General features: G+C 71.6%; 53 protein-coding genes (1 of these 53 only partly in view). 20 read left to right on the top strand and 33 right to left on the bottom strand.

Features of this window, described 5'->3' with window-relative positions:
- From ACWGQ1_RS15255 to ACWGQ1_RS15240, 4 genes are all read right to left on the bottom strand, one after another.
- Positions 1-271, bottom strand: partial view of a hypothetical protein gene (locus ACWGQ1_RS15255; RefSeq protein WP_136029170.1) — the 5' portion only. The gene continues 71 nt to the left of window position 1, outside the view; the window shows 271 of its 342 coding nt (coding positions 1-271); it begins with the start codon at positions 269-271; its stop codon lies beyond the left edge, outside the window.
- Positions 272-396: 125 nt separating this feature from the next.
- Complete coding sequence (locus ACWGQ1_RS15250; protein ID WP_136029167.1) at positions 397-960, bottom strand: DUF3618 domain-containing protein; 564 nt, start codon at positions 958-960, stop codon at positions 397-399.
- Entirely contained in the window at positions 957-1,379 is a 423-nt protein-coding gene (locus tag ACWGQ1_RS15245; protein WP_136029164.1) for a phage holin family protein, read from the bottom strand. Before ACWGQ1_RS15245 ends, ACWGQ1_RS15250 begins: the two co-directional genes overlap by 4 nt.
- Positions 1,376-2,281 carry a hypothetical protein gene (locus ACWGQ1_RS15240; RefSeq protein ID WP_452313244.1) on the bottom strand — a complete coding sequence of 302 codons (906 nt, stop codon included), beginning with the start codon at positions 2,279-2,281 and terminating at the stop codon, positions 1,376-1,378. Before ACWGQ1_RS15240 ends, ACWGQ1_RS15245 begins: the two co-directional genes overlap by 4 nt.
- A 152-nt stretch (positions 2,282-2,433) precedes the next feature.
- On the opposite strand from ACWGQ1_RS15240, the gene ACWGQ1_RS15235 reads away from it, so the two are divergent.
- Complete coding sequence (locus tag ACWGQ1_RS15235) at positions 2,434-3,039, top strand: zinc-binding alcohol dehydrogenase (protein ID WP_136045920.1); 606 nt, start codon at positions 2,434-2,436, stop codon at positions 3,037-3,039.
- A 2-nt stretch (positions 3,040-3,041) separates the two neighbouring features.
- Here the strand turns inward: ACWGQ1_RS15235 and ACWGQ1_RS15230 are convergent, their stop codons facing one another.
- Entirely contained in the window at positions 3,042-3,359 is a 318-nt protein-coding gene (locus ACWGQ1_RS15230) for a potassium transporter Trk (RefSeq protein ID WP_136036057.1), read from the bottom strand.
- 97 nt (positions 3,360-3,456) lie between these two features.
- Positions 3,457-6,576: an HtaA domain-containing protein gene (locus ACWGQ1_RS15225; RefSeq protein WP_452313243.1), complete on the bottom strand. Its 3,120-nt coding sequence runs from the start codon at positions 6,574-6,576 to the stop codon at positions 3,457-3,459.
- A gap of 161 nt (positions 6,577-6,737) precedes the next feature.
- Here ACWGQ1_RS15225 and ACWGQ1_RS15220 point away from each other — a divergent pair, with 161 nt between their 5' ends.
- Genes ACWGQ1_RS15220 through ACWGQ1_RS15210 form a run of 3 tightly spaced genes read left to right on the top strand, consistent with a single transcriptional unit; the run spans position 6,738 to position 9,681 of the window.
- Entirely contained in the window at positions 6,738-7,844 is a 1,107-nt protein-coding gene (locus ACWGQ1_RS15220; protein WP_452313242.1) for an ABC transporter substrate-binding protein, read from the top strand.
- A complete protein-coding gene (locus ACWGQ1_RS15215) occupies positions 7,841-8,914 on the top strand; it encodes an iron chelate uptake ABC transporter family permease subunit (protein ID WP_452313241.1) in 1,074 nt (357 codons plus the stop codon). The genes ACWGQ1_RS15220 and ACWGQ1_RS15215 overlap by 4 nt, the downstream gene beginning before the upstream one ends.
- Positions 8,914-9,681, top strand: coding sequence for a heme ABC transporter ATP-binding protein (locus ACWGQ1_RS15210; protein ID WP_452313240.1), 768 nt, complete (start codon positions 8,914-8,916; stop codon positions 9,679-9,681). Before ACWGQ1_RS15215 ends, ACWGQ1_RS15210 begins: the two co-directional genes overlap by 1 nt.
- Here ACWGQ1_RS15210 and ACWGQ1_RS15205 read toward each other — a convergent pair.
- Complete coding sequence (locus ACWGQ1_RS15205; RefSeq protein WP_136032839.1) at positions 9,678-10,046, bottom strand: sterol carrier family protein; 369 nt, start codon at positions 10,044-10,046, stop codon at positions 9,678-9,680. The genes ACWGQ1_RS15210 and ACWGQ1_RS15205 overlap by 4 nt on opposite strands.
- Before the next feature lie 54 nt (positions 10,047-10,100).
- Between ACWGQ1_RS15205 and ACWGQ1_RS15200 the strand changes: the two genes are divergently transcribed.
- The 4 genes from ACWGQ1_RS15200 to ACWGQ1_RS15185 all read left to right on the top strand — a co-directional run bounded on the left by ACWGQ1_RS15200 (position 10,101) and on the right by ACWGQ1_RS15185 (position 13,990).
- Positions 10,101-10,775: an NUDIX hydrolase gene (locus ACWGQ1_RS15200; RefSeq protein WP_136037306.1), complete on the top strand. Its 675-nt coding sequence runs from the start codon at positions 10,101-10,103 to the stop codon at positions 10,773-10,775.
- Between the two features lie 48 nt (positions 10,776-10,823).
- Positions 10,824-12,101 carry a phosphoribosylamine--glycine ligase gene (gene purD / locus ACWGQ1_RS15195; protein WP_136037307.1) on the top strand — a complete coding sequence of 426 codons (1,278 nt, stop codon included), beginning with the start codon at positions 10,824-10,826 and terminating at the stop codon, positions 12,099-12,101.
- 105 nt (positions 12,102-12,206) lie between these two features.
- On the top strand, positions 12,207-12,686 hold the full coding sequence (locus ACWGQ1_RS15190) for a winged helix-turn-helix transcriptional regulator (protein ID WP_452313239.1): 480 nt from the start codon (positions 12,207-12,209) through the stop codon (positions 12,684-12,686).
- A complete protein-coding gene (locus ACWGQ1_RS15185; protein WP_452313238.1) occupies positions 12,683-13,990 on the top strand; it encodes an MFS transporter in 1,308 nt (435 codons plus the stop codon). The genes ACWGQ1_RS15190 and ACWGQ1_RS15185 overlap by 4 nt, the downstream gene beginning before the upstream one ends.
- A 36-nt stretch (positions 13,991-14,026) precedes the next feature.
- Here ACWGQ1_RS15185 and ACWGQ1_RS15180 read toward each other — a convergent pair whose 3' ends face one another.
- The 7 genes from ACWGQ1_RS15180 to ACWGQ1_RS15150 form a co-directional block, all read right to left on the bottom strand.
- On the bottom strand, positions 14,027-14,755 hold the full coding sequence (locus ACWGQ1_RS15180; protein WP_136032829.1) for an amino acid ABC transporter ATP-binding protein: 729 nt from the start codon (positions 14,753-14,755) through the stop codon (positions 14,027-14,029).
- Positions 14,752-16,230 (bottom strand): amino acid ABC transporter substrate-binding protein/permease, encoded by a 1,479-nt coding sequence (locus tag ACWGQ1_RS15175; RefSeq protein WP_136032827.1) that lies wholly within the window; start codon positions 16,228-16,230, stop codon positions 14,752-14,754. Before ACWGQ1_RS15175 ends, ACWGQ1_RS15180 begins: the two co-directional genes overlap by 4 nt.
- 120 nt (positions 16,231-16,350) lie before the next feature.
- Complete coding sequence (locus ACWGQ1_RS15170) at positions 16,351-17,436, bottom strand: ABC transporter ATP-binding protein (RefSeq protein ID WP_136037309.1); 1,086 nt, start codon at positions 17,434-17,436, stop codon at positions 16,351-16,353.
- Between the two features lie 2 nt (positions 17,437-17,438).
- Positions 17,439-18,332 carry a carbohydrate ABC transporter permease gene (locus ACWGQ1_RS15165; RefSeq protein WP_136037310.1) on the bottom strand — a complete coding sequence of 298 codons (894 nt, stop codon included), beginning with the start codon at positions 18,330-18,332 and terminating at the stop codon, positions 17,439-17,441.
- A complete protein-coding gene (locus ACWGQ1_RS15160) occupies positions 18,325-19,251 on the bottom strand; it encodes a carbohydrate ABC transporter permease (protein ID WP_136037311.1) in 927 nt (308 codons plus the stop codon). The genes ACWGQ1_RS15165 and ACWGQ1_RS15160 overlap by 8 nt, the downstream gene beginning before the upstream one ends.
- A gap of 10 nt (positions 19,252-19,261) precedes the next feature.
- A complete protein-coding gene (locus ACWGQ1_RS15155) occupies positions 19,262-20,593 on the bottom strand; it encodes a sugar ABC transporter substrate-binding protein (RefSeq protein ID WP_136037312.1) in 1,332 nt (443 codons plus the stop codon).
- 75 nt (positions 20,594-20,668) lie between these two features.
- Complete coding sequence (locus tag ACWGQ1_RS15150) at positions 20,669-21,697, bottom strand: Gfo/Idh/MocA family oxidoreductase (RefSeq protein ID WP_452313237.1); 1,029 nt, start codon at positions 21,695-21,697, stop codon at positions 20,669-20,671.
- A gap of 134 nt (positions 21,698-21,831) precedes the next feature.
- Here ACWGQ1_RS15150 and ACWGQ1_RS15145 point away from each other — a divergent pair, with 134 nt between their 5' ends.
- The gene (locus tag ACWGQ1_RS15145; RefSeq protein WP_136045569.1) at positions 21,832-23,049 is read left to right on the top strand and encodes an ROK family protein; all 1,218 of its coding nucleotides are present in this window, start codon (positions 21,832-21,834) and stop codon (positions 23,047-23,049) included.
- Between the two features lie 33 nt (positions 23,050-23,082).
- On the opposite strand, the gene ACWGQ1_RS15140 is transcribed toward ACWGQ1_RS15145, so the two are convergent.
- The 5 genes from ACWGQ1_RS15140 to ACWGQ1_RS15120 all read right to left on the bottom strand — a co-directional run bounded on the left by ACWGQ1_RS15140 (position 23,083) and on the right by ACWGQ1_RS15120 (position 26,123).
- Positions 23,083-23,319, bottom strand: coding sequence for a DUF2442 domain-containing protein (locus ACWGQ1_RS15140; protein ID WP_452313236.1), 237 nt, complete (start codon positions 23,317-23,319; stop codon positions 23,083-23,085).
- Positions 23,300-23,536 carry a DUF4160 domain-containing protein gene (locus ACWGQ1_RS15135; protein ID WP_452313235.1) on the bottom strand — a complete coding sequence of 79 codons (237 nt, stop codon included), beginning with the start codon at positions 23,534-23,536 and terminating at the stop codon, positions 23,300-23,302. Before ACWGQ1_RS15135 ends, ACWGQ1_RS15140 begins: the two co-directional genes overlap by 20 nt.
- 116 nt (positions 23,537-23,652) lie before the next feature.
- Positions 23,653-25,200: a DHA2 family efflux MFS transporter permease subunit gene (locus tag ACWGQ1_RS15130; protein ID WP_136032822.1), complete on the bottom strand. Its 1,548-nt coding sequence runs from the start codon at positions 25,198-25,200 to the stop codon at positions 23,653-23,655.
- Entirely contained in the window at positions 25,197-25,823 is a 627-nt protein-coding gene (locus ACWGQ1_RS15125; protein ID WP_136036709.1) for a PadR family transcriptional regulator, read from the bottom strand. Before ACWGQ1_RS15125 ends, ACWGQ1_RS15130 begins: the two co-directional genes overlap by 4 nt.
- An 87-nt stretch (positions 25,824-25,910) precedes the next feature.
- Positions 25,911-26,123, bottom strand: coding sequence for a hypervirulence associated TUDOR domain-containing protein (locus ACWGQ1_RS15120; RefSeq protein WP_136032818.1), 213 nt, complete (start codon positions 26,121-26,123; stop codon positions 25,911-25,913).
- 104 nt (positions 26,124-26,227) lie between these two features.
- On the opposite strand from ACWGQ1_RS15120, the gene ACWGQ1_RS15115 reads away from it, so the two are divergent.
- Both ACWGQ1_RS15115 and ACWGQ1_RS15110 read left to right on the top strand, forming a co-directional pair.
- A complete protein-coding gene (locus ACWGQ1_RS15115) occupies positions 26,228-27,103 on the top strand; it encodes a phosphoribosylaminoimidazolesuccinocarboxamide synthase (RefSeq protein ID WP_452313234.1) in 876 nt (291 codons plus the stop codon).
- 148 nt (positions 27,104-27,251) lie between these two features.
- The gene (locus tag ACWGQ1_RS15110) at positions 27,252-28,607 is read left to right on the top strand and encodes a uracil-xanthine permease family protein (RefSeq protein ID WP_136032815.1); all 1,356 of its coding nucleotides are present in this window, start codon (positions 27,252-27,254) and stop codon (positions 28,605-28,607) included.
- Positions 28,608-28,886: 279 nt separating this feature from the next.
- On the opposite strand, the gene ACWGQ1_RS15105 is transcribed toward ACWGQ1_RS15110, so the two are convergent.
- From ACWGQ1_RS15105 to ACWGQ1_RS15085, 5 genes are read right to left on the bottom strand one after another with little or no spacing between them, the layout of a single operon-like run.
- Entirely contained in the window at positions 28,887-30,599 is a 1,713-nt protein-coding gene (locus ACWGQ1_RS15105) for an ATP-binding protein (RefSeq protein ID WP_452313233.1), read from the bottom strand.
- Positions 30,596-32,176, bottom strand: coding sequence for a carboxyltransferase domain-containing protein (locus tag ACWGQ1_RS15100; protein WP_452313232.1), 1,581 nt, complete (start codon positions 32,174-32,176; stop codon positions 30,596-30,598). Before ACWGQ1_RS15100 ends, ACWGQ1_RS15105 begins: the two co-directional genes overlap by 4 nt.
- Entirely contained in the window at positions 32,176-32,976 is an 801-nt protein-coding gene (locus tag ACWGQ1_RS15095) for a putative hydro-lyase (RefSeq protein WP_136036120.1), read from the bottom strand. The genes ACWGQ1_RS15100 and ACWGQ1_RS15095 overlap by 1 nt, the downstream gene beginning before the upstream one ends.
- Position 32,977: 1 nt before the next feature.
- Positions 32,978-33,742 (bottom strand): LamB/YcsF family protein, encoded by a 765-nt coding sequence (locus ACWGQ1_RS15090; protein ID WP_378803269.1) that lies wholly within the window; start codon positions 33,740-33,742, stop codon positions 32,978-32,980.
- Positions 33,743-33,746: 4 nt separating this feature from the next.
- On the bottom strand, positions 33,747-35,024 hold the full coding sequence (locus ACWGQ1_RS15085; protein WP_136045684.1) for an NRAMP family divalent metal transporter: 1,278 nt from the start codon (positions 35,022-35,024) through the stop codon (positions 33,747-33,749).
- A 172-nt stretch (positions 35,025-35,196) separates the two neighbouring features.
- On the opposite strand from ACWGQ1_RS15085, the gene ACWGQ1_RS15080 reads away from it, so the two are divergent.
- Positions 35,197-35,853: a GntR family transcriptional regulator gene (locus ACWGQ1_RS15080; RefSeq protein ID WP_136032803.1), complete on the top strand. Its 657-nt coding sequence runs from the start codon at positions 35,197-35,199 to the stop codon at positions 35,851-35,853.
- 17 nt (positions 35,854-35,870) lie between these two features.
- On the opposite strand, the gene ACWGQ1_RS15075 is transcribed toward ACWGQ1_RS15080, so the two are convergent.
- The 6 genes from ACWGQ1_RS15075 to ACWGQ1_RS15050 all read right to left on the bottom strand — a co-directional run bounded on the left by ACWGQ1_RS15075 (position 35,871) and on the right by ACWGQ1_RS15050 (position 42,619).
- Positions 35,871-36,542: a TetR/AcrR family transcriptional regulator gene (locus ACWGQ1_RS15075; protein WP_247982689.1), complete on the bottom strand. Its 672-nt coding sequence runs from the start codon at positions 36,540-36,542 to the stop codon at positions 35,871-35,873.
- A 158-nt stretch (positions 36,543-36,700) separates the two neighbouring features.
- Complete coding sequence (locus ACWGQ1_RS15070; protein WP_275090546.1) at positions 36,701-37,699, bottom strand: LacI family DNA-binding transcriptional regulator; 999 nt, start codon at positions 37,697-37,699, stop codon at positions 36,701-36,703.
- Between the two features lie 91 nt (positions 37,700-37,790).
- Entirely contained in the window at positions 37,791-39,257 is a 1,467-nt protein-coding gene (locus ACWGQ1_RS15065; RefSeq protein ID WP_452313231.1) for a GH1 family beta-glucosidase, read from the bottom strand.
- A 5-nt stretch (positions 39,258-39,262) separates the two neighbouring features.
- A complete protein-coding gene (locus ACWGQ1_RS15060; protein WP_136032796.1) occupies positions 39,263-40,153 on the bottom strand; it encodes a carbohydrate ABC transporter permease in 891 nt (296 codons plus the stop codon).
- Positions 40,150-41,193 (bottom strand): carbohydrate ABC transporter permease, encoded by a 1,044-nt coding sequence (locus tag ACWGQ1_RS15055; protein ID WP_136036124.1) that lies wholly within the window; start codon positions 41,191-41,193, stop codon positions 40,150-40,152. The genes ACWGQ1_RS15060 and ACWGQ1_RS15055 overlap by 4 nt, the downstream gene beginning before the upstream one ends.
- A 115-nt stretch (positions 41,194-41,308) precedes the next feature.
- Positions 41,309-42,619 carry an extracellular solute-binding protein gene (locus ACWGQ1_RS15050; protein WP_452313230.1) on the bottom strand — a complete coding sequence of 437 codons (1,311 nt, stop codon included), beginning with the start codon at positions 42,617-42,619 and terminating at the stop codon, positions 41,309-41,311.
- 145 nt (positions 42,620-42,764) lie between these two features.
- Here ACWGQ1_RS15050 and ACWGQ1_RS15045 point away from each other — a divergent pair, with 145 nt between their 5' ends.
- The 3 genes from ACWGQ1_RS15045 (at position 42,765) to purQ (ending at position 44,322) form a co-directional block, all read left to right on the top strand.
- Positions 42,765-43,298 (top strand): adenine phosphoribosyltransferase, encoded by a 534-nt coding sequence (locus ACWGQ1_RS15045; protein WP_452313229.1) that lies wholly within the window; start codon positions 42,765-42,767, stop codon positions 43,296-43,298.
- Between the two features lie 71 nt (positions 43,299-43,369).
- On the top strand, positions 43,370-43,618 hold the full coding sequence (purS, locus tag ACWGQ1_RS15040; RefSeq protein WP_136045686.1) for a phosphoribosylformylglycinamidine synthase subunit PurS: 249 nt from the start codon (positions 43,370-43,372) through the stop codon (positions 43,616-43,618).
- Positions 43,615-44,322 carry a phosphoribosylformylglycinamidine synthase subunit PurQ gene (gene purQ, locus ACWGQ1_RS15035; protein WP_452313228.1) on the top strand — a complete coding sequence of 236 codons (708 nt, stop codon included), beginning with the start codon at positions 43,615-43,617 and terminating at the stop codon, positions 44,320-44,322. Before purS ends, purQ begins: the two co-directional genes overlap by 4 nt.
- 72 nt (positions 44,323-44,394) lie before the next feature.
- Here the strand turns inward: purQ and ACWGQ1_RS15030 are convergent, their stop codons facing one another.
- Complete coding sequence (locus ACWGQ1_RS15030; RefSeq protein WP_452313227.1) at positions 44,395-45,681, bottom strand: hypothetical protein; 1,287 nt, start codon at positions 45,679-45,681, stop codon at positions 44,395-44,397.
- A 230-nt stretch (positions 45,682-45,911) separates the two neighbouring features.
- On the opposite strand from ACWGQ1_RS15030, the gene ACWGQ1_RS15025 reads away from it, so the two are divergent.
- The 4 genes from ACWGQ1_RS15025 (at position 45,912) to ACWGQ1_RS15010 (ending at position 52,151) form a co-directional block, all read left to right on the top strand.
- Positions 45,912-46,808, top strand: coding sequence for an SDR family oxidoreductase (locus tag ACWGQ1_RS15025; protein ID WP_136032784.1), 897 nt, complete (start codon positions 45,912-45,914; stop codon positions 46,806-46,808).
- A gap of 146 nt (positions 46,809-46,954) precedes the next feature.
- Positions 46,955-48,619, top strand: a complete 1,665-nt coding sequence (locus tag ACWGQ1_RS15020; protein WP_136036125.1) for a glycoside hydrolase family 13 protein — start codon at positions 46,955-46,957, stop codon at positions 48,617-48,619.
- A 77-nt stretch (positions 48,620-48,696) separates the two neighbouring features.
- The gene (locus ACWGQ1_RS15015; RefSeq protein ID WP_247638226.1) at positions 48,697-49,704 is read left to right on the top strand and encodes a LacI family DNA-binding transcriptional regulator; all 1,008 of its coding nucleotides are present in this window, start codon (positions 48,697-48,699) and stop codon (positions 49,702-49,704) included.
- A 125-nt stretch (positions 49,705-49,829) separates the two neighbouring features.
- Positions 49,830-52,151, top strand: coding sequence for a sulfatase-like hydrolase/transferase (locus ACWGQ1_RS15010; RefSeq protein ID WP_452313226.1), 2,322 nt, complete (start codon positions 49,830-49,832; stop codon positions 52,149-52,151).
- A 20-nt stretch (positions 52,152-52,171) separates the two neighbouring features.
- Here the strand turns inward: ACWGQ1_RS15010 and ACWGQ1_RS15005 are convergent, their stop codons facing one another.
- Complete coding sequence (locus ACWGQ1_RS15005) at positions 52,172-53,803, bottom strand: FAD-dependent oxidoreductase (RefSeq protein ID WP_452313225.1); 1,632 nt, start codon at positions 53,801-53,803, stop codon at positions 52,172-52,174.
- Between the two features lie 250 nt (positions 53,804-54,053).
- On the opposite strand from ACWGQ1_RS15005, the gene ACWGQ1_RS15000 reads away from it, so the two are divergent.
- Complete coding sequence (locus ACWGQ1_RS15000; protein ID WP_136036129.1) at positions 54,054-54,320, top strand: metal-sensitive transcriptional regulator; 267 nt, start codon at positions 54,054-54,056, stop codon at positions 54,318-54,320.
- Positions 54,321-54,352: 32 nt separating this feature from the next.
- Here the strand turns inward: ACWGQ1_RS15000 and ACWGQ1_RS14995 are convergent, their stop codons facing one another.
- Positions 54,353-54,877 carry a flavin reductase gene (locus tag ACWGQ1_RS14995; RefSeq protein ID WP_452313224.1) on the bottom strand — a complete coding sequence of 175 codons (525 nt, stop codon included), beginning with the start codon at positions 54,875-54,877 and terminating at the stop codon, positions 54,353-54,355.
- Positions 54,878-54,879 lie beyond the last annotated feature (2 nt).

Here is a 54,879-nt window from a genome sequence, read left to right as displayed (position 1 = left end):
TCGGCTTCGGGTAGAAACGGTGCTCGCGCAGGGCTGCCGCGTCCGCGGAGAAGTCCGGGTCGTCGCCGTTCGACGACTGCGGACCGACCAGGAGGTCGTTCCCGACGCCGACGATCAGGTCGGCGCTGTCCTTCTCCCCGTCCACGTGGATCGGGATCTGCACGGCCGCGGACTCGCCCTCGCTGGCGAGGGAGGCGGCCAGGGTGACCAGGGCGTCCGCCACGTCGTCCGTCGTGACGACCTGCTGCCCGGCGTAGGAGACGAGTTTCATGATCATGACCCTGTCATGACGGAGCCGGTCGGAGAACGGGCTTGCGCCCGGAGCCCCCGACCGGCTACAGAGCCCGGGGGTCCGGTGCCGTGCCGCGGCATCGGACCCCGGGGAGCGCTCGCCGATCAGCTTCCGGTGACGGTGTCGCGGGCGTCCTGCGCACTGCCCTTGACCTCGTCCACCGCGTGGGTCGCGTCATCGCGGATGTGCTCGGCGGCACCGGCGGCCTCGTCCTTCACGGCCGCGAACGCCTCCTGCGCCGGCTCCTTGAGATCCTCGCCCACGGTCTTCGCGACCTCGGTGACCTCGTCGACCAGCGGCTGGGCCTTCTCCTTCAGCTCGCCCGCCAGCTCCTTCTCCTTCGTGGAGGACGGGATGACGGCGGCGACGACGAGCCCGGCGGCGAAGGCCATGAGCCCCACCGCGAGCGGGTTGCCCTGCGCCTTCGCCACGGCGTGCCGGCCGGCATCCGCCACCGAGGACGACGCGTCGCCCACGTGACTGCCCGCGTCGTCGGCCACGCCCATGACGCGGTCGACCACGGAGCGCGCGGCACCCTTCATCTTCTGCGTCTGCCGGTGCACGACCTTCGAGGGGGTGACCTTATCGGCGAGCGCGTCGACGTCCCGGCCGAACTCCGCCCTGGTCCGCTCGATGTCCGCGCGGATCGCGTCGGGTGAATCGCTCATTTGTTCTCCTCATTCCTCTTCACGGCATCGGGGATCCGCTTGAGGCTGTCCACCGTGCGCGGCGCCCCCTCGATGCTCTTCAACTGCGTGCGTCCCGCCAGGAACAGGACCAGGGCGACCAGCGCCCAGATGACCGCGACGATCACGGCCGACCAGCCGAGACCGGTCACGTAGTAGCCGAGACCCCACCACAGCGCGACGGAGAGGAAGAAGACGGCCATCATCGCGCCGTAGCCCGCCCCGCCGAGCATGCCCGCTCCGCGGCCGGCCCGCGTCGCGGACTGCTTGAGTTCCGCCTTCGCGAGTTCCAGCTCCTGTCGCATCAGCGTGGACAGGTCGCTCGTGACCTCGCTGAGCAGGTCGCCCAGCGAGGTGGTCTCCGCCTTCTGCTCCGAAGGCGTCGGGGTGGCGTCGGTCATGGTCGCTCCTCGTCACCCGGTGCGCGGTTGGCCGCGTCCGTCCTGTCGTAGAGCGGGGTGTCGCCGCGGTCCTCGTCACGGGTCACGCCCCACGGCGCGGTACCCGCGTCGATGCCGCTCATCCCATCGGGGGCACCCGGCACGGTGCCGTCGGTCGGCAGCGGCGGCTGGCCGAGCGTGGTGCTGCCGCCCGTGTCCGAGGCTCCGGCCGCACCGACACCGGCACCCACGCCCGCGCTCGTCGTGGAACCGGGAACCGCCGCCGGCGTCGTCGCCGCCGGGTCGAGGTTCGGAGTGGCCCCCGCTCCCGAGAGCCCGGAGGCGGTCGCCCCCGGTACCGCGGTGGTGGAGGCCGCGCCCGCGGTCGGCGTCGACGTGCCGGAACCCGACTCCGCCGCCCCCTCGGACAGCGCCCGGGTCAGGCGTCCCACGACGAGTCCGGCCACGGCGGCGACCGCGATGAACGTGCCCGGCTTGGCCCGCGCGTACGACTTCACCTCGGTCAGCAGCGACCCCGGGTCACGGTCGCCGATCCAGCCGGCAATGCCCTGGATGCGGGTGGAGGCCTGACGGACCAGATCCGCCGCGACCCCGCCCTCGGCGTTCTGCGCCATCGAGCCGAGCTCTCCGCCGACCGACCGCAGCCCGTCCGCGACGCGACGCTGCTGGATCGCCGCCTGCTCCGACAGCTCGGCCGTGGTCTGGTGGTACAGGTCGCGGATCTGGTCCTTCGCCTCGTGCGCGACAGCGCCGGCCTCGGCCTTCGCGGTCTCGACGACCCCCGCCGCCTCATCCTTCGCAGTACCGGCGACCCCGGCCGCCTCGTGCGCGGCGGTCTTCACGGTCCCCGGCGACTCGTCCGTGCCGCCGCCGGCGACACCCTGTGCATTGCTCTGCGACATCGTTCTTCCTCTCGACTCCGCGCCGACGGCCGCCGACGTGCAGGCAGGTCTACTCCCCCCTCCGGGTATCACGGCGAGGGTTGACGCGGCTCGTCCAGGGGTTTACCTTGCGAGGACGCCGAGCCCGGTGCACCGCCCCCTACGATGGGCGCATGGCCGACAAGCCGCAGTGGCTCATCCGCGAGGACGCGAGCGTCCCCGTGCTGGTCGCGCTCGCCCTGCGGCAGCTGCTGGGCATCCGCGCGCCGGAGGACCTGCCCACCCTCCGGGAGCTCCCCGTGCGAGCGCCGGATGCCGTGGACGCCTCGCCCGCCATCGAGGCGCAGTGGCGCGACTACTGGGACATGACGGTCGAGCCGCGGGCGCATCACTCCGGGGTGCCGCTCGAGCTCATCGACGGGTTCGAGACGCTCGTCGCGCTGCCCGCGACCGGGGCCGACGAGCTCGCCGCGGCGATCCGGCCGCACGCCGCGACCGCCCTGCGCTTCGCCCACGCGGCGCACGACCGCTACGTCGGCGCCATGACCAGCCACACCGGCGGCGACGCCTACCGCGCCTATGCGAGCGCGATCGCGGAGTTCGAGCGGGAGATCGGCCGGCGCGCCCACTCGTTCGAGCTGAACGTGCAGGTGCTGCCGCTGTCACAGCGGGGCATCTGGTGGATCGGGGCACTGTCGGTCGCGGTGACCGACGGCCTGCGGCGTGACGTGGTGGCGTTCGACGCGGCCATCCGGCCCGTGATCGCCGAGCTGGCCTGAGCTCAGTCCTCGCCGTCGACGACGGTCTCGCGGTCGACCTTCACGACGCGGTCGTGGCGACGCGCGACCCGCTCCAGCACGAGCCCGGCGACCCCGCCGAGCGCGAGACCGATCGGCACGGTCCACAGCAGCAGGAACCCGAACACCTGACCGGGGGGATACACCACATCGAGCGCCTGCGACTCGTCGTAGCTGCCCATCATCGTGAGGACGCCCGCGACGACGACCCCGAGCACGACCCCGATGCCCATGAGCACGCCGTACCGCGGCACACGGCGCACGGTCGCTTCGACGGTCTGGTGGGAATCCTGGGGGGCCATTTCTCCATTGTCCCACCGTCCGGGCGGGTCGGGCACCCGGCCCCCTGCGCACCCGCCCTCCCCCGGTCGTCCGGGAGAGGGCGGGTGCGTCCGCGGCTCAGACCTCGGTGGTCTCCGGCGCGGCCTGTGCCGTGCGGCTGCGGCGGGCGATCAGCACGCCTCCCCCGGCGGCGAGCGCCACGACGACGAGGCCGCCGACGATCCACGGCCAGACCGGTGCACCCTCCGTGTCGGCCGGCTCCGTCACCGCGGTGACCGCCGCGCTCGCCTCCGCGTCCGCCTCCGGCTCCTCCGCCACGGCCGTGCCGCACGCGGTGTCGACGGGGATCACGGCGGTCACCGGGTCGAGCTGCTCCCCCGCCTGATACGTGCCGAAGGCCGCGGCCCCCGCCTCGGTGAGCGTCGTGGCCACCGCGTCCAGCCGGAGCGCGCCGTCGACGACCGCGGCGTCCGCGAGCGGGAACTCCGCGAGTCGCACGCCCTGCTGGTCGACGCTCTCCCCGGCCTGCGTGGTGCCGGTCACGTCGAACACGAGGTAGCCGGTGTCGCCCGCGAACTCGACCCTGGCGTTCCCGAGCGTGGTGTTCAGCGCACCGTCGTGGCCCGTGAACGCGATGCTGCCGCCGTAGGTGACGAGCCCGGTGAGCGCGGTGCCGTCGAGCGAGCCCGCACCGTTCTCCCACACGAAGTCGGGGTAACGGTAGGCCACGTCGGTCAGGGTCCAGCCACCCTTCGCAATGCCCTCGATGTAGGTGCGGAACGACTCCTTGTACCCCCAGTTCAGCGTCGCCCCCTCGACCGTGCACGTGCCGATCGCGGCGGTCGCGCGAGCGAGGGTGAACGCGAGACCGCGGTCGACCGACCCCTGGAACGTGAGCGTGTGCGCGCCGTCCTCGAGCGCGGCGGGCAGGGCGCCCGACCAGGTCGCGACACCCGAGGCATCGGCGGTCACGGTGTCGAGCAGCACGGGCGTGGAGTACACCACGACCTTGATGCCCTCCTCGTTGGGGCGGAACCCGGAGGCGGTGACGGTGGCCGGCTGCCCGGACGCGAGCGCGGCGAGGTTCTGCTCGTCGACATCGATGCCCTCGCTCGCCGGCGGGGTCGCGGGGAGCGTTGCCCGCTTCACGACCGCGGCGGCGGCGACGGTGCCGGTCGACCCCGAGGGTGCCGCGGCGGCCGAGCCGATCGTGAACGTGACCGGGTCGAGCGTGGTGGAGTAGCCCGAGAGCACGCGGTCACGACCGGCGGCCGTCAGCGTGGCGGGGGCGCCCGAGTAGGTCACGGCTCCGTTCGCCGTGATCCGGGCCGCGCGCGTCAGGTCGAGCGTCGCGAACGGCACCTGGGCGCCGCCGCTGGTCACGTACACCGTCGCTGCTCCCGTCGAGGTCACCCGCACCACGGGGTCGGAGACCGTGACGTCGAGCACGCCGTGGTGACCGGTGAAGCGCACGGCGCCGCGGTAGACCACGCTGCCGAGGCCGGTGCTCGCGTCGTAGTCGCCGCCGACGGTCTGCCCGAACTGGAACTGTCCGCCGGAGCGCGTCGCGCCGCCGGACACCTGGATGGCGCCCTGCGCGATGGGACCGGCGACGTAGTTCGCGAACGACGTGGAGATGGCCCAGCGCAGCGAGCCGCCCGGCACGCTCACCGGCGGCGTCGTCGGCGTCACGGGCGGCTTCGGCTCCGCCGGCTCCTCCGGCTCGTCGCCGAGCAGCGCCGTCCACTGCGCGTCGGTGATCGTGACCGCGGCGCGCGCGTGGATCGTGGCGTCGTTCGGCATCGTGTGCTGCTTCCACACGATCACCTCGTAGGTCTGGGTGCGGTCGAGGTTCTTCGCGGCGGTGTTCAGGTCGACCGTGAACGCACCGGCGTCGATGTTCCGCACGTACTGCATCGCGAGGAAGCCGCCGCCGGCCGTGACGTCGGCCTCGGTCCCCGCCTCGATGAGCGCCACGTAGGCGCCGGTGACCGCGCCGAGCTTCGCCGCGGCTGCCGTGACGGTCAGGCCGTCCTTCGCGGTGGCGGACTCCACCGACGCGGTGAGCGTGGGGGCGATGCGGTAGTCCAGGGCGACGCTGCGCTCCTGGTCGGCGTTGCGCACACCGCCTGCCGCATAGGTGTAGACGCCGTAGGAGCCGGGAGTCGCGGGCGTGTCCTTCAGGGTGAGCGTCACCTGGAACGAGCCGTCGGCGGAGATGTCGACCCACTGCGCACGGATCGCGCCCTGATACTTCGCGGGCACCTGGTCCAGCACACCCTCGGCGAGCGCCCAGGCCTGGGCACCGACGGAGCGTGTCGACGATGCGGCGCCCGTGGACGGCTGCCAGTCCGCGCCGAAGTTGCCGAACACCACGTAGGTGCCCTGCGGCAGGTGCGCGGGGATGGGCACGCCGCGCCCGCCGACGTTCGCGGTCGGGTCGTAGCCGCTGCCCTTCACGACGATCCGGTCACCGGCGCTGAGCGCGACACCGGTCGCAGGGGTCACGCCGTCGGCGAGGAACACCGCGATCGCCGCGGACGGCTCACCCTCTCCGGGATCGGTGCCCGGGTCGGTACCCGGATCCGTCTCGCCCGGATCCGTCTCGCCCGGGTCGGTCTCGCCGGGGTCGGTCTCGCCGGGGTCGGTGCCCGGGTCGGTCTCACCGGGGTCCGTCTCTCCCGGGTCGGTCTCACCGGGATCGGTGCCCGGGTCGGTCTCCCCCGGATCGGTGCCCGGGTCGGTCTCCCCGGGATCGGTCGGCGTGGTGCCGAACAGCGCGTCCCACTGTGCCGCCGAGATCGCCGCGTCGCCGCGGCCGTAGATGGTCGTCTCGTTCGGGTTGGAGTGCTGCTGCCACACGAGCACCTCGTACGCCTTCGTGCGGTCGAGCGATCCCACGGCGGCGGTGAGGGCGAAGCTGCTTGCGCCGCCCTCCACGCGCGGGAACGGCAGCGCGAACGCGGCGTAGCCGCCGGACCCGATCAGACCGCTCTCGGTGCCCTTCACGATGAGCGCGGCGTAGGCGCCGGTCACGTCGGGCAGACCGCTCGCCTGCACCTGCACGGTGAGACCGGCGGTGTCTGCGGAGGTGACGGTGGGGGTCACGGTTCCGCCGGCGGCGTGCGCGGGTGGGACGATCACCGCCCCGGCGGCGATGAGGAGGACGGAGATCAGGGCGGCGAGCAGGGCGCGCAGGCGCGGGCTCCCGGGGGATGCTATGGCTGTGTCGTTCACGATTCTCCACGGCCGCCGGGCGCGCTCGGGAGCGCTCCGACGAGGCCGCACGGGCAGTCGGGCGAGGATGGAATATTGGTTAGGCTCAGCTAAGTAAGCCGTCGATCCCGAGCGTAGGGCGCTCGCCACGACAGCGTCAAGTTTTAGGATAGCCTTGCCTAATGCGACGCCTCTCCGCCCTCGTCCTGGCTGCCGCTCTCGCCGTCGGACTCGCCGCCTGCGCCGACCCCGACGCCACCGCCGCAGCCCCGCCGGCCGTCGACGACACCTGCCCTCAGGCCTCGGTCCCCCTCACCGAGCTCGACCTCGTGGACGACGTCCGCACCGCCACGGGTCCCGCGACCGCCTGCCTCGCCAGCCACGCGATCACCCCGGTCGACGACCGCACCGCGCCCCAGCTGCCCGTGACGGTGACCGACAGCGAGGGTCGGACGGTCGAGGTGACCGACGTCGACCGCATCCTCCCGATCGACATCTCCGGCACGATCGCGTCCACGGTGTTCGCGCTCGGCCTCGGCGACCAGGTGGTCGGCCGTGACTCCTCGACCCTGTTCCCCGGCACCGAGGAGCTGCCCGTGGTCACGAAGACCGGCCACACGCTCAACCCCGAGGCGATCCTCGGGCTCGCTCCCACCGTCATCCTCACCGACACCACGATCGGCCCGAAGGAAGTCCGCCAGCAGCTCCGGGACGCCGGGATCGCGGTCGTCGTCATCTCGGGCGACCGTCGCCTCGACACCACCGATGCGCTCGTCACCGAGATCGCCGCCGCGCTCGGGGTGCCCAGCCGCGGCGCCAAGCTGATCGAGCGCCTCGATGCGCGGGTGGCGTCCGTGCTCGGCGAGATCGCGCAGGTGACCCCGGCCGCACCGGAGGACCGCGCCCGCATGCTGTTCCTCTACGTGCGCGGCAGCGCCAACGTCTACTACATCTTCGGCGCGGACTCGGGGGCGGACTCGCTCATCGATGCGGTCGGCGGTGTCGACGTCGCCTCCGAGATCGGCTGGGAGGGCATGAAGCCGATGACCGCGGAGGCCCTGGTCGCCGCGCAGCCGGACGTGCTCGTCATGATGACCGACGGCCTGGAGTCCGTGGGAGGCATCGACGGGCTGATCGAACGGATCCCCGCCGTGGCACAGACCCCGGCCGGGGCGAACCGCCGGGTGATCGACATGGCCGACGCGGAGATCCTGAGCTTCGGTCCCCGGTCGGCCGACGTGATCGGCGCCCTCGCCCGCGCGCTGTACACCGCCGAGCCGCCCCAGTGAGCGGCGAGGTCGTCACCCCCACGCCGTCGCGGCACCGCGGACTGCGCTTCGGGCTGGTCGTCACGGGGGTCCTCGTCGCCCTCGCCGTCACGTGCGTCGTCTCGATCACCAGCGGTCAGTACGACCTGTCGCCCACGGCGTTGCTGGGCGTGCTGCTGCGGGGCCTCGGCATCGACACCGCCTGGGCGCCGGACGCCGCCACGGACTACGGCGTGATCTACACCCTGCGACTGCCGCGCCTGGTGCTCGGCCTGCTCGTGGGCGCCGCGCTCGCGGTGTCCGGCGTGCTCATGCAGGCGATCTTCGGCAACCCCCTCGCCGACGCGGGCGTGGTGGGCGTCTCGTCGGGCGCGGCGCTCGGTGCGGCGGCCAGCATCACGTTCGGCCTCGCCACGTTCGACATGTGGACCACCCCCGCGTTCGCGTTCCTGGGCGGGCTGGTCGCGGTCTTCTCCGTGTACCTCCTCAGCCGCTCGGGCGGCCGCACCGAGGTCGTGACCCTGCTGCTCACCGGCATCGCCATCAACGCGATCGCCGGGGCGGGAATGGCGTTCTTCACCTTCCTCGGCACCACGTCGACGCGCGAGCAGATCGTGTTCTGGCAGCTCGGGTCGCTCAACGGGGCCCTCTGGTCGAACATCCAGCTCGTGGCGCCGCTCGTCGCGATCGGCGTCGTGGTCGCCCTGATCGTCGCGCCGAGCCTCGACCTTTTCGCCCTCGGCGAGCGCACCGCCCGGCACCTCGGCGTGCGCGTCGAGCTGCTGCGCCTCGTGGTCATCGTGACCGTCGCGCTGCTGGTGTGCGCCGCGGTCGCGTTCGCCGGGATCATCGGTTTCGCCGGCCTCGTCGTGCCGCACCTCATGCGCATGATGATCGGACCCGCACACCTGCCCCTCGTGATCGCCTCGGCCCTCGGCGGCGCGCTGCTCATCGCGGTCGCCGACCTCGTCGCCCGCACGGCCGTTCCCCTGGCCGACCTTCCGATCGGCATGATCACCTCCCTCGTGGGCGGGCCGTTCTTCCTCTGGCTGCTGGTGCGCACGCGCCGTCGCTCGGGAGGGTGGGCGTGATGCCGCGGCTGCGGGGCACCGGACTCACGGTGCGCGTGGGCGAGGGACGCACCATCCTCCACGACGCCTCGATCGACGTGCACGCGGGCGAGGTGCACGCGCTCGTCGGACCGAACGGCGCGGGCAAGTCCACCCTGTTCGGCGTGCTGGCGGGCGATGTCGCCCCGGCCTCCGGGGAGGTGCTCCTCGACGGCCGCCCGCTGCGAGACCTGCGGCCGCGTGCCCTCGCGCAGCAGCGGGCCGTGCTGCTGCAGGAGAACACGGTCACCTTCCCGTTCACCGCGGAACAGGTCGTGCGCATGGGCCGCACTCCGTGGGCGCGCACCCCCGCGGTCGACGACGACCGGATCGTCGCGGACGCCATGACGCAGACCGAGGTCACGGCGCTCGGGCCCCGCGCGGTGCCCTCCCTCTCCGGCGGCGAGCGCGCCCGCGTGGCCCTGGCCCGGGTGATCGCCCAGAGCACCGGCGTGCTGCTGCTGGACGAGCCCACCGCGGCCCTCGACCTCAAGCACCACGAAGACGTCATGCGGCTCCTCCGCGCCCGCGCCGCCGAGGGGGCCGCGGTGGCCATCGTGCTGCACGACCTGAATGCCGCGCTCGCGCACGCCGACCGCGTGACCCTGCTCGCGGACGGCCGCGTCACCGCCGGCGGAACCCCGGCCGAGGTGCTCACGGCCTCCCGGATCGAGCAGGTCTACGGGCAACCCGTCGACGTGTTCCCCCACCCGGCCACGGGCGTGCCCCTCGTGGTCGCGCGACGCTAGGGCCGCAGCGGCAGCACCCCGGCGAGGTCGGCCCTGGTGCCGGAGGCGTGCACCCGACCGGACTCGGCCGCGGCGGTCCAGGCCTCGGCGCCCGTGGCGACCGCGATCCAGGTCGCCGCGTCCATCTCCACGACGTTCGGCGGGGTGCCCCGGGTGTGCCGCGGGCCCTGGATCACCTGCACGGCCCCGAACGGCGGCACCCGCACCTCGACGCTGTTGCCCGGTGCCTTCTCGTCGAGCAGCTGCAGCAGATACCGCACCGCGGTCGCGAGCGACGTGCGCGGGGGCCTCTCGCCCGCCGCCTCCGCCGCCCGGACGGCGTCGAGCGCCGCACGACCGTCGATGATGTCGATCTTCCTCGCCATGGCTCCACCCTAGAACCGCGGCCCCCGCACCCGGCCGCGGCCTAAGCTCGGGGTATGAGCATGCACCCCCAGGGCGCGCGCGCCGAGCTGCTCGCCGCCGCCACGGATCACACCTGGGGCGTGCCGATCCCGCCGCTCGCCGACCCGCGCACCGCGCACGACGCCGCCGTGCTCATCCTGTTCGGCGTGCTCGACCGCACCCCGGCCCCCGCCGCCGACGCCGCCGTCTCGCGCGACCTCGATGTGCTGCTGCAGCGCCGCGCCCCCACGCTGTCGTCCCACCCCGGGCAGGTGTCGTTCCCCGGTGGTCGCGTCGAGCCGACCGACGCGGATGCCGTGGCCACCGCGCTGCGCGAGGCCGAGGAGGAGACGGGACTCGACCCCGCGGGGGTCGAGGTGCTGTCGACCCTCCCGGTCATCCCGCTCGCCGCGAGCAACCACCTCGTCACGCCCGTGCTCGCGTGGTGGCAGTCGCCGTCGCGGGTCGTCGCCGTCGATCATGCGGAGACCGTCGAGGTGTTCCGCGTGCCGGTGGCCCAGCTGCTCGACCCCGCGACCCGGTTCACCTCGACGCTGTCGCGGATGGGCCGCACGTTCCGCGGCCCGGCGTTCGACGTGGACGGCACCATCGTGTGGGGGTTCACGGCCATGGTGCTCGATGCCCTGTTCGACGCCACCGGCTGGACGGTCCCGTGGGATGCGACCGTGGAGCGGCCCATCGAGCTGTGACGCGCGGACGGCCGAAACCCGTCGTACCGGCCTCGGTAGGCTGGACGGGTGAAGATCCTCGTCCTCGGTTCCGGTGCCCGTGAGCACGCGATCATCCTCGCCCTCCGCGCAGAGGAGGTGGAGCACGAGATCGTCGTCGCCCCGGGCAACGCCGGCATCGCGCACGACGCGACGCCCGTGTCGGTCGACCCGCTCGACGCGGCAGCGGTCACGGCGTTCGCGAACGAGCACGCGGTCGACCTCGTCGTGATCGGGCCGGAGGCGCCGCTGGTCGCCGGTGTCGCCGACGAGCTCCGCGAGCGCGGCATCCCCGTGTTCGGACCGGGCAGGGCCGCGGCGCAGCTGGAGGGGTCGAAGTCGTTCGCCAAGCGGGTCATGGACGCCGCGGGCGTGCCGACCGGGCGGGCCGTGCGTGCCGCGACGACCGCTGAGGTCGAGGCCGCGTTCGACGACCTGGGCGCCCCGTACGTGGTCAAGGCCGACGGGCTCGCCGCGGGCAAGGGCGTGATCGTGACGGACGACCGCGCCGAGGCGCTCGCGCACGCCGCGCAGTACCTTCCCGCCGGGCCCGTGCTCGTGGAGGAGTTCCTGTCCGGTCCCGAGGTGTCGCTGTTCTTCCTGAGCGACGGCGACACCGTGCGGGCGCTCAGCCCCGCGCAGGACTTCAAGCGGGCGTTCGACGGCGACGCCGGCCCCAACACGGGCGGCATGGGCGCGTACTCCCCGCTGCCGTGGCTCGCGGAGCAGTTCGGCAGCGAGCAGGCCTTCGTCGAGGAGGTCACGCGCGACGTGGCGCTCCCCGTGGTCCGGCAGCTCGACGCGGAGGGCACGCCGTTCATCGGGCTGCTGTACGCCGGGCTCATCCTCACCCCGAACGGCGTGCGGGTGATCGAGTTCAACGCGCGCTTCGGCGACCCCGAGACGCAGGTCGTGCTGCCGCGGCTGCAGACCCCGCTGTCGCAGTTGCTGTTCGCCGCGGCCTCGGGCACGCTCGAGGATCAGCCGGAGCCGGAGTTCCGTGACGACGCCGCCATCACCGTGGTGCTCGCGAGCGAGGGCTACCCGGAGTCGCCGCAGACCGGCCGTCCGATCGAGGGCCTGGACGCGGCGGCCGAGGTCGAGGGTGTGCGCCTGGTGCACGCCGCGACCGCGAGCCCCGACGCGCCCGGAGGCTCCCTCATCGCCACGGGCGGCCGCGTGCTGAACGTGGTCGCCGTCGCCCCGGACTTCCGCACGGCGCGCGACCGCGCATACGACGCGATCGGGCGCATCCGACTCGAGGGCGCGCACTTCCGCAGCGACATCGCCGCCCGCGTCGCCGAGTAGCGCGCGGCCCGGCGGGAGGGAGCGTTCGCGACAGGGGTCGCGCGAATCCTGCCGTTCTGCGGGGACCGGCTTGACACCGCTGACTTTCTTCAAGAAAGTGACGGCATGCCCCTCCGTTCCGACTGGTCGTCCGCGACGTGCCCGATCGCCCGCTCGGCCGACGTGCTCGCCGACCCCTGGGTCCTGCTCCTGCTGCGCGAACTGTTCTCCGGCCGCACCCGCTTCGACGAGCTGCGCGCGGCCACGGGTGCCGCCGACTCCGTGCTGTCGCGCCGGCTCACCGCCATGCACGACGCCGGGCTCCTGACCCGCGAAGACCCGAGCGAGGCTCGCAGCGGCTACCGCCTGACCGATGCCGGACTCGCGACGCTGCCCATCCTCCACGCGTACGCCCGCTTCAGCCGCACGACCGACCCGGACGGCCCCTGGGGGCTCGAGGTCTCGTGCGCGCGCTGCGGTGACACCGCCGTCTCCGTGGACTGGTGCGCACACTGCGGCGCCCCGCTCGACGCGCACAGCACCCGGTGGGCCCGGCGCAGCATGGGCGGCGAGCCGTTCGCGCTGCACACCGGGGCGAACGCATGACCGCCGAGTCCGTCGACGAGCCCGTACAGGACCCACCCGCACGCCGTCGCCGCCTCCACCCCGCCTGGACGGTCGCGCTCGTCGCCCTCATCGCCCTGATCGGCGCCGCGGGGTTCCGGGCGGCGCCGGGCGTGCTCATGGTGCCGCTGGAGGAGGAGTTCGGCTGGACGACGGCCGAGCTGTCGCTCGCGGTCTCCGTCAACCTGCTGCTGTACGGGCTGATTGCCCCCTTCGCGGCCGCGCTCATGCAACGGTTCGGCATCCGCGCGGTCACCGTCACCGCCCTGTTCGTGATCGGTGCGGGCGCCGCGCTGAGCGTGCTCGTCGCCACCCCCGCGCAGCTCATCCTCACGTGGGGCGTGCTGATCGGACTCGGCACCGGGTCGATGGCGCTCGTGTTCGCCGCGACCATCACCGACACCTGGTTCGCGACGCGCCGCGGTCTCGTGTCCGGCGTGCTCACCGCGGGCAGCGCCACCGGACAGCTGATCTTCCTCCCGGTCATCGCGGCCGCGGCGGCGGACATCGGCTGGCGAGGGGCGTCGTTCATCATCGCGGGCGGCGCGCTCGCGGTCGCGCCCCTGGTGTGGATCTTCGTGCGCAACCGCCCGAGCGACCTCGGCGTCGGACGGTACGGCGAGCCCGCGCCCGCCTCCCCACCGGCACCCCTGCCCCGGGGCAACGCCTGGGGTGCCGCCGCCCTCGCCATCCGCACGCTCCGCGAGGCCGCCCGCACCAAGACGTTCTGGGCCCTCGCGATCGGCTTCGCGATCTGCGGCGCGACCACCAACGGCCTGATCGGCACGCACTTCATCCCCAGCGCGCACGACCACGGCATGCCGACCACGACCGCCGCCGGACTCCTGGCCGTGGTCGGGATCTTCGACATCGCGGGCACCGTGTTCTCCGGCTGGCTGACCGACCGCGTCAACCCGCGCATCCTGCTCGCCGCGTACTACGCCCTGCGCGGGGTGAGCCTGCTGTTCCTGCCCAGCCTGCTGTCGGCCGAGGTGCAGCCCAGCATCATCGTGTTCATCGTGATCTACGGCCTCGACTGGGTCGCCACGGTGCCGCCGACGATCGCGCTGTGCCGCGAGGTGTTCGGCGACCGCGGCCCGCTGGTGTTCGGCTGGGTGTTCGCCGCCCATCAGATCGGTGCGGGCATCGCCTCGATCCTCGCGGGGCTCGTGCGCGACCACACCGGTCAGTACACGGTCGCGTGGTTCGCCGCGGCCGGCCTCTGCGCCGTCGCGGCGCTGGTCAGCGCGACCATCCGTCGCCACCCCGCACCCGTCCGCGAGTAGCCCGCTCCTTCCGCGGAACGACGCGGATGCGTACGGTCAGAGCACCTTCGACAGGAAGTCCTGCAGGCGCTCGTTCTTGGGGGAGCCGAACAGCTCGGCCGGCGCAGCCTCCTCGACCACGACACCGCCGTCCATGAACACCGTGCGGTCGGACACCTCGCGCGCGAAACCCATCTCGTGCGTGACCAGCACCATGGTCATGCCGCCCTCGGCCAGGTCGCGGATCACCTGCAGCACTTCGCCGACCATCTCCGGGTCGAGCGCGCTGGTGGCCTCGTCGAACAGCATGATCTCGGGGTCCATCGCGAGCGCACGGGCGATGGCGACCCGCTGCTTCTGGCCGCCGGAGAGCGAGGCGGGCTTGGCGTCCGCCTTCTCCGACAGTCCCACGCGCTCCAGCAGCGATAGCGCCCGCTCGCGCGCCTGGGCCTTGGTCATGCGGCCGAGCTCGACCGGCGCGAGGGTGATGTTCTCCAGCACGGTCATGTGCGGGAACAGGTTGAAGTGCTGGAAGACCATGCCGATGCGCTGGCGCACCTCGTCGAGCTTGACGCTCTTGTCGGTGAGGTCGACCCCGTCGATGACGACGTGCCCCGAGGTCGGCTCCTCGAGCTTGTTGAGGCAGCGCAGCAGCGTGGACTTGCCCGAGCCGGAGGGCCCGATCACCGCGACGACCTCGCCGTCGTCGACCGTGAGGTCGATGCCCTTCAGGACCTCGTTGTCGCCGAACGACTTGTGCAGGTTCCTGACGTCGATCTTGCTCATGCGTTGAGCGTCCTCTCCAGGCGGTTCGCGAGCAGCGTCAGCAGCGTGATCACGACGAAGTAGATGATGGCGACGATAGTGAGCACCTGCGCCGACAGGTAGGTGGAGGCGATGATCTGGCGCGACACGAAGGTCAGCTCCGCGAGGCCGATCACGCTGATGAGCGAGGTGTCCTTGAGGGTGATGATGCCCTGGTTCACGAACGAGGGGATCATGATGCGGAACGCCTGCGGCAGCACGACCTTGCGCATCGTCTTCCAGTGGCTCAGGCCCAGCGAACGCGAGGCCTCGGCCTGACCGGGGTCGACCGCCTGGATGCCGCCGCGGATGATCTCGGTCATGTACGCACCGGTGTTGAGCGACAGGGTGATCGCGCCGGCCACGAACGGGTCGAACTTCAGGTCGGGGATCAGCTGCGGGATCGCGAAGAAGACGAAGAACGCCTGGATCAGGATCGGGGTGCCGCGGAACACGTACACGTAGGCCGTGGCGACCCAGCGGAACGGCGCGAACTTCGAGATGCGCCCGAAGCCGAAGATGATGCCGAGGATGAAGGCCGCGACCACCGCGACGATCGTGGCGAGGATCGTGAGCCACAGACCCTGCATGAGCGCGGGCCAGTACTTCACCGCCACCGAGATGATGTCGGTGGGCTGCGCGCTCGGCTCGCCCTCACCCGAGGCGAGGTACGTGTCGACGATCTCGTCGTACTCGCCCGAGTCCTGGAGGTTCGCGAGCCCCGCGTTGAACATCTCCAGCAGCTCGGCGTTCTGCCCCTTGTTGACCGCGAAGCCGTACTCGCCGCCGAGCTCCGGGTCGCCGATCAGCCGGAAGCCCGACCCCTGCTGGATGCCGTACGCGAGCACCGGGAAGTCCTCGAAGTAGCCGACCGCCTGCCCGGCCTTCACAGCGTCGACCATGTCGGTCGTGTCCTGGTACGGCGTGATGCGGAAGCCGTACTTCTCCTGGTTCTCCTCGGCGAAGGTCTGGCCCTGCGTGCCGGTCTTGACCGCGACCGCCTTGCCGTCGAGGTCGTCGAGCGACTCGATGTCGCTGGACTCCAGCACCCCCAGCTGCACCCCGCTGGTGAAGTACGGATCGCTGAAGTCGAACGTCTGCTGGCGCTCCTCGGTGATCGACATGCCGGCCATCACCGCGTCGACCTGGTTGGACTGGAGGGCCTGCACGGCGGCGTCGAAGCCCAGCTGGCGGATCTCGACCTCGAAGCCCTGGTCCTTCGCGATCGCGCGCAGCAGGTCCATGTCGATGCCGACGAGCTCGCCGTTCGCGTCCGTGAACTCGAACGGGGCGAACGTGGTGTCGGTGCCGATCACGTAGGTCTCGCCCTCGGCCGCGGCGGGCGCGGCTCCGGCGAGGAGCGCCCCGGCGGCGACGAGCGCGGCGAGCGCGGACGCGGTCGCCGTCCGGGCGAAGCGGCGCAGGCGGCGCGCCGTGGAGGATGGATTTCGGCTCACGTCGAGTGCTCCTCGGAGGTTCGGATGGGGCGACCCGGCGGCCGCCGACCATCCACCCTAACCCTGTGAACCCGCTGAACCGGAACGCGGGAGTCCGCGGAACCCGCGCGAGGAACCGGCTCACGACACGGCGAGGCGCCTGCCGGTCCCGGGGTCGAAGCAGTGCAGACGTGCGCGGGTCAGGTCGACCACCACCGCGTCGCCGACACCGTAGGAGCCGAACCCGGGCACGCGCACGAGGAACTCGACGTCGCCGATCGTGAGGTGCACGTCGGAGACGTTGCCGAGCGGTTCCACCGCGACGACGGTGCCGTGCGGCTGCTCGCCGGCCAGGGGGCGCCGCAGGTCGCACTCCTCGGGGCGCAGGCCGACGCGGATCTCGTCGGGCAGCACGCCCGACTCCACGCCGAACGCGGTGCCGGGGAGCACGTGCCTGCCGCGCTCGCCCCGCTTCGCCGTGAACAGGTTCATGCGCGGCTTGCCCACGAACGACGCCACGAACTCGGTCGCCGGCTCGTGGTACACCTCGTACGGGCTGCCGTACTGCTCCAGCCGTCCGCGGCTCATCACGGCGATCCGGTCGGAGAGCGTCATGGCCTCCTCCTGGTCGTGCGTGACGTAGACGCTGGTCGCGCCGAGCTCGCGGTGCAGCACCTTGAGCTCGCTGCGGGTCTGGTCGCGCAGCAGCGCGTCGAGGTTCGACAGCGGCTCGTCGAACAGGAACACCGCGGGGCGCCGGGCGATGGCGCGGGCGAGGGCGACGCGCTGCCGCTGTCCACCCGACAGGCTCTTGGGCTTCACGTCGAGCACGTGGGCGATGTCGAGCCGTCGGGCGGCGTCGCGCACCCGGCGGTCGATCTCGTCCTTGGCGACCTTGCGCATGCGCAGCCCGAACGCGATGTTCTCGTAGACGCTCATGTGCGGATACAGCGCGTAGTCCTGGAACACGAACGCCAGGTCGCGCTTGTCGGGGTCGAGGTCGTCGACCCGCCGCCCGTCGATGAGGATCTCCCCGCCCGAGATGTCCTCCAGTCCGGCGATCATGTTGAGCGTGGTGGTCTTGCCGCAGCCGGAGGGACCGAGCAGCGAGACGAAGTGCCCGTCCTCGATCACGTAGCTGAGGTCGAAGACCGCCTTGCGGGCCTCGTGCCCGCGCCTCGGGCGTCCGTACGACTTCTCGACGCCCACCAGTTCGATCTGTGCCATGATCAGCCTTTCACCGCACCCTCGGTCATACCGCGGATGATCCATTTCTGTGCCACGAGGGTGAGGATCAGGACCGGGATGGCCGTGATCACTCCCGCCGTCGCCGCGGACGTGTAGTCCATCGCGAACAGCCCCTGGAACGCCGCGGTCTTCACCGGCAGGGTCACGGCGTTGTTCGACGTCAGCACCTTCGCCAGGAAGAAGTCGCTCCAGCTGGTGATGAACGCCAGGATCGCGGTCGCCGCCATGCCGGGCGCGGCGAGCGGGAAGGCGATCCGGTACATGATCTGGAACCGGTTGCACCCGTCGATGCGGGCGGCGCGTTCCAGGCTCGGCGGGATGTCCTCGAAGAACCCGACCAGCATCCAGATCACGAGCGGCAGGATGAACGCCGTGTACGTCGCGATCAGCCCGAGCAGCTGGTCGTAGAGGCCGACCGAGCGCAGCAGGATGAACAGGGGCACCGCGAGCACGATCACGGGGATCGCCTGCACGGTCATCATGCTCAGCAGCAGGGGCTGGCGACCGCGGAACTTGAAGCGGGCGATCGCGTAGGCGCAGGCCGCGCCCACGGTCATGCAGATGATCGTGGTGGAGATGCCGACGATCGCGGAGTTCGCCATCGGGGTGAGGAAGCTGCCGTCCGACAGCAGGCGCACGTAGGACTCCACGGTCAGCAGGGACGGCGACAGGTCGGGGGTGCGGCCCTGCAGCGCGCTCGACGGATACACGCTGAACACGAACATCCACAGGAACGGCGCCAGGAAGAACGCCATCACGAGCACGAGCAGCACCGCGCACACGACGGCCGTGAGGCGGCGGCGTCCGCGTCGCGACACCCGGCGCCCGCGCGGGCGGGCGGTGGTGACGAGGGCGGTGGTGGTCAGGTCAGGCATGCGCCTCTCCCCTCTTGCGACGGAACCCGCCGAACAGCAGGATCCAGAACACGGCCACCACGAGCACGAGGATCATGATCCCGACCGCCATCGCCGAGCCGTAGCCGCGGTCCAGGTTGCTGAAGTTCACCAGGTACGCGAGGAAGTTGATGGTGGTGGTGCCCTCGGCCGGGCCGCCGGAGCCGCCCGTGAGCACGTAGATGGTGTCGAACACCTTGAGCGACCACATCGACTGCACGATCAGCGCGAACATCAGGGCGCCGCGCATGTTGGGCAGGGTGATGCGCCAGAAGGCCCGCCACGGTCCCGCGCCGTCGATCGCCGCCGCCCGGTACAGGTTCGACGGGATGCCCTGCAGCGCCGCGAGCATCAGCAGGCACAGGAACGGCAGCAGCTTCCACATCTCCGCGAACACCAGGATGTTCATCGCGAGCGCGGGGTCGGACAGCCACTGCACGTTCTCCTCCGTGAGACCGAGTCCGCGCAGGATCGTGTTGGCGATGCCGGTGCTGCCGTCGAAGATCAGCTTCCACATGATGCCGTTCACCACGGGCGGCACGGCCCACGGCACGAGCAGCAGCACCCGGGCGAGCGTGCGTCCGCGGAACTCCCGGTTCAGCAGCACCGCAATCGCCACGGCCAGCGCGACCCCGCCGATCACGGTGATCACCGAGAAGTACGCCGTGCGCTCCATCGCCCGGTGCACCGCGGGGTCGGTCAGCAGCTGCCCGTAGTTCTCCAGCCCGATGAAGGGGTGCTCCATGCCCAGCTTGTCGTTCCACTGGTGGAACGACATGAACACGGCGTAGCCCATCGGGTAGCCGAGCAGCATCGCGATGATCAGCACCGCCGGCGCGATCAGCAGGAGGCCGAAACGCAGATCCCGCCGGCGGCTCCTCTCCAGGAGGTTGACGCCCATTCCCCGATCCCTACTTCAGGTACTTCTTCACGAGGTCCTCCGCCGTCTTCTGCGCCGACTCCAGCGCCTCCTTGGGGGAGGTCTTGCCGTTCATGGCGTTGATGAGCTGCACGGAGAGCGCCTGGTCGAGCTCGTTCGACCAGGGCGTGCCGTAGCGCTTGGTGACGTACTCGGTGGACTGCTCGTAGGTGGACAGGATGGGCAGCGCCTCCCGCGCGGCGGGCTCGGCCAGCACCGTCTGCGAGACGGGGAACCAGCCCTCCTTCTCGACGATGTCGGTCTGCACCTTCCCGGTGGTGACGAACTGCAGCCACGCCAGGGCCGCTTCCTTATTCTTCGAGAACTTGCTGATCGCGAAGCCCTCGGAGCCGTCGATCGACGCCGACCGCACCGACATGCCGGGGAGCAGGCCGTTGCCCACCGTCGCGGCCGAGGTCGCGGCGCCGGCGGCCGTGGCGACCGCGTACTGGAACGGCCAGTTGAACACCATGCCGGTGCTGCCGCGGGCGAAGAGGTCGGCGAGGTCGGACGCGTTGGTTATCTGCAGCGAGGAGGGGTCCATCACCTTGTGCACCTGCAGCAGCTCGACCATCTTCGACAGCGCCTCGACGCCCGCGTCACTCGCGAAGGTGGGCTTGTAGTCGGCGTCGTAGAACTCCCCGCCGTTGAGCAGCAGCGCGCGCAGGAAGTTCTGGTACGCGCCGGCGGGGTTGCCCATGTCGCACGCGTAGCCGTACTGCCCGCCGCCGGTGAGGGCCTTGGCCGCCGCGACGAACTCGTCCCAGTTCGCCGGGCCCGTCTCGGGGTCGAGCCCGGCCCCCGCGAACAGGTCCTTGTTCCAGAACATGGTCTGCGCGCTGACGAACTTCGGCAGGCCGTACACCTTGCCCCGCCACGACACCGCGTCGAGCGCCGGCTGGATGAGGTCGTCCGGCACGGCGGAGGGGTCGAGCTCCTCCAGCCATCCGGCCTGCCCGAACTCGGCCGACCAGCCGGCCCACGTCATCACGACGTCGAACGACGAGTCCTGCGCCGCGAACATCGTGGCCATCTTGTCGTGCAGGTCGTTGAAGTTGCCCTGCTGGTAGGTGACCACCTTGATGCCGGTCTGCTTCTCGAACTCGGCGATGGCCCAGTCCTTGAAGATGCCGTTGGTGTTGTCGTCGAGGATGCTGATCTGGCCGGAGGGCTTCCCGGAACCGGCCGTGAGCGGTCCGGTGCTCTGCTGCCCTCCGCCTCCGGGGGTGCAGCTCGCCAGGGCCATGGCCCCGACGGCGAGGCCACCGAGCTGGAAGATCTGACGCCGGGAGAAGCCCCGGCTCATCGACGGTGATGCGTTCATTTCCTTGCTCCTTCGTGCAGTTCCGGACGGGTGTCGCGTGGTTTCGGGTCTCGCGGTGGTGCAGGTGAAGCGGGGTCAGACGGAGATGGAGACGACGTCGCCGGTCTCGAGGGCGGTGTGCACCGCCTCGATCGCGGCGGTGATGAGGAGGCCGTCGCGGGCGTCCGGCACGTCGACGGGCTCCCCGCGGAGGAGGCGGACGAAGTCGCCGACCATGTCGATGGGCACCCCGTGGATGCGGCCGGCGCGCTCATGCACGGCCGACTGCACGAGCTGCCCGCGCTGCGCGTCGTAGACGATCACACCGTCGTCGGCGCCGTCGATGTGCACGACCTGACCGGCGGACTGGATCTCGTAGCGGAAGTCGAACACCGACGGCATCGACTCGGGCAGCACCCACGACGAGTTGAGCGCGACGTGCGAGCCGTCGGCCATCGTGAACACGGCGTTGACGCGGTCCCACGTGTCGATGCCGGCCTCGGTGAGGCGGTCGCGCGCGCCGACCGCATACACCGATACCGGGTGCGTGCGGCCGATCCAGCACGCGAGGTCGAGCGAGTGCGGCATGAGGAACCACGCGGGCGAGCTCTTCGAGGACCACGACAGCATCTCGGTCGGCACGAAGATCGTGTCGTTGAGGTTGATGATCTGGGCGCTGATCCTCGGGTCTCCGTCGGCGCCGAGACGGGTGCGCACCGCCGAGTACCGCACGTTCCAGCGGTTCTCGAAGCCGACCATGACGCGCACCCCGGCGGCGTCGGCGGCTTCGAGGATCGCCCGCGCGTCGTCGACCTCGGTGGCCAGCGGCTTCTCGATCATCAGGTCGAGACCGGCCTGGGCGCAGAGCACCGCCGCCTCGCGGTGGGCGAAGTCGGGGGTCGCGATCACGACGCCGTCGAGGTCGGGGTGGGCGGCGAGCAGCTCCTCGGTGCTCGCATAGCCCGGAACGCCCAGCTGCGCGCCCATCGCGGACAGCACGCCGGGGCTGCGGTCGCAGATCGCGACGAGCTCGGACTGGGGGTTCTCCTGCAGCGCTCTGGCGAACATGCCGCCGCGGATCCCGCCGCCGATGACTCCGACTCGTGCCGACCTGCTGTGGTTCACTGCCTACCCCGCTTCGTCATGGATGCCCGCGCGCCGCGAGGTATGTATGACACTAAACCATACATTCTTCCTTGTAAACTGATCCGCAGACGGAGCCATCGCCGCCACCCGTCGCGACCGGAAAGGCAGGTGCCATGGCACCGTCAGGCAAACCGCAGGCCGACCTGGTGTTCTCCGACCAGAGCTCGCGCCGTCCGCTCATCACCACGAGCGCGATCGGAGCCGCGAACCGCCGCCGCGTGCTGGAGACCCTGCACCGCCTCGGCCCCTCCAGCCGCGCGCAACTGGCCCGCTCGCTCGGCGTGAACCGAGCCACGATCGCCACGATCCTGCAGCCCCTGCTCGACTCCGCCACCCTCGTCGAAGGCGACCCCGTCGCGCCGTCCGAGGCCGGAGGCAAGCCGGCCCGACCGCTCTGGTTCCGCGGCGACGGCCCGTGGCTCGGCGCCGTGCACCTCTCCCCCGACTTCGTCGTGGCCGCCCGCATCGCTTTCGACGGCACGATCCACGAGATGCACCACGCGGCGTATAGCCGCGACGCGTCGACCGACGAGATCACCGCGTGCCTGCACCAGGTGACCGACGGCTGCTTCGCGGGAGAAGCCCTCGTCGGCATCGGCGTCGCCGCGGCGGGCATGGTCGACACCAGCACGGGCAGCGTCATCTCGATGCACCTCACCCCTGGGCTCAACGGGCTCCCGGTCGTCGCGCTGCTGGAGAAGCGCTTCGGCGCCACCACCCTCGTCGACCACCACCCGCGCGTCCAGGCACTGGGCGACCGGTGGTTCGGGCTGGGGCGGGAGATCCAGGACTTCGCATCCGTGTACACCGGTGAGGCGCTGGGCTTCGGGATCGTGCACGGCGGCGAGGTGCTCCGCGGCGAGAACGGTGCCGGGGGCGAGTCCGGCCACACCATCGTGCAGCTCGACGGCGACGAGTGCCGGTGCGGACGGCGCGGCTGCTGGGAGACGGTCGCCACGCTGGGCTGGCTGCGCGACCGGGCCGCGGCCGACGGCCTCCCGCACGCCGACACCCTCGACTCCCGCAGCCTCGCCGCCCTCGTGGCGGACGGCTCGGACGACGCCGCGGCGCTGCTCGACCTGTACGCCCGCAATCTCGCGATCGGCATCGCGAACAACGAGCAGATCCTCGCGCCAGGGCACTACATCATGCACGGCGACGCCTGCACGGGCGGCGAGGCGCTGCGCACGGCCCTGCAGACCTGGGTCACCCGGCTGGCACCCGAGCGCGGACAGCCGCCGACGGTGTTCTTCGCGGAGGACCCGGATCAGATCACGCTGCTCGGGGGCGCCGGGCTCGTGCTGTCCTCGGTCTTCAGCACCCAGGCCTGACCCCGGGCACCGGGTCGGGGGAGGGCTGGACCCTCAGCGTCCTCGGAGCAGAGCAGCGATCGAGATGTCCTCGTCGAGCTGCGGCCAGTGGATGCCCTCACCCGCGCCGATCAGACGCCAGTCCGCCCGCTGTGCATCGCTCGCCTCCGCGAGCCGAGGGAACCAACTCACGGGCGCACTGATCGTGCGTCCGTCCCTCATCCGCACCCGCAGCTCCCCCTGACCGATCCCGACATCGACCGCGACGGCGTCATCCACCGAAGTACTCATGCCAGGCCTCCTCGATCCTGTCCCGTCGAGCCTCGACGAGGCGGGTGATCCGTCGCAGTTCACGCCCATCGAACCGCGTATCCGCCGCCGATTTTACCGGCCGCAGCCAGAACTTGGCAGTGAACTCCGCCCGCTCGACGTGTACGTGCGGAGGCTCCGATCCCTCGTTGCTGTAGAAGAAGAACCGGTACCCGCGCACCCGCATCACCGTCGGCATGCAGCGACGCTATGGCGACCCCCGCCCGTCGAGCTGCGCTCACTCACGCGGCACCCACGACCAGTGCATATCTCCTCGTCAGCCGGGTCGGGGGAGGGCTGGACCCTCCCCCCGGCTCACGCGGGAGGGGCGGGGGCCGCGGTGGCCGGAGCCGCCGCGTCGTCACGGTCGTAGCGACCGAGGAACAGCGCGGCCACGAGCGCGACGACGATCACGGCCGCGGGCAGCAGCAGCGCCTGCGCCATACCCGCCGCGAAGCCCTCCGCCACCTGCGGCGGCAGTGACCCGCCCCCGCTGATGCCCGCCGGCGCGTCCGACAGTCCGGGCAGGTTCGCCTCCAGCCGCGACTGCATGAACGCGGCGATCGACGCCGAACCGATCACCGAGCCGATCGTCCTGGTCGTGTTGTAGATGCCCGCGCCGGCACCGGCCTGCCGCGGCGGCAGCTTGCGCGTGGCCGTGGTCGCGAGCGGACCCCACATGCCCGCGTTGCCGATGCCCATCAGGGCAGACGGCAGCAGGAACATCAGGATCGGGGTGTCCATGGTCGTCAGCGCCGAGTACCAGAGCAGCGCCCCACCCACGCAGAGCAGTCCGGGGATGAGGATGACCCGGGGGTCGACGCGGTCGAGGATCTTGCCGGCCACGGGAGCCAGCACTCCCGACAGCACCGCCATCGGGATGAGCAGCATGGCCGCCTCTGTCGGGGTGAGCCCGCGGGCCGTCTGCAGGAAGAACATCATCGGCAGCGACATGCTGGTGACCGTGAAGCCGACCGCGGCGATCGCGACGTTCGCGCCCGAGAAGTTGCGGTCGCGGAACAGCCCGAGCGGCACGAGCGGCTCACTCCGGGTGCGGGCCTGCTGCACGATGAACAGCGCCAGCACCACGACGCCCGCAATGATCAGGCTCCACACCGAGATCGGACCCCAGATCACACCCCAGTCGAACTTCTCGCCCTCCTGCAGCCCGAACACGATCAGGAACAGGGCCACGGCGCTCAGCACGACACCGACGAGGTCGAAGCGGTGCGGGTGCGTCTTCAGCCTCGGCACCAGGATCCACGCGAGCACGAACGCCACGACACCCACGGGCAGGTTCACGAAGAAGATCCACTCCCAGCCGAGGCCGTCCACCAGCAGGCCGCCGGCCAGCGGGCCGACGAGCGTGGCCACGCCGGCTGTCGCCCCCCACAGCCCCATCGCCGCACCGCGTCGCTCGGGCGGGAAGGTGCGCGTGATGACGGCCATGGTCTGCGGGGTCATGAAGGCGGCGCCGAGACCCTGCACGGCACGCGCCGCGATCAGGCCCTCGAGCGTGGTGGACAGCCCGCACCACAGCGACGCGAGCGTGAACACCGCGAGCCCGATCAGGTAGATGTTCTTCGGGCCGAAGCGGTCACCGAGGCGTCCGGTGATCAACAGCGGCACCGCGTAGGCCAGCAGGTAGGCGCTGGTGACCCACACGACGTTGTCGAGGTTGTTGGTCTGCGGGTCGAGTGCGGCCTTGATGGCCGGGTTCGCGACCGACACGATCGTGGTGTCGACGAGGATCATGAAGAAGCCGATGACGAGCGCCCACAGGGCGGGCCACGGGCTCTTCGGCGCGTGACCGGCCGCGAACGGGCCGGTCTGAGGCCCTGCGGCCTGGCGGGATTCGGTCATTGCTGTGCAGCCTTTCGCTGAGCGCGGTAGCGGTCGGAGTCGTCGAAGGCGTCCGGCCCCCAGGGGAGATCGTCGCCGTCGAGGCGGGTGAGCAGGGAGTCGAGCCAGCGCAGCTCCGCGTCGAGCAGCGCCTCCTGTCGCTCGATCTCGACGAGGACCTGGGCGGGGACACCCTTGGTGCGGGCGCCGCGGAGCCCGTCATGGTGCAGCGCGTGCGAGTCCCGGAGGGCGGCGCGGCGGTCGTGGAGCAGCGCGACGACATCGGTGCGTTCGAGGTTGTGGGCCTCGGCGAGCGCGACCCGGGCGTCGACCTCGCGATCGATGCGGGGCAGGGCGCGACGCACCCAGGAGACCACCGTCTCGCGCCCCGCGTCGGTGAGCGTGTAGGTCGTGCGCTCCGGCCGCTTTCCGTCGCGGTCGGTCCCGACCTCGGCGAGCAGCCCCGCCCGCTGCAGCCGGGCGACCGTGTGGTACAGCGTGCCGTTGGTGACGGTGATGAGCCGATCGTCGTGCCGAGCGCGCAGCAGCCGGACCATCTCGTAGGGGTGCATGTCGCTCTCGCGCAGCAGCGCGAGCACCATCACGCCGAGCGGCGTGAGCGCGTCCACCGGGTCCTTCGCCATGTCCTCACCTCGATTAGTCCATGTGGACTATACGCCCGGTCAGGCTCCCGCGCCACGTCGCGCGCGGCGATACCGGTTCCGGGCGTCTCACCCCAGCCGACGCAGAGCGGAGCCCTTGTGCGCCGCACGATCGCCGCTCTTCTCCGACTCCACGAGATACGCCGGCTCCTCGTCCGAGGCGGTGAAGTGCTGCCCCGCGAACGTGAAGTCCTTCGTCCGCTTCTCGACCACCGTGCCGCGCGTGCGCCCCTGCGACGTGTTCCAGCTCACCCGATCGCCTTTCGCGAGATCCTTCGTCATACCCGCTCCCTTCGATGCGGCGATCCTCGCCCCGGGAGCACGCGGCCCGCGCTCCCCTTGACTTCTGTGCGGGCGCCGCCACGGGAGACCGGGATAATGGGCGGGTGAGCACACCCACGGCAGGCACCGCGCAGAGCATCCCCGGTTGGCGACACCTCTACTCCGGCAAGGTCCGCGACCTCTACGCCTCGGAGGACCCGGCCGACACCCGCATCCTCGTCGTCGCCTCCGACCGGGTGAGCGCCTTCGACGTGGTGCTGTCGCCCGGCATCACCGACAAGGGGGCCCTGCTCACCCGCCTCAGCCGCTGGTGGTTCGCCCAGCTCGACGTGCCGAACCACCTGGCCCCGGGCGAGCTGCCCGAGGAGGTCGCCGACCGCGCGATGCTCGCCCAGTCGCTGGAGATGCTCCCGATCGAGTGCGTCGTGCGCGGCTACATCACCGGCTCCGGCTGGGCCGAGTATCAGGAGCACGGCACGGTGTGCGGCATCGCCCTCCCGGACGGCCTGCACAACGGCGACCGGCTGCCCGAACCGCTGTTCACGCCCGCGTACAAGGCGCCGATGGGCGAGCACGACGAGAACATCACGTTCGACCGCGTCGTCGAGCTGGTCGGTGCCGAGCGAGCGGCCGAGCTGCGCGACACCTCCCTGGCCGTGTACGCGAAGGCGGCGGCGATCGCCGAGGAGCGGGGCCTGATCCTCGCCGACACCAAGTTCGAGTTCGGCACCGATGCCGACGGCACCCTGCGCCTCGCCGACGAGGTGCTCACCAGCGACTCCTCGCGGTACTGGGACGCCGAGGCCTGGCGCACCGGCACCACCCCGGCCGAGCGGATGGCGAGCTTCGACAAGCAGATCGTGCGCGACTGGCTCGCCGCGAACTGGGACAAGCAGGGCGAGCCGCCCGCGCTGCCCGACGAGGTCGTCGCCCGGACGACCGCGCGCTACCGCGAACTGATCGACCGCCTGGGCGCCTGAGCCGGACTACTCCACGCGTCGCACGTCGGTGCGGCTGACGTCGTCACCCGCGTAGAGGAGCGGCTGGCCGATCGGCGCTCAGGCAACACTCAGGAATCGGTAGTGTTTCTTCAGCACTCCCGCCACCCCCGAACCCTGAGGAGCCCGCATGGCCCTGTGGAAGCTGCACGGAAACGGACGCACGGTCGAGGCCGGCGCGGTCGTCCGTCCCGACGAGCGCCTGAGCTGGTCCGCCACCGTCGCGATCGGACTCCAGCACGTCGTCGCGATGTTCGGCGCCACCTTCCTCGTGCCGACGCTGACGGGCTTCCCGGTCTCGACGACCCTGCTGTTCAGCGGCCTCGGCACCCTCATCTTCCTGCTCATCACGAAGAACCAGCTGCCCAGCTACCTCGGCTCCTCGTTCGCGTTCATCGCCCCGATCACGGCCGCCGTCGCCGCGGGTGGCACCGGCTCGGCGCTCGCGGGCGTCGTCGCGGTCGGCGTGCTCCTCGCCGTCGTCGGGCTCGTCGTGCAGTTCGCCGGGCTGCGATGGGTCGACGCACTCATGCCCCCGGTCGTCGCGGGGGCCATCGTCGCCCTGATCGGCTTCAACCTCGCTCCCACCGCGTGGAGCAACTTCCAGCTCGACCCGGTGACCGCGACCATCACCCTCGTCGCGATCATCCTGTTCGCGGTGCTGTTCCGCGGCTTCCTCGGCCGCATCTCGATCTTCCTCGGCGTCGCGGTCGGCTTCATCTGGGCCGCGTTCACCGGCTCGTTCGACGTGCCCAACGCCCTCCGCGGCGGCAAGACACCGGCCGAGCTCATCGCCGAGGCACCCTGGGTCGGCCTGCCGCACTTCCAGCTCCCCGACTTCGTCGAGCCGGGCACGTGGTCGACCATCGCGATGTTCCTGCCGGTCGTGCTCGTGCTCATCGCCGAGAACGTCGGCCATGTGCGCGGCGTCGCGACCATGACCGAGGACCCGTCGATCAACAAGCACACCGGCCGCGCACTGATCGCCGACGGCGTCGCGACCACGATCGCGGGCGGCTTCGGCGGCTCGGGCACCACGACCTACGGCGAGAACATCGGCGTGATGGCCGCGACCCGCGTGTACTCGACCGCCGTCTACTGGGTGGCGGGCCTCTTCGCGATCCTGCTCGCGTTCTCCCCCAAGGTCGGCGAGGTGTTCAACTCGATCCCCGCCGGCGTGCTGGGCGGCGCGACCACGGCCCTGTACGGCCTGATCGGCATCATCGGCATCAAGATCTGGGTCGACAGCCGCGTGGACTTCTCGCGCCCGGTCAACCAGTACACGGCCGCGGTGTCGCTCGTGATCGGCATCGCCGGGTTCTCGATGCAGCTCGGCGACTTTGCGTTCGGCGGCATCGTGCTCGGCACCGTCGCGGCGCTGCTCATCTACCACCTGGGCAACCTGATCGCCCGCGCCCGCAAGACCGGCGCCGACGACCCGAAGCCCCTCGAGCCCGTCGGCCCCCTGGGCGGCGACCCCGCGTAACGCCCGGGGTCCCGTCCCGTCCCGTCCACTCTCGGGATCGAAAACGCACCTCCCCGACACGTCGGAGGTGCGTTTTCGCATTCCCACAGCGGGAGCAGTCCGGGGCGTGCGGGGTCGAGAACGGGCGTCCCGGGGGCGGGGGAGGTGCGTTTTTCGCACTCCCACGGGCAGGGGCGTGCCGGGCCACCGGTGCGGGATCGAAAAGGGGCGTTGCGGGGGTGCGGGAGGTGCGTTTTCGCACTCCGACGGGGCGCGGGCGGGACGGCCGGGCCGGACGGGTCAGGCGATCGTGGCGAGGACGGCGTCCGGCGCGACGGTCGCGCCGGTCTCCGCGCGGCGGGTGAGAGTGCCGGGGCGGTGCGCGGTGACCGTCGTCTCCATCTTCATCGCGTCGAGCACGGCCACCGGGTCGCCCGCCGCGACCTCCGCGCCGTCGTCGAGCAGCCATCGCACGAGCGTGCCCGGCGCGGGAGTCCGGAGCTCGGACGCGTCCGCCGCAGGCTCCGGTGCCGCCTCCGTCGCCGGACGGCCGATCCCCGCCAGCAGCTCCGCGGGCAGCCCGAGCACGACCCGGCGGCCATCGACCTCCACGGGGAACCGCTGCAGCCCGGACACCGGTGCGACCGCGGGTCGCGGCTGCGCGTCGAGCGCGGGCAGCAGCACCGTCTCTATCCACTGCGTGTGCACCCCGAAGGTGTCGGTCGCGAACGCGGGGTCGTCGATCGCGCGGAGGTCGAACGGGATCACGGTCGCCGGGCCGTCGACGGCGAGCTCGCGCAGCGCCCGGCGTGCTCGCACGAGGGCGGCCTCCCGGGTGTCCGCGTGCACGATGAGCTTGGCGATCAGGGAGTCGAACGCGGGCTGCACCACGTCGCCCGCCTCGATGCCGCTGTCCCATCGCACGCCGGGGCCGCCGGGGATGCGCAGCGCCTCGACCCGCCCCGGGCTGGGAAGGAACCCGCGACCGGGGTCTTCCGCGTTGATGCGGAACTCGAACGCGTGACCCGACGGCCGCGGGGTCTCGGTGAACGACGGACCCTCGCCGAACGCGATGCGGAACTGCTCGCGCACGAGGTCGGTGCCCGTGACCTCCTCCGTCACCGGATGCTCGACCTGGAGGCGCGTGTTGACCTCGAGGAACGAGATCGTGCCGTCGGCCGCGAGCAGGAACTCCACGGTGCCCGCCCCGCGGTACTGCACCTCGGCGCAGATCGCCCGCGCCGCCTCGTGGATCGCCGACCGCTGCTCCGGAGCGAGTGCGGGCACCGGTGCCTCCTCGATCAGCTTCTGGTTGCGCCGCTGCATCGAGCAGTCGCGATCGCCCACCACGACCACCCCGCCGCGGCCGTCGCCCAGCACCTGCACCTCGATGTGCCGGGGGCGCTCCAGGAACCGCTCCACGAAGCACTCGCCGCGACCGAACGCGGCCACGGCCTCCCGCGTCGCCGCCTCGAACGCCGCCGCCACCTCGGACAGCTCCCGCACGACCTTGAGGCCGCGGCCGCCCCCGCCGAACGCGGCCTTGATGGCGATCGGCAGCCCGTGCTCCTCGGCGAAGGCCACGGCCTCCTCCGGGCCGGAGAGCGGCTCGTCGGTGCCGGCCGCGAGGGGTGCGCCGACCCGCTGGGCGATGCGCCGCGCGGTCATCTTGTCGCCGAGGGCGTCGATGCTCTCCGGCGACGGGCCGATCCACACCAGGCCCGCGCCCTCGACAGCCCGCGCGAACGCCGCGCTCTCGGAGAGGAAGCCGTAGCCGGGGTGCACCGCGTCGGCCCCGCTGCGGCGCGCGGCGTCGATCAGCGCCTCGACCGACAGGTAGGTGCTCGCCGCCGTGTCACCGCCCAGGCCGACGGCCTCGTCGGCGAGCCGCACGTGCAGCGCATCCGCATCCTGATCGGCGTACACGGCGACCGACGTGTATCCGGCCTCGGCGCAGGCGCGGATCACGCGCACCGCGATCTCGCCGCGGTTGGCGATGAGCACACGGGTCATGGGGTCTCCTTCACGATGAAGCGCACGTGCACCCCCGGCGGGAGCTGCGCGGCGAGGTCGAGGCTGCGATCGGTGAGTGCGCCGATGATGGGGTAGCCGCCCGTGAGCGGATGATCGGGGAGGAACAGCACGGGCTGACCGTCCGGCGGCACCTGGATCGCGCCGGTCACCGCGCCCTCGCTGGGCAGCTCCCCGCCCACGGCACGCTCCAGCGGCACCTCGCCGTGCAGCCGGATGCCGACGCGGTCGGAGCGCGGCGTCACCGTCCACTCCTGACCGGTGAGCGCGGCGACCCCGGCCGCGGTGAACCAGTCGTCGCGCGGGCCGAGCGTGATCTCGAGCGCCACGGTGTCGCCCGGGGCGGGAAGGTCGCGCGGCAGGACGACCGGATCCACCGAGGTCACCGGGGCCGTGCCGATCGGCACGACATCGCCCGCCGCGAGGGGCTGCGGGCCGAGCCCGGCGAGGGTGTCGCTGGCGCGGCTGTCGAGCGCCGGGGCGACGTCGATCCCCCCGCGCACGGCGATCACGAAGCGCAGCCCGCGCTCGGGGTGACCGAGGGTGAGCTCGTCGCCGTCGACCGTGGCGAACGGTGCCCCGGGGGCGATGTCGCGCGGCACGCCGGCGGCGTCCGTGAGGGTGAGGACCCCGGTCGCTCCGGCCACCGCGGCCACCCCGGCTCCGTGGAACCGCAGCACCGCACCGCCCACGCACTCCAGGACGGCAGCGGCGGAGGGGTTGCCGACCGCGCGGTTGGCGTCGCGCAGGGCCACCCGGTCCGCGATGCCGGAGGCCGAGACGCCCAGGGCGGCATAGCCCGCGCGACCCTCGTCCTGCACGAGCAGCTGCAGCGACGAGCGCACGACCTCCACCGCGGGGGCTCCGGGAGCGCGCGGCCCCTGGGTCGCGGAGGCTTCTCCGCCGCGCGGATCCGTGCCGCCGGCGCTCTCGGCCGACGCGACGACCGCGGCCCGCTCGGCCCGCACGAACCGCACCCGCCGCCCGGGTGCGAACAGTGCGGGAGGCTCGCGGTCGATGTCCCACATGGCCAGGTCGGTGCGGCCGATCAGCTGCCAGCCGCCGGGGCTCTCGCGGGGGTACACGCCGCTGAAGGCTCCGGCGAGCGCGACCGAGCCCGCGGGCACGCGCGTGCGCGGCGACGAGCGGCGCGGCACGTCGAACAGCGCGTCGTCGCTCACCGCATAGCCGAAGCCGGGCGCGAAGCCCGAGAACGCGACCCGCCAGTCGGCCGCGAGGTGACGCGCGACGAGCTCTTCCGCCGACACCCCGAGCAGCGTCGCCGTCTCGTCGAGGTCTTCCCCGTCGTAGCGCACCGGCACCTCGACCTCGCCCGCATCGGGGAGCTCGGCGGCGTCGACCTCGGTCGCGGCGAGCACCCCGGCGAGCGCGGCGGCCGTGGTGCGCAGCGGGTCGTAGCGCACCAGCACCGTGCGCGCGCCGGGGATGCGCTCGACCACGCCGGGCACGCCGTCCCACGCGAGGTTGAGCCGCATGGCCTGTTCGAGGTCGTCCGCCTCGACCAGGAGCGCGCCGTCGGAGGCCGTGAGGATGCGCATCAGACCCGGTACTCCGCATCGGGCACGTCGGTCACGAACATGTACCCGGGGGCGTGCGTCACGGCGAACGGCGGCTTCGACGCCATGATCGCCGCCTGCGGGGTCACGCCGCAGGCCCAGAACACGGGGATCTCGCCGTCGCGCAGCTCGGGGGCGTCGCCGAAGTCCGGGGTCGACAGGTCGGTGATGCCCAGCGAGGCCGGGTCGCCGATGTGCACGGGTGCGCCGTGCACGGCCGGCGTGCGGGCGGAGATCTGCACGGCGTCGGCCACGCGGTCCGCGGGGATCGGGCGCATCGACACGACCATCTCGCCGCGCAGCCGTCCGGCCGGCGCGCAGTCCACGGCCGTGCGGTACATCGGCACGTTGCGCCCGAGCTCCTGGTGACGGATGGGGATGCCCGCCTCGACGAGACCGGTCTCGAACGTGAAGCTGCAGCCGATGAGGAACGCGACGAGGTCGGGCTGCTCGGCCCACGCGGCCGTCGCGTCGGTCACCTCCTCCGCGAGCTCGCCGTCGCGCCAGATGCGGTAACGGCCGATGTCGGTGCGGATGTCGCTGCCCGGCGCCAGCCGTGACTCCACCTGGCCCTGCTCGATCACCTCGAGCACGGGGCAGGGCTTCGGGTTGCGCTGCGCGTACAGCAGCGTCTCGAACGCCCAGTCGGCAGGCACGGCGATGAGGTTCGCCTGCGTCAGTCCCGGCGCGACGCCGCTGGTGGGCGCGGAGTGTCCCGCCCGGTGCGCGGCGCGGGCGGCGCGCGCAGCGGTGAGCTGGTCGGTGGTGGCGAGCACGGACATGTCAGACTCCGGCGAACGGGGCGATCGTGATGCCCTCGGCCTGCAGCAGGCGCTTCGTCTCGGCGGCCATCGCGACCGAGCCGGGGCTGTCGCCGTGCACGCAGATGGACTGGGCGGACACCGCGACATCGGTGCCGTCGATCGCCCGGATCACGCCGTCGGCGGCGAGGCGCACCATGCGCTCGGCGACCGCGGTCGGGTCGTGCAGCACGGCGCCCTCCTCGGTGCGCGACACGAGCTGTCCGTCCGGCTGGTAGGCGCGGTCGGCGAAGGCCTCGGCGGCCACCGAGAGCCCCGCCCGCTGTGCGACGTCGAGCACCACGCCTCCCGCGAGCCCGAGCAGCACGAGCGAGGGGTCGACCGCACGGATCGCCGCCACCACGTCTTTCGACTGCCGCTCGTCGCGGGCGATCGTGTTGTAGAGCGCGCCGTGGGGTTTGACGTACGAGACCCGGCCGCCCACCGCGGCCGCGAGCCCCAGGAGTGCGCCGAGCTGGTACTCGACGTGGGCCTGGAGCGTCGCAGAGTCGATGTCGACCTTCGTGCGCCCGAAGTTCTCGTAGTCGCGGTAGCCGGGGTGCGCGCCGATCACGACGCCTCCGGCGACGGCCGCGGCGAGCGTCTCGCGGATGCCCTCGGGGCTGCCGGCGTGGAAACCGCACGACACGTTCGCACTCGTGACGATGCGCAGCATGCTGGCGTCGTCGCTGACGATCCGGTCGGGGACGTTCTCGCCGAGGTCCGAGTTCAGGTCGATGGTCGCCATGTCGTCACGCTCCGATTCCGAGGAAGGCGAAGATGGGGCCGATCGAGACGGCACCCATGTACCAGGTGAGGGCGGTCACGACGGTACCGGCGATCAGCAGCCACATCGGGTACTTCCGGTCGCCGAGCAGGTCGCGCCGGAACCAGCCGATGTACATGAACACCGTGAGGCCGATCGGCAGGATCAGGCCGTTGAAGCCGCCGACGAACACGAGGATCGCCGCGGGGGCCGTGCCGATCGCGAGGTAGACCCCGAGCGAGACGACGATGAAGGCGACGGTCGCGAGCTGCAGGGGCCAGCCGCCGTGCAGCTTCGCGGTGAACGTCGACAGGAACGTGGCCGAGGTGTAGGCGGCGCCGATCACGGAGCTGATCGCGGCGGCCCAGAAGATCGCGCCGAAGATGCGCAGACCCGCGTCGCCCAGCACGGCGCCGAACGCCTGCCCGGCCGGGTTCGCGGCCTGCGACGAGAGGTCGAGCGCCACGCCGGAGGCCACCACCCCGAGGATGGCGAGGAACAGCACGTACCGCATGATGCCGGTGACGAGGATGCCGTTGGCCGCGGCGCGCATGACGGGCTTCGCGTACTGCGGGCCGACGTGGCCGGAGTCGAGGTAGCGGTGCGCACCGGAGTAGGTGATGTAGCCGCCGACGGTGCCGCCGACGATGGTGGTGATGGTGGCGAAGTTGAGCTGGTCGGGCACGAACGTCTGCCGCAGCGCGTCGCCGATGGGCGGCTGGGCGATGAGGGCGACGACCACGGTCATCACGATCATGCCGATGCCGAGGACGATGAGGACGACGTCCATCACCCTGCCGGCCTTCTTCACCAGGAAGATGATGATCGCGAGCGCCGCGGTGAGCGCGCCGCCGATCTTCGCGTCGATGCCGAGCAGGGCGTTGAGCCCGAGGCCGCCCCCGGCGATGTTGCCGATGTTGAACGCGAGGCCGCCGATCACCACGAGCACGGCGATGACGTGGCCGGAGAACGGGATGGCGCTGTTGGCGAGTTCACCGGCGCGCTTGCCCGAGGAGGTGATCATGCGCCAGATGTTCAGCTGCACCGCGATGTCGACCAGGATCGACACCAGGATCGCGAACGCGAACGCGGCCCCCATCTGCGCCGTGAAGGTGGCGGTCTGCGTGATGAAGCCGGGCCCGATGGCGCTCGTGGCCATGAGGAAGATGGCGCCGATGACGGCACTGCGTCCCGCGCGCTTCTTCGCGTGGGCGGCGCGGGCCTCGTCCTCCGGGGAGAGGGCGGCGGTGGACTGCTCGGACATAGGGGGGTCCCATCGTCGTTGGTGGGTGTCGGATCGATACCCAGTGTAGAACGGACAGACACCGATTGTTCAACAATCATGTTTCCGTCGTGCTACAGCGCGGTTGCCGTCGTGTGATTCCCGCCGAGACCCGATCCCGGCCCGCCGCCCGCCCCGCACCTACGATGAAGGCATGAACCAGCAGGGCCCGCTCGCCGACGTGCTCCGTCAGCTCATCATCGACGGCGACGTCGCCCCCGGCTCCCGCCTGTCGGAGTCCGCCCTCGCCGAGCGCTTCGACGTGTCGCGCAACACGCTCCGCGAGGCGTTCCGGGTGCTCGCGGAGCAGGGCCTGGTCGAGCACGTCCCGCACCGTGGGGTCTCCGTGGCTTCCCCGTCGATCGCCGACGTGATCGACATCTATCGCGCCCGCCGCATCATCGAGTGCACGGCCCTGCGCCAGTCCGAGCCGGAGCACCCCGCCGTGCAGCGCATGAGGGAGGCGGTCGCGGCCGCCGAGGCCGCCGTGGCCGGCGTCTCCCGCGACGACGCCGCCGCGTGGCGCACGGTCGGCAGCGCGAACATGGCGTTCCACGTGGCGCTGGTCGACCTCGCCGACAGTCCGCGCCTGGCTCGCACGTACCGCAACGTCGCGGCCGAGCTGCGTCTGGCCTTCTTGAAGATCGACGACCCGCGGGCGCTGCACGAGCCGTTCGTGCGCAAGAACCGCGCCGTGCTCGACACCTTCCTCAGCAGGGGCGCCGAGGCGGGCGCCGCCGAGCTCGAGCGCTACCTGGTGCAGTCCGAACGGGTGGTGCTCGGCGCGTTCGCGCGCATGCACCTGGACTGACGCACCGGGCACCGAGGTCAGGCGTTCGGGTCGGGCCGGAGCGCCCAGGTGGCCCGGGGCCGGGGCTCGCCGGTCCGCGGCGGCACGTCGAGGGGCATCGGGGCCGCCGGTTCCGGCAGTCCGTAGCGCCGGTGCAGCCAGCGCCGCGCCTCCTCCAGCGGATACGTGTCTCCGAAGACGCAGTACTTCACGAACACGCCCTCGAGGGTGCTGCGGAGCATGACCTCCTCCAGCGCGGGGTCGTCGGCTCCGCGCGCGCGGAACACTTCGCGCACAGCGTCCTCCGCCGCGGTCGCCGCCTCGGCGTGACGCTGCTCCGATTCCGCGAAGAGCCGGTGCGTGGAGGGCTGCTGCTGCATCGCGAGCACGGCGCGCTGGAGCGGCATCGCGAAGGCCGTGGCCATGAGGGCGCCGTCGATGATCGCGGCCAGTATCTCGTCGGGGGTGCCGTCCACCCGCGCGAGCCCGAGCACGGTCTCGAACCAGCGGTCGATCACCGCGGCGACCAGCTGCTCCTTGCCGCCGAAGTGGTAGTTGACCAGACCCTGGGCGACGCCGGCTCGCGAGGTGATCTGGGCGATGCTGGCGCCGGCGACTCCGCGCTCGCTGAAGACCGCGATCGCCGCCTGCAGGATGTTCTCGCGGGCGCGCTCGCGCGCCTGGCGGTTCTGCTCGTCGGTTCGGGCCATGCGGCGACCACCTCCCGGGGTCACAAGAATATCGCCGCTCCGTGTAGCGTGTACGTTGAACGTCTGTTCAGTTCATGCGTTCGCGGGGTTCGCCCCCACCCGACGCACGGGTGCATCCCTGGCCATGAGGGGGCGTCAGGGCCGCACCCGTGCGCGCGTCAGGCCGAGCCGCGCACCACGAGCTCGGTGGGCAGGATCGTCGTCTGCGGCGGGTCCTCGCCTGCCAGCCGCGACAGCAGCACGCGGGCCATGGTCTCGCCCTGCGCATACATCGGCTGGCGCACCGTGGTGAGGGCCGGATCGGTGCTGACCGCCACCGAGGAGTCGTCGAAGCCGACCAGGGCGATGTCCTCCGGCACCCGCACCCCCGCCGCGCGCAGCGCCGTGAGCGCTCCGCGTGCCATCAGGTCGCTCGCCACGAAGATCGCGTCGGGACGACCGGACGCGAGCAGCCGACGAGCCGCCTCCGCACCACTCGCCTCGCTGTAGTCGCCCTCCTCCTCGGCGCACGGCGCGAGACCCGCATCCGCGAGCGCATCCCGGAAGCCCTGCACGCGGTCGGTCGAGGAGATCATCGACAGCGGACCGGAGATCGTGGCGATCCTGGAGCGCCCGATGTCGATGAGCCGCTGCGTGGCCACGCGCGCCCCGGCCACGTTGTCGACATCGACCACGTAGTCGCCTGCGCTGCGGCGCACCGGCCGCCCGCCGAACACGACCGGGACCGCATCGGCGATCCGGTCAACGAAGCCGTCGCTCGCATGGTGCGACACGATGAGGGCGCCGTCGACGCCGCCGTTGCGCACGAAGCTCGTCATCTTGTCGCCGGGGTCGTCGCTCGCGATCAACAGGTTCAGCAGGTAGTCGGAGCTGCCGAGCGCGCCGGTGATCCCGGCGACGATGGCCGCGAAGAACGGGTCGCCGAAGAACCGCGTCGTGTCTTCCGGCACGATCAGCGCGATCGCGTGCGTCTGCCGAGAGGCGAGAGAGCGGGCCGCCCGGTTGGGCACGTAGTTGAGGTCGTCGATCGCGGCGCGCACGGCCGCGAGGGCCTCGGGGCTCACCGCCGTCGAGCCGTTCACGACCCGCGACACGGTCGAGCGGGAGACACCCGCCGCGGCCGCGACCTCTTCGATGGTCGCCCTGGGCGACATCACCGCACGCTCTCTTCCATGGCCCTATTGTCGACCACGCGATGCCCCGCCGGAGACCACGGATCGCCGGGCGACGCCGCGCCGCCCGCCCCGGTCAGGCCCTGGCCGGCTCACCGGGGACGGGCGCCAGCTCCCTGGCCGCGATGATGCGACGGTACTCGTGGGCCGAGTCCTTCAGCGTGCGCTCCTGGGTGTCGTAGTCGACGCGCACGATGCCGAACCTCTTGTCGTATCCCCACGCCCACTCGAAGTTGTCGAACAGCGACCAGTAGAAGTAGCCGCGCACATCCACGCCCGCCTCGACCGCATCGAGCACCGCGTCCAGGTGCAGGCGCAGGAACTCGGTGCGGTCGGCATCGTGCACGCGCGTCTCACCGTCCTCCACCACGGGCTCGTCGTCGTAGGCGGCGCCGTTCTCCGTGACGTACAGCACGACCCCGGCGGGCTCGGCGTACTCGGCCCACACGCGCTGCAGCAGTCGCGTGAGCCCCTCCGGCTGCACCTCCCAGTGCTGCGCCGTGCGGGGCAGCCCGCGCTCGACCGCGTGGATGCCGCCGCTCGACGGGTACGGGCTGCGCGTGGGCCGGGAGGTCGCCGGGCCGCCCTCCTCGGCGGTCGCGGTCGTCGCGGGCGCCGTGCCGGAGACGAGGTCGCCGTGGTAGTAGTTCACGCCCTGCGTGTCGATGGGCTGGGCGATGGTCTCGAGGTCGCCGTCGCGCACCGCTGCCTCGAACCGCGCGACCGCCTCGGGGTCGACCGCGCGGATGTCCTCGACGACGTCCGCGGGGTAGGAGCCGCGGTAGATCGGGTCGAGGAACCAGCGGTTGAACTGCCCGTCCAGGCGCCGGGCGGCATCCACGTCGGCGGGGTTCTGCGGGTCGGCGGGGTCGGCGACGGTGTGGTTGAGCGTGATGCCGAGGTTGAGCGACGAGTCGCGCCCGCGCAGCTCCTTCACCGTGGCGCCGTGGGCGAGCAGCAGGTGGTGCGACGCGAGCAGCCCCTCCGCGATGCTGGTGTGCCCCGGCGCGTGCTCGCCGCCCGTATAGGAGAGGAACGACGAGCACCACGGCTCGTTCAGCGTCGTCCACACGTTCACGCGGTCGCCCAGCGCGTCGTGCACGGTGCCCGCGTACTCCAGGAAGCGGTCGACGACGTCGCGGTTCGTCCAGCCCCCGCCCTCCTGCAGCGCCTGCGGCAGGTCCCAGTGGTACAGCGTGAGCCAGGGCAGGATGTCGGCCGCGAGCAGCTCGTCGACCAGGCGGCTGTAGAAGTCGACGCCCGCCCGGTTCACGGCCCCGCCGTCGGGCCGCACGCGCGACCACGACGTGGAGAACCGGTACGTCTGCAACCCGAGGTCCTTCATGAGCGCGACGTCCTGCGGGTACCGGTGGTAGTGGTCGCACGCCACATCCCCGTTGTCGCCGCCGACCACCGCGCCGGGCTCGCGCGCGAACGCATCCCAGATGGAGGCGGTGCGTCCGTCCTCGAAGGCGGCGCCCTCGATCTGGTAGGCCGCCGTCGCCGCGCCGAAGAGGAAGTCCGAGGGGAAGGCACGCGTCATAGGGGTCATCCTTTCACCGCGCCCGCCATGATGCCACTGACCAGCTGCCGCCCCGCCGCCACGAAGAGCACGAGGAGCGGGAGGGTCGCGAGCACCGCACCGGCGAGCACGATCGAGTAGTCGATGTAGTAGCCCGACTGCAGCTGGCTGAGGGCCGTCTGCAGCGTGGGGTTCTGGGGGGAGAGCACGATCAGGGGCCACAGGTAGTCGGTCCACGCGGTCATGAACGTGAACAGGCCGAGGATCGCCATGGCCGGACGGGCGGCGGGCACCCCGACCGTCAGGAACGTGCGGAACTGTCCGGCGCCGTCCATGCGGGCCGCCTCGATGAGCTCGTCCGGGATCACGTCCACCAGGTACTGCCGCATGAAGAACACCCCGAACGCGGTCACCAATGTCGGCACGATCACCGCGCCGATGGATCCGGTCCACCCGAGCTCGCGCATCAGCATGAACAGGGGGATGATGCCGAGCTGCGTCGGGATCGCCATGGTCGCGATCACGAACACCATCAGCCCGTCGCGTCCCCGGAACCGCAGTTTCGCGAAGGCGTAGCCGGCGAGGGTGGAGAAGGTGACGACCGAGAGCGTGATGATCGAGGAGATCAGGACCGAGTTGCCCAGTGCGAGCCAGAACGGGATCGCGTCGAACACCTTGGCCGCGTTGGCGAGGAAGTTTCCGCCCGGGATCAGCGGCAGCGTCTCCCCCCTGGTCGCGTTGGTGCCGCTGGCGACCACGAATGACCACCACAGGGGGTAGGCGCTGCCGAGCACGAAGGCCGCGAGCAGCCCGTAGGTGAGGAATCCCGGGCGGCTGCCGATGCCGGCGGTGCCGGATGCGGCGCCCCGACGGCGTCGGATGCGCTCCGGGACGCTGAGGGCCTGCGTGGCGGTCATCGCGCCTCCTCCTTGCTGGTGCGGGCGCGACGGCGGGCCGCGCGGTTCTTCGGGGCGTCGCCGGTGGAGATGCGCCGCGAGACGAGGAAGTTGATCAGGCCGATGCCCACGATGAGCAGGAACAGCAGGATCGCGACCGCGGACGCCTCGCCGAGGTTTCGCCGGAAGAACGCCAGCTCCCACAGGAACAGCACCGTGGTCTGGAACTGCCTGTCGCTGCCGCCGATGCCGCCCGCGGTGGAGACGTCGAACAGCCGCGGCTCCGCGAAGATCTGCAGGCCCCCGATCGTGGCCGTGATGATCACGAAGATGAGGGTGGGGCGGATGGTCGGGATCGTGATGGAGAAGAAGCGCCGCGCGGAGCCGGCCCCGTCGAGCGCGGCCGATTCGTACAGGTCGCGCGGCACGGCCTGCATCGCGGCGAGGAGGATGAGGGCGTTGTAGCCGGTCCACCGGAAGTTCACCATCACCGCGATCGCGATGTGCGACAGGACCGTGTCGTGCTTCCACTGCTGATCCGCGATGCCGATCAGGTTCAGCAGGTTGTTGGCCAGGCCGTCCGCCTCATTGAAGATGCTCGAGAAGATGATGGCCACCGCGACCGGGGTCACCACGAACGGGATGAGCACGCTCATGCGCCAGAACGTCGGGGCGCGCAGACCGCGGTCCAGCAGGTAGGCGATCAGCAGGGCGACCGCGAGCTGCGGGATCGCGGAGAGCAGGAAGATGCTGAGCGTGTTGCGGATCGAGTTCCAGAACATGCCGTCGCCGAGGATCTCGACGAAGTTGCCGAGCCCGACGAAGTCGCCCTCGCCCTTCAGCAGGTCCCACTCGTGCACGGCCACCCACACCGTGTACAGCAGGGGGAAGAGGCCGACCAGTCCGAACAGCAGGAAGAACGGCGAGATGTAGAAGTACGGCGACGCGTTCTGGTCGAAGCGGGAGAGGCGGTGCCGCCAGGGCCGCTTCGCACCGGTGTCGGCGGGCGGACGCTGCGACGACGCGGGCACCGTGTCGGGGCGGTCGTGCGTGAGTGTCATGGGGTGTCCTCGTTCGGTGGGGGCGCCCTTCGTCTCGCTCGGCTCGCTCAGGAACCGGAGGCACCGGTTCCTGAGCGAGGAGCGCCGGCGACGGGACGAAGGACGCCCCGGGTGATCAGCCGACCAGCTCGTTCAGCAGGCCGATGGCCTGGTCCCACGCGCCCTGGGTGTCGGTCTCGCCGCGGTCGAGGCTGCTGAGCGCCGGACCGAACACGTTCTCCTGGATCACGGAGTCGTCGGCGCCCTTGAACTGCGCGACGACGCCCTTGGCACGCTCGGCGAGGATCGCCCCGGTTGGCGCGTCGTTGAAGAACGCGTTGGGGGTGGCGTCTGCGGCGAGGGTCTCCTGCGCCTTCACGGTCGAGGGGAAGTTGCCCGCGGCGGCGGACTGCTTCACCTGCTGCTCGGGCTGCGTGAGCCAGTCGGCGAGCTCGGCCGCCGCCTCCTTGTGCTGCGAGGTCTCCGGGATGGAGAGGAACGCACCACCCCAGTTGGCCGCGCCACCGGGGAACACGTCGGCGAAGTCCCAGCCGGTCGAGGCGTCGCCGCCGCCGGCCTCGATCTGCCCCTGCACCACGCCGAGCATCCAGCCCGGGCACACGAACGTCGCGAAGGTGCCGTCGACGAACGACTTGCCGCCGTTCCAATCCCACGCGGTCTGCGCGGCGGACTGGCCGCCCTCGGTCGCGGCGCCCAGCAGCTCGAAGCGCTTCTTCAGCTCGTCGTTGCCCTCCACGTTCAGCTCGCCGTCGGCGGTGTAGTAGCCCTCGTCGAGCTGGTTGACCATGGCGTTCCACACGAAGCCGGAGTGGTCGTACCAGGCCTTGCCGGTCTTGGCCGTGTAGTCGGCGCCCACCTGGAAGTAGTTGTCCCAGTCGCCGTTCAGCAGCTCGGCGACGGACTCGCGGTCGCTGGGCAGACCGGCGGCCTCGAACGCGGCACCGTTGTAGCAGATGCCGCTCGGGCCGATGTCGGTGCCGTAGCCGATCACGCGGCCCTCGGCGTCGGTCGCCTGGCCGTACTTCCAGTCCACCCAGTCGTCCTTGCGATCCTCGATGCCGTAGTCGCGCAGGTCGACGAACGTGTCTGACACGTCCATGATCGCGCCGAGCCAGCCCTCCTCGATCGCCACGATGTCGCTGAGGCCGGAGCCGGCGGCGATCTTGGTGAACGCATCGGTGCGGGCGTTGCCGCCGGTGTCGATGTTGGTGGCCTCGATCTTCACGTTCGGGTGCGCCTTCTCGTACTCGTCGTAGAGGTCGTCGTAGCCGAAGGTGCCGAACGTGGTGACGGTCAGTGTGACCTGGTCGTCGGCGCTGCCGCCGTCGCCGCCGCCGCTGTTGCCTGAGCAGCCGGCGAGGGCGAGGGCGGCGACGGATGCCAGGGCGACGGGCGCCAGGATCCGGGTACGGGCACGTGTGTTCACAGTTCACTCCTTTGTGGGTGGTCGTGCGGTGTGGTGCGTCGGGATGGCGTGGGAGCGCTCCCACGGCCATGGTCTGAAACCATATGGGAGCGCTCCCACGGTGTCAAGCGCGGAAGCAGTCGGGAACGCGGCGTACCCTTGACCGGTGCCCGAAGCCACGCTCTCCCCTGCCCTCATCCGCGCCGAGTCGCTCATCCGCAGCATCCCCGACTACCCCGAGCCCGGGATCGTGTTCCGCGACATCACCCCGCTCCTGGCCGACGCCGAGGCGCTGCGGGTCACGACCGAGGCGATCATCGCGCCCTTCGCCGGGCAGTTCGACGTGGTCGCGGGCATCGAGGCGCGCGGCTTCATCCTCGCCGGCGCCGCCGCCATCGCCGCCGGGGTCGGCCTCATCCCCATCCGCAAGGCCGGCAAGCTCCCCCGTCCCGCCGCCTCCGTGGACTACGCCCTGGAGTACGGCACCGCCACGATCGAGATGCACGACGACCTCCCGGCGGGCTCCCGCGTGCTGCTCATCGACGACGTGCTCGCCACCGGAGGCACCCTCGCCGCGGGCCGACAGCTCGTCGAGCGTCTGGGCAGCCACGTCGCGGGGATCTCCGTGCTGTTCGAGATCGACGGCCTCGGCGGCCGCGACGCGATCGGCGACCTGCACACCGTCTTCCACTCCGCCTGACCCCGCGGGGAGCGCCGGTGCGAGGGCAGTAGACTGGGGGCGCCCGTCCACCCGCGACTCCTGGAGCCGTCATGCCCACCATCGTCGTCGACGTCATGCCCAAGCCCGAACTGCTCGACCCCCAGGGGAAGGCCGTCTCCGGCGCTTTCGCCCGCCTGGGCGTGGACGGCTTCACCGACGTGCGCATCGGCAAGCGCTTCGAGCTCACGGTCGATGGCGAGGTCACCGAGGAGGTGCTCGCCGAGGCGAAGCGCCTCGCCGACGAGGTGCTCTCCAACGCCGTGATCGAAGACGTCGTCGGCATCGAGGTGGCCGAGTGACCACGCGCATCGGGGTCGTCACCTTCCCCGGCTCGCTCGACGACGTCGACGCACAGCGCGCCGTCCGCCTCGCTGGCGCCGAACCCGTCGCCCTGTGGCACGGCGCGCACGACCTCGAGGGCGTCGACGCCCTCGTGCTGCCGGGCGGCTTCAGCTACGGCGACTACCTGCGCGCCGGAGCCATCGCCGCCCTCTCCCCGATCATGACCGAGGTCAAGGAGGCCGCCGCGAAGGGCCTGCCCGTGCTCGGCATCTGCAACGGCTTCCAGATGCTGGTCGAGGCGCACCTGCTGCCCGGCGGACTGATCCGCAACAACCACCAGCACTTCGTGCGCCGCGACCAGCGCCTCACGGTCGATAACGCCGACACCGCGTGGACGAACGCCTTCCGCACCGGCCAGGAGATCGTCATCCCGCTGAAGAACGCCGACGGCGGCTACATCGCCGACGAACAGACGCTCGACCGCATCGAGGGCGAGGGCCTGGTGGCGTTCCGCTATGCAGGCGTGAACCCGAACGGCTCGCTGCGCGACATCGCCGGGCTCACCAACGAGGCGGGCAACGTCGTGGGGCTCATGCCGCACCCCGAGCACGCCACCGAGCCGGGCTTCGGCCCCGACACGACCGCCGCCATGCGCAGCGGCGTCGACGGGCTGGGCTTCTTCGCGAGCGCGATCGCCGCGGTCGCCCGCGTCGCCGCCTGACGCACGGGCGCACGCCGAAGCCTCAGCCGCGCGACCTCTGACGCACGGACGCCCAGCAGGTCCGCAGCGGCGTCACTCGCCCGCGGACGCGGCGGCCGCGGGAAGCGCGAACGGGTTGTCGGCGGCTGCCGCCAGCAGGTACCACGCGGTCGTGCCCGTGTGCAGGCTCGCGTAGTAGAGGTCGCCGAAGCCGGAGTCGAGTCCGTCGGTCGAGGTCGCCACGATGCCCTTGCCGTCGCCGTTCACCGCGTCGCGCTGCGCCAGGCGGATGTCCGCGAGCAGCTCGTCGGCCTGGGCGGCGTCGCCCGCGGCATCGCGCAGCCGGAGCGCCAGTGCCAGGTGCCCGCTGCCCTCGAACCACGCCTTGGACACGTCCACATCGCTGATCGACGGGCCGCGGTACGGGCCGTCCGTGGCCATCAGGTGCCCGAGCGTCCAGTCCAGAGCGGCACCATAGCGGGCGTCCCCCGTGCCGAGCGCGCTCCAGGTCTGCGCATCGAGCGGGACGGGACGGGTGTTGACCGTGCTGCCGTCGAGCAGGGTGCCGGTGTCGACGTGGCCGTCCGCGCTCTGCATCGCGGCGACGAATCCGGCGGCGACGGCCGAGCGCTGCGCCCACACGGCGTCGCCCGTGAGCTGGGCGAGCTGGGCGAAGAACCCGGCGACGTCGGTGTTGTGCTCCGTCGACTTCCACTCCAGGGAGGCCCCGGTGTCGGTCTGGCCTCCCGTGTAGCCGTACGGCGCCCTGGTCATGTCAGCGGTGTTGTCCTGGATCCAGTTCGCGGTGCGCAGCGCGCCGTCGAGGTACCGCTGCTCGCCCGTCGCGTGGAAGAGGCGCGCGAGGGCCATGCCCACCCAGGCCTGGTTGCCGGTGAAGCTGCCGGGCCCAGTGATCTCGACGCGCCCCTGACGGATGCCGTGGGGCTCGTAGGAGGCGCGCGTGCGCCCGTCGCCGATCGGGTCCTCCTCCTGCACGAACAGCAGGGTGTCGCCGATCGCGCGGGCGCGGCGCAGGTCGTCCGGCAGGCCGCGGGCCGTGTAGGCGATCACGACCAGCGCGTCGTCGTACACGAAGGAGGGGGTGAAGTCCCACGTCGGGGTGGTGAAGAAGCCGCCCTGATAGCTGCGCGGGAGGCAGTGGCCCGCGCCGTCGCAGAACTCGTCCACCCGGGCGTCGAGGAACTCGTAGGCGAGTGCGACGGATGCCGCGGGGTCGGCCGTCACGTCGGTTCCGGTCTCGGCGCGCGGGGCCCGACTGTCCGACATCGCGGGTGCGGCGCCGAGCAGGACCACGGCGGCGACGAGCGCGGCGACGGCGCTGATCGGGGCGGAGCGGCGCACGGCGACCAGGGGCGACACGACACGAGCGGTGCCCGGTCGGCGCGGGGGACGGGACGGAGCGGGGGGCACGGTACCGAATGTGCCAGATCGCGACACGCCGCTGAAGAGCCTTTCGTCCACATCTCCCGTGCGATATGGCGAGGGCCCGCGCGTGTAGCAAAGCCGACCCGGGGGTGCAAGGCGTTTGCGGCCTCTCGGCAACGATCCGACGATGGGAGCCAGTCCACGATCCCCCGGAAAGGACGACCATGTCCCGCGACCAGTACACCTTCACGAACCCCGCCGAGCTCTACGCCGACATCCAGCCGCAGAAGCAGCACATGCCGGAGCCGGGCCTCGACGCCGACCTGACCCCGAAGGCCGACCTCGGCGAGGACACCTACCGCGGCACGGGGCGTCTCACCGGACGCAAGGCCCTGATCACCGGGGGCGACTCCGGCATCGGCGCCGCCACCGCGATCGCGTTCGCCAGGGAGGGCGCCGACGTGGCGATCTCCTACCTGCCCGAAGAGGAGGCGGACGCGAGCCGCATCGCCGGGCTCCTCCGCGACGCCGGAGCGACGGTCGCCACGATCCCCGGCGACCTGCGCGACCCGGAGTACTGCCGCACGCTCGTGGCGGAGGCCGTGGCCGCCCTGGGCGGGCTCGACATCCTCGTCAACAACGGCGGCAAGCAGGTGTACCGCGAGTCGCTGACCGACCTGACCGACGAGCAGTTCGACGACACGTTCAAGACCAACGTGTACGCCATGTTCTGGATCACGAAGGCCGCGCTCCCGCACCTGCCCGCCGGGTCGACCATCATCAACACCACGTCCATCCAGGCGTACTCGCCGTCGGACATCCTGGTCGACTACGCCTCCACGAAGTCCACGATCAACGCGTTCACGAAGGGTCTCGCCCAGCAGCTCGCGCCGAAGGGCATCCGCGTGAACGCGGTGGCGCCGGGCCCGATCTGGACGCCGCTGCAGCCCAGCGACGGACAGCCCCAGGAGAAGATCGAGAAGTTCGGCGAGGACACGCCCCTCGGCCGCATGGGGCAGCCGGCCGAGCTCGCGCCGGCATATGTGTTCCTCGCGTCGCCGGAGTCGAGCTACGTGATCGGCGAGACGCTGAACGTGAACGGCGGCATGCCCACGCCGTGACCGTGCCCCCATCGCCCGGCCGCTGTCGGCGACGGGAGCCGCCGGTCGATGGAAACAGCACGCCACCGACCGGGTACGCGGACTGCTCCGAACCGATTCGATCCGCGTGGTGGTGAGAGTGTAAGCGTTTGCAGTAGCCTGTTCGCATGGCACAGCTCGAACAGTTCGCAGCCCCCGGTACCGAGTGGTGGCGCAGCGCCGTCATCTACCAGATCTACCCCCGCTCCTTCGCGGACGCGTCGGGCGACGGCATCGGCGACCTGCCGGGGATCACGCGCCGGCTCGACTCCCTGCAGGAGCTCGGCGTCGATGCGATCTGGCTCAGCCCGTTCATGACGAGCCCGCAGCGCGACGCCGGCTACGACGTGGCCGACTACCGCGACGTCGACCCGCTGTTCGGCACCCTCTCCGACTTCGACGACATGCTCGCCGCCGCACACGACCGCGGCATCCGCGTGATCGTCGACCTGGTGCCCAACCACTCGTCCGACCAGCACCCGTGGTTCCAGGCGGCCCTCGCCGCGGGACCGGGCAGCCCGGAGCGCGCGCGCTACATCTTCCGCGACGGCAGGGGCGAGAACGGCGAGCTGCCGCCCAACAACTGGGAGTCGGTGTTCGGCGGCGGCATGTGGCAGCGCGTGACCGAGGCCGACGGCACGCCCGGCCAGTGGTACCTGCACATCTTCGACGCCACGCAGCCCGACTTCGACTGGAACAACGAGGAGGTGCAGGAGGAGTTCCGCTCCATCCTGCGCTTCTGGCTCGACCGTGGGGTCGACGGCTTCCGGGTCGACGTGGCCCACGGCATGATCAAGACCGAGGGGCTGCCCGACTACACGCCCCCCACCGACGCCGACTCCATGGGCGGCGGCGAGTCGAACGTGCCCTACTGGGGCCAGGACGGCGTGCACGAGATCTACCGCGACTGGCATCGCGTGCTGGCCGAGTACGACGGCGACCGCGCGCTGTGCGGCGAGGCCTGGATGCCGACGCTCAAGGAGACCGCGCTGTGGGTGCGGCCCGACGAGATGCACCAGACCTTCAACTTCCCGTACCTCATGACCGAGTGGGACGCGAAGGCCCTGGGCGATGTGATCCGCGAGTCGCTCGACGAGTTCGGCGCGGTCGGCGCGCCCAGCACCTGGGTGCTGTCGAACCACGACGTCGTGCGCCACGCCTCGCGCCTGGCCCTCACGTCCGAGAACCCGCAGGGCGAGGGCATCGGGCCGAACACGCCCGACAAGCCCGACACCGCGATCGGCCTGGCGCGCGCCCGCGCCGCCACGACCCTGATGCTGGCCCTCCCCGGCTCGGCGTACCTGTACCAGGGCGAGGAGCTCGGGCTGCCCGAGGCCATGGAGATCCCGGACGAGTTCCGGCAGGATCCCACGTGGTTCCGCACCAACGGCGAGCGCTACGGCCGCGACGGCTGCCGCGTGCCGCTGCCCTGGGAGGCCGAGGCCCCCGCGTTCGGCTTCAACGACACCGGGCTGTCGTGGCTCCCGCAGCCCGCGGACTGGGCGGCCCATGCGCGCGACGTGGAGGAGGTCGACCCCGCGTCGACCCTCGCCCTGTACAAGCGCCTGCTCGCCGGGCGCCGCGAACACGGCTTCGGCACCGGCTCCCTCGTGTGGGAGGACGCGGGGCCCGACGCGGTCGCGTTCCGCCGCGGCGAGGTGCACGTGCTCGCCAACCTCGGCACCGCCGCGCTCCCCCTGCCGGACGGCGCCCTGATCGTGCTGCGCAGCCAGCCCTTCGACGGCCCCGACCTGCCGGTCGACACCGCCGTCTGGTACACCACCGCGGCCTGACCCGCCCGTTCCCGTCGCGGTCGCAGACGCTGCCCGCAGCGCGCGACCGCGACGGAACAGGAACCCCAGGAGGACCCATGGCGAGCATCGACGAGGTCGCCCGGCTCGCCGGCGTCTCCACCGCCACCGTCTCCCGCGCGCTGAGCGGACGAGGGCAGGTCTCGGAGTCGGCGCGCGAGCGCGTACGCGCGGCCGCGCAGTCGCTCGGCTACGTGGTGTCGTCGCGGGCCTCGAGCCTCGCCTCCGGCCGCACCCGCAACATCGGCGTGGTGGTGCCGTTCCTCGACCGGTGGTTCTTCAGCACGGTGCTGTCGGGGGTGTCCGCCGCACTGATGCGCGCCGGCTACGACATCACGCTCTACAACATCACCGCCGACGAGGACGTGCGCCGTGACGTGTTCGGCACATTCCTGCGACGGCAGCGCGTGGACGCGGTGATCGCCGTGTCGATCGAGCTCGACGAGGACGAGACGCAGCAGCTGCTCGACCTCGGGCTGCCCGTGATCGCGATCGGCGGCCCGAACCCGAAGCTCGACACGCTCACGGTCGACGACGTCGCGGTCGCACAGCTCGCCACGGAGCACCTCATCGGACTCGGCCACACCCAGATCGCGCACATCGGCGCGAACCCCGAGTTCGACCTCGACTTCCACATCCCCACCAACCGCCGACTCGGGTTCGAGCGGGCCCTCGCGACGGCCGGGATCCCGCTGCAGCCGGCGTTCCTGGAGCCCGCCGACTTCACGGTCGAGGGCGGCTACCGGGCCGCGAAGCAGCTGCTGGGCCGCCCCGGCCCGCGCCCGACCGCGGTGTTCGCCGCCTCGGACGAGATGGCGATCGGGGCGCTCCTCGCCGCCCGCGACCTCGGGTTCCGCGTGCCGGAGGACCTGTCGATCGTGGGCATCGACGGCCACGAGCTCGGCGAGTTCTTCCGCCTCACCACGGTCGACCAGTTCCCCCTCGGGCAGGGCGAGCGCGCGGCGGACGCCGTCCTGGCGAAGCTCGCCGATCCCGAGGCCGTACGGCCTCCGGCCGCGCTGCCGTACGAGCTCAACGTGCGCGGTACGACCGCCCGCCTGGTCTGACCCGCCGCGGCCGAGACGGCCCCCGCGGGAATCACCCTGGTGATCCTGCGAGAGCCACCTGTCCCCCCCTTTGCGCCCTCGATACCGTGCCGAGCAGACACGTGTTTCGACCGGAGGGAGACATCATGGCTCGGGAGTTCCAGGGGAAGATCGAACTCGACATCCGCGACTCGACGCCTGACTGGGGGGCGTACGAGCTCACCAAGGCGCCGGAGGGTGCGCCGAACGTGCTGGTGATCCTGTTCGACGACACGGGTCTCGCGGCGTGGGAGCCGTACGGCGGGCGCATCCACATGCCCACGCTCCAGCGCCTCGCCGACAACGGCCTCACCTATTCGCAGTGGCACACGACCGCCCTGTGCTCGCCCACCCGGTCGACGTTCCTCACCGGACGCACGCACCACCAGAACGGCTACGCCACGATCTCCGAGACCTCAACGGGGTTCCCTGGCTACAACGGGCACATCCCGAAGTCGAACGCGCCGCTCGCGCGCATCCTCCGCGACAACGGCTGGTCCACGTACTGGGTCGGCAAGAACCACAACGTGCCGATCAACGCGATCTCCAGCGGCTCGGACCGCAGCGAATGGCCGCTCGGGCACGGCTTCGACCGGTTCTACGGCTTCATCGGCGGCGAGACCAACCAGTGGTACCCCGATCTGGCCGTCGACAACCACTACATCGACCAGCCCTCCCAGCCCGAGGACGGGTATCACCTGTCCAAGGACCTCGCGGATCAGGCGATCCGGATGCTGCGCGACACGAAGCAGTCGAACCCGGACAAGCCGTGGTACCTGTGGTTCTGCCCCGGCGCGAACCACGCCCCGCACCACGCCCCGCAGGAGTACATCGACAAGTACAGGGGCATGTTCGACGACGGCTACGAGGCGTACCGCGAGTGGGTGCTGCCGCGCATGATCGAGCGCGGCATCCTGCCGGAGGGCACGCAGCTGACCGACATGAACCCGATGACGCCCGGCACGTTCGCCGAGGTCGACAGCGTGCGTCCGTGGGCGGAGCTGACCGACGAGGAGAAGGCGCTGTTCTCGCGGACCGCGGAGGTGTACGCGGGGTTCAGCGAATACACCGATGCGCAGGTCGGCCGCATCATCGAGCACCTGGAGAAGTCGGGACAGCTCGACAACACGCTCATCATCTACGCGGCAGACAACGGCGCCTCCGGCGAGGGCAGCCCGAACGGCTCGATCAACGAGAACCTGTTCTTCAACGGCTACCCCGAAGACGTCGCGCGCAACCTGACGATGATCGACAAGCTCGGCGGGCCCGACGCCTACAACCACTACCCGACGGGCTGGGCGATGGCGTTCTCCACGCCGTTCCGCATGTTCAAGCGCTACTCCTACGCGGGCGGCTCGGCCGACCCGCTGATCATCCACTGGCCCGCGGGGATCACGGCGCGCGGCGAGGTGCGCAGCCAGTACCACCACTGCACCGACATCGTGCCGACGATCCTGGAGGCGTGCGGCGTCGAGGCGCCGACCGTCGTGGACGGCGTGGAGCAGACGCCGATGCCCGGGGTGCCGATGAACTACTCCTTCGACGCCGCGGACGCCCCCACCACCAAGCAGACGCAGTACTACGAGATGCTCGGCACGCGCGGTATCTGGAGCAAGGGGTGGAAGGCCGTCGCCGAGCACGGCCCCGTCCCGATCGGCCTGGGGCACTTCGACGAGGACCGCTGGCAGCTGTTCCACGTCGACGAGGACAGGGCGGAGGCCGTGGACCTCGCCGAGCAGTACCCCGAGAAGTTGGAGGAGCTCACGGCGCTCTGGCTCGAAGAGGCCAAGAAGTACGACGTGCTGCCCCTGAACGACCTGGGCGTCGCCGACTTCATCAAGTACGAGTACCACCTGCCGGTGCCCGCCGACGGCCGCTTCACGTACTACCCGGAGACCACCGAGGTGCAGGAGCAGCTCGCCGCACGCACGCAGCAGGTGTCGTTCAAGATCCTCGCCGACGTGGACTTCACCGCGGCGACCGAGGGCGTGATCGTCGCCCAGGGCTCGCGCTTCGGCGGCTACAGCCTGTACGTGCAGGACGGCACGCTGTCGTTCGTGTACAACTTCCTCGGCATCCCGCCCGAGCAGCGGGTCAGCACCCCCGCGCCGACCGAGGGCCGCCACATCGTCGGCGTCGGCTTCGAGAAGGAGGGCAGCGGCGACCACGGCGAAGCGCTCGGCACGCTCACGCTCTACGTCGACGACGAGGCCGTCGAGTCGATCCCGATCCGCACCCAGCTCGGCCGCTACGCCCTCACGGGCGAGGGACTGAGCGTCGGCTACGACTCGGGCGACACCGTGACCACCGCCTACCCCAACCGCTTCGCCTTCACGGGCGGTGAGATCCACCAGGTGGTCTACGACGTGGCCGACGACCACTACGTCGACGTGGAACGGGAGTTCGCCGCGAAGCTCGCCAGCGACTGAGGCCCCGCGACTCCGGCGCGCTACCGCACCGTGCCGTCACGCCAGGTGCGGTAGCCGCCGTCGAGGTTGCGCACGTCGCGTCCGTGCTGCCGCAGCAGCCGCGTCGCGATGTGACCGCGGAGCCCCACCTGGCAGTGGACGACCAGCGGCCCCGCCGGCAGCTCGTCGAGGCGGTCGCGCAACTCGTCCAGCGGGACGTTGAGCGCGCCGGGGATCGCGCCGGCCGCGTGCTCCGCGGGGGAGCGCACATCGATGAGCACGGCCCCCGCGCGCACGGCGTCGTCGAGCCCGTGCCACTGCACGGTGGGGGTGGTGCCGGTGCGCGTGTTCTCGGCCACGTAGCCGAGCATGTTGACCGGGTCCTTCGCCGAGCCGAACTGCGGCGCATAGGCGAGCTCGAGCCGAGCGAGCCCCGCGGCCGTGACGCCCGCCTGCATCGCGGTGGCGATCACGTCGATGCGCTTGTCGACCCCGTCGCGACCCACCACCTGCGCGCCGAGGATGCGGTCGCTCGCCGGGTCGGCCAGGAGCTTCATCGACAGCGTCTCCGCACCGGGGTAGTAGCCCGCGTGCGAGCCCGGGTGCACGTGCACGACGTAGAACTCACGACCGGCGGCGCGGAGCTGCCGTTCGCTCCAGCCGGTCTTGGCGAGCGCGAGCCCGAACACGCCCACGATGCCGGTGCCGACGGCCGGTGACGCAGCCTCGACCCGGCCCGCGATGAGGTCGGCCACCATCCGGCCGTGCCGATTCGCGAGTCCCGCCATCGTGATGAGTGCGGGGCCGCCGCCCACCAGGTCGCTCTTCTCGACACCGTCGCCCACCGCGAACACGTCGGGGGCGCTGGTGCGGCAGGCGTCGTCCACCGCGATCCCGCCCGTCTCGCCGATCCGGATGCCCGCGTCCCGCGCGAGCCCGACCTCGGGCACCACTCCCGACGCGTCCACCACGAACTCGGCGGCCACGACGGTCCCGTCGCTCAGGGTCACGGCACCCGGCGCGGACGCGGTGATCTCGACGCCGAGCCGTACGTCCACCCCGCGCACCCGCAGCTCCTCGGCGAGCGGTGCGACCATCTCGGGGTCGAGCGGGGAGAGCAGCTGGGGCCCGCGCTGCACGAGCGTGACCGCGGCGCCACGGGCGACGAGGTTCTCGACGGCCTCCAGCCCCGTGTAACCGCCGCCGACCACGACCACGGGCAGCCCGGGTCGTGCCGCGGCGTGGATCGCGTCGGCATCGTCGACCGTGCGCAGGCTGCGCACGGGCGGTCCCGCGTCGGGCTCGTCGCGGCGCGGGCGGGCTCCGGTGGCGAGCACGAGGCGATCGTACGGCTGGCGCATCCGCTGCCCGTCGGGCCCTTCGACCTCGACGACGCGTCGGTCGGTGTCGATGTGCACGACCTCGTGGCGCACGCGCACGTCGAGCCGGAAGCGGCGGTGCAGCGACTCGGGGGTCTGCAGCAGCAGCGCCTCGCGGTCCTGGATCACCCCGCCCACGTAGTACGGGAGGCCGCAGTTGGCGTATGACACCTCCGGCCCGCGCTCGAAGACGACGATGTGCGCGGACTCGTCCAGTCGGCGCAGTCGGGTGGCGGCGGACATCCCGCCAGCGACCCCGCCGACGATCACGACCGTGAGGGGCGCGGCGCTCATCGGCCGAACAACCGCGACAGGAAGCCGCCGGTGGGCTGCTCGTCGGCGTGTCCGCCGCACCAGTCCGACCTCGGTACGGTCTGGCGGACGGCGTCGACGTGCTGACCACATCCCGCCCAGGTGGTCTTTCCGCAGGTTCGGCAACGGACGGCTCGGCACATGGGTGACTCCTCTCGATACCCCGGTGGGTATCCATCACTATACCCCCGGGGGTATGATGGAGTTCTCAGCCGACGATCAGGGAGCCGCCATGTCCACCACCGATGCCGAGACGCAACGCAAGATCGCCAACCGCCTCAAGCGCGCACAGGGTCAGCTCGGCGCCGTGATCGCGGCCGTCGAGGCCGGCAGCGACTGCCGAGCGGTCGTCACGCAGCTCTCCGCCGTCACCTCCGCGCTCGACAAGGCGGGCTTCCAGATCATCGCCACCGCGATGAGGGACTGCCTCGACGGCCCGGAAGAGGAGGACGGCGTCTCCCTGCCCGAGCTCGAGAAGCTGTTCCTCTCGCTCGCCTGACGGCAGGCCGGACCGCCGCCGGGCGGTCGGGGTCAGACGGCGGGGACGTGCGGCAGGGCGTGGAACCGGCGGTCCACGTACACCAGCGGGCGGGCGGGTCGCCCCGGCAGCACCTCCAGGACCTCCGCGATCACGACCGTCGAGGAGCCGACGGGCACGGTGTGCAGCGGGCGGCAGCGCAGCGCGACCCTCGCCTCCGGGAGGTGCGGCTCGCCGGTCGGCAGCGTCGTCCAGCCCTGCTGCGACGTGAACCGCTCGGCACCGCTCACGGCGAAGCTCTGCGCGAGGTCGGAGTGCTCGTCGTCGATCAGGTGCACCACGAAGCTCGGCGCGGACAGGATCGCCCCGGCGCTCCCGGTCGCCCGCGTGACGGAGAACATGATCGCGGCGGGATCGACCGCCACGGACGACACGCTGGAGGCGGTGAGGCCCACCGGTCCGTCGGGGCCCTGAGCCGTGATGATCGCGACACCGGCGGGGTGCGCGCGGAACGCGGCCTTGAGTCCCTCGCCGACGGCGGACGGGACGGGGGCGGCGGGGTGGGGGCGGGGGTCGATGG

Source organism: Microbacterium sp. NPDC055599, from assembly GCF_053618975.1.
The sequence above is the reverse complement of the archived record's forward strand: the minus strand, read 5'-3'. Positions and strand labels throughout refer to the sequence as shown.

What these genes read in the sequence shown, in the direction of transcription:
- ACWGQ1_RS15250 (WP_136029167.1), bottom strand. Translation starts at nt 960, where the DNA reads ATGAGCGATTCACCCGACGCGATCCGCGCGGACATCGAGCGGACCAGG.
- ACWGQ1_RS15245 (WP_136029164.1), bottom strand. Translation starts at nt 1,379, where the DNA reads ATGACCGACGCCACCCCGACGCCTTCGGAGCAGAAGGCGGAGACCACC.
- ACWGQ1_RS15240 (WP_452313244.1), bottom strand. Translation starts at nt 2,281, where the DNA reads ATGTCGCAGAGCAATGCACAGGGTGTCGCCGGCGGCGGCACGGACGAG.
- ACWGQ1_RS15235 (WP_136045920.1), top strand. Translation starts at nt 2,434, where the DNA reads ATGGCCGACAAGCCGCAGTGGCTCATCCGCGAGGACGCGAGCGTCCCC.
- ACWGQ1_RS15230 (WP_136036057.1), bottom strand. Translation starts at nt 3,359, where the DNA reads ATGGCCCCCCAGGATTCCCACCAGACCGTCGAAGCGACCGTGCGCCGT.
- ACWGQ1_RS15220 (WP_452313242.1), top strand. Translation starts at nt 6,738, where the DNA reads ATGCGACGCCTCTCCGCCCTCGTCCTGGCTGCCGCTCTCGCCGTCGGA.
- ACWGQ1_RS15210 (WP_452313240.1), top strand. Translation starts at nt 8,914, where the DNA reads ATGCCGCGGCTGCGGGGCACCGGACTCACGGTGCGCGTGGGCGAGGGA.
- ACWGQ1_RS15205 (WP_136032839.1), bottom strand. Translation starts at nt 10,046, where the DNA reads ATGGCGAGGAAGATCGACATCATCGACGGTCGTGCGGCGCTCGACGCC.
- ACWGQ1_RS15200 (WP_136037306.1), top strand. Translation starts at nt 10,101, where the DNA reads ATGAGCATGCACCCCCAGGGCGCGCGCGCCGAGCTGCTCGCCGCCGCC.
- ACWGQ1_RS15190 (WP_452313239.1), top strand. Translation starts at nt 12,207, where the DNA reads ATGCCCCTCCGTTCCGACTGGTCGTCCGCGACGTGCCCGATCGCCCGC.
- ACWGQ1_RS15185 (WP_452313238.1), top strand. Translation starts at nt 12,683, where the DNA reads ATGACCGCCGAGTCCGTCGACGAGCCCGTACAGGACCCACCCGCACGC.
- ACWGQ1_RS15180 (WP_136032829.1), bottom strand. Translation starts at nt 14,755, where the DNA reads ATGAGCAAGATCGACGTCAGGAACCTGCACAAGTCGTTCGGCGACAAC.
- ACWGQ1_RS15170 (WP_136037309.1), bottom strand. Translation starts at nt 17,436, where the DNA reads ATGGCACAGATCGAACTGGTGGGCGTCGAGAAGTCGTACGGACGCCCG.
- ACWGQ1_RS15165 (WP_136037310.1), bottom strand. Translation starts at nt 18,332, where the DNA reads ATGCCTGACCTGACCACCACCGCCCTCGTCACCACCGCCCGCCCGCGC.
- ACWGQ1_RS15160 (WP_136037311.1), bottom strand. Translation starts at nt 19,251, where the DNA reads ATGGGCGTCAACCTCCTGGAGAGGAGCCGCCGGCGGGATCTGCGTTTC.
- ACWGQ1_RS15155 (WP_136037312.1), bottom strand. Translation starts at nt 20,593, where the DNA reads ATGAACGCATCACCGTCGATGAGCCGGGGCTTCTCCCGGCGTCAGATC.
- ACWGQ1_RS15145 (WP_136045569.1), top strand. Translation starts at nt 21,832, where the DNA reads ATGGCACCGTCAGGCAAACCGCAGGCCGACCTGGTGTTCTCCGACCAG.
- ACWGQ1_RS15140 (WP_452313236.1), bottom strand. Translation starts at nt 23,319, where the DNA reads ATGAGTACTTCGGTGGATGACGCCGTCGCGGTCGATGTCGGGATCGGT.
- ACWGQ1_RS15135 (WP_452313235.1), bottom strand. Translation starts at nt 23,536, where the DNA reads ATGCCGACGGTGATGCGGGTGCGCGGGTACCGGTTCTTCTTCTACAGC.
- ACWGQ1_RS15130 (WP_136032822.1), bottom strand. Translation starts at nt 25,200, where the DNA reads ATGACCGAATCCCGCCAGGCCGCAGGGCCTCAGACCGGCCCGTTCGCG.
- ACWGQ1_RS15125 (WP_136036709.1), bottom strand. Translation starts at nt 25,823, where the DNA reads ATGGCGAAGGACCCGGTGGACGCGCTCACGCCGCTCGGCGTGATGGTG.
- ACWGQ1_RS15120 (WP_136032818.1), bottom strand. Translation starts at nt 26,123, where the DNA reads ATGACGAAGGATCTCGCGAAAGGCGATCGGGTGAGCTGGAACACGTCG.
- ACWGQ1_RS15110 (WP_136032815.1), top strand. Translation starts at nt 27,252, where the DNA reads ATGGCCCTGTGGAAGCTGCACGGAAACGGACGCACGGTCGAGGCCGGC.
- ACWGQ1_RS15105 (WP_452313233.1), bottom strand. Translation starts at nt 30,599, where the DNA reads ATGACCCGTGTGCTCATCGCCAACCGCGGCGAGATCGCGGTGCGCGTG.
- ACWGQ1_RS15100 (WP_452313232.1), bottom strand. Translation starts at nt 32,176, where the DNA reads ATGCGCATCCTCACGGCCTCCGACGGCGCGCTCCTGGTCGAGGCGGAC.
- ACWGQ1_RS15095 (WP_136036120.1), bottom strand. Translation starts at nt 32,976, where the DNA reads ATGTCCGTGCTCGCCACCACCGACCAGCTCACCGCTGCGCGCGCCGCC.
- ACWGQ1_RS15090 (WP_378803269.1), bottom strand. Translation starts at nt 33,742, where the DNA reads ATGGCGACCATCGACCTGAACTCGGACCTCGGCGAGAACGTCCCCGAC.
- ACWGQ1_RS15085 (WP_136045684.1), bottom strand. Translation starts at nt 35,024, where the DNA reads ATGTCCGAGCAGTCCACCGCCGCCCTCTCCCCGGAGGACGAGGCCCGC.
- ACWGQ1_RS15080 (WP_136032803.1), top strand. Translation starts at nt 35,197, where the DNA reads ATGAACCAGCAGGGCCCGCTCGCCGACGTGCTCCGTCAGCTCATCATC.
- ACWGQ1_RS15075 (WP_247982689.1), bottom strand. Translation starts at nt 36,542, where the DNA reads ATGGCCCGAACCGACGAGCAGAACCGCCAGGCGCGCGAGCGCGCCCGC.
- ACWGQ1_RS15065 (WP_452313231.1), bottom strand. Translation starts at nt 39,257, where the DNA reads ATGACGCGTGCCTTCCCCTCGGACTTCCTCTTCGGCGCGGCGACGGCG.
- ACWGQ1_RS15060 (WP_136032796.1), bottom strand. Translation starts at nt 40,153, where the DNA reads ATGACCGCCACGCAGGCCCTCAGCGTCCCGGAGCGCATCCGACGCCGT.
- ACWGQ1_RS15055 (WP_136036124.1), bottom strand. Translation starts at nt 41,193, where the DNA reads ATGACACTCACGCACGACCGCCCCGACACGGTGCCCGCGTCGTCGCAG.
- purS (WP_136045686.1), top strand. Translation starts at nt 43,370, where the DNA reads ATGCCCACCATCGTCGTCGACGTCATGCCCAAGCCCGAACTGCTCGAC.
- ACWGQ1_RS15025 (WP_136032784.1), top strand. Translation starts at nt 45,912, where the DNA reads ATGTCCCGCGACCAGTACACCTTCACGAACCCCGCCGAGCTCTACGCC.
- ACWGQ1_RS15020 (WP_136036125.1), top strand. Translation starts at nt 46,955, where the DNA reads ATGGCACAGCTCGAACAGTTCGCAGCCCCCGGTACCGAGTGGTGGCGC.
- ACWGQ1_RS15015 (WP_247638226.1), top strand. Translation starts at nt 48,697, where the DNA reads ATGGCGAGCATCGACGAGGTCGCCCGGCTCGCCGGCGTCTCCACCGCC.
- ACWGQ1_RS15010 (WP_452313226.1), top strand. Translation starts at nt 49,830, where the DNA reads ATGGCTCGGGAGTTCCAGGGGAAGATCGAACTCGACATCCGCGACTCG.
- ACWGQ1_RS15005 (WP_452313225.1), bottom strand. Translation starts at nt 53,803, where the DNA reads ATGAGCGCCGCGCCCCTCACGGTCGTGATCGTCGGCGGGGTCGCTGGC.
- ACWGQ1_RS15000 (WP_136036129.1), top strand. Translation starts at nt 54,054, where the DNA reads ATGTCCACCACCGATGCCGAGACGCAACGCAAGATCGCCAACCGCCTC.